The 49,813-nt window shown below is 72.2% G+C and carries 38 protein-coding genes, 1 tRNA gene and 1 pseudogene; 18 read left to right on the top strand and 22 right to left on the bottom strand.

Translation table 11 applies throughout. From position 1 onward, the window contains the following. Positions 1-997: 997 nt before the first annotated feature. The 3 genes from ACIODU_RS30150 to ACIODU_RS30140 all read right to left on the bottom strand — a co-directional run bounded on the left by ACIODU_RS30150 (position 998) and on the right by ACIODU_RS30140 (position 3,080). Positions 998-1,636, bottom strand: a complete 639-nt coding sequence (locus ACIODU_RS30150) for a uridine kinase (protein ID WP_356424405.1) — start codon at positions 1,634-1,636, stop codon at positions 998-1,000. A gap of 29 nt (positions 1,637-1,665) precedes the next feature. Continuing rightward, entirely contained in the window at positions 1,666-2,181 is a 516-nt protein-coding gene (locus ACIODU_RS30145; RefSeq protein WP_356424408.1) for a cupin domain-containing protein, read from the bottom strand. Between the two features lie 170 nt (positions 2,182-2,351). Continuing rightward, positions 2,352-3,080, bottom strand: a complete 729-nt coding sequence (locus tag ACIODU_RS30140) for a winged helix-turn-helix transcriptional regulator (protein WP_401771576.1) — start codon at positions 3,078-3,080, stop codon at positions 2,352-2,354. 101 nt (positions 3,081-3,181) lie between these two features. Here ACIODU_RS30140 and ACIODU_RS30135 point away from each other — a divergent pair, with 101 nt between their 5' ends. Beyond that, the gene (locus tag ACIODU_RS30135; protein WP_356424414.1) at positions 3,182-4,393 is read left to right on the top strand and encodes a pyridoxal phosphate-dependent aminotransferase; all 1,212 of its coding nucleotides are present in this window, start codon (positions 3,182-3,184) and stop codon (positions 4,391-4,393) included. Between the two features lie 438 nt (positions 4,394-4,831). On the opposite strand, the gene ACIODU_RS30130 is transcribed toward ACIODU_RS30135, so the two are convergent. Both ACIODU_RS30130 and ACIODU_RS30125 read right to left on the bottom strand, forming a co-directional pair. Beyond that, a complete protein-coding gene (locus tag ACIODU_RS30130; protein WP_401771573.1) occupies positions 4,832-5,563 on the bottom strand; it encodes a hypothetical protein in 732 nt (243 codons plus the stop codon). Between the two features lie 91 nt (positions 5,564-5,654). Beyond that, positions 5,655-6,983: a cytochrome P450 gene (locus tag ACIODU_RS30125; protein WP_401771571.1), complete on the bottom strand. Its 1,329-nt coding sequence runs from the start codon at positions 6,981-6,983 to the stop codon at positions 5,655-5,657. Positions 6,984-7,090: 107 nt separating this feature from the next. Between ACIODU_RS30125 and ACIODU_RS30120 the strand changes: the two are divergent. Further along, positions 7,091-7,621, top strand: a pseudogene (locus ACIODU_RS30120) (hypothetical protein); the annotation flags it as partial. A 55-nt stretch (positions 7,622-7,676) separates the two neighbouring features. Here ACIODU_RS30120 and ACIODU_RS30115 read toward each other — a convergent pair. From ACIODU_RS30115 to ACIODU_RS30100, 4 genes are all read right to left on the bottom strand, one after another. Then, positions 7,677-8,123: a hypothetical protein gene (locus tag ACIODU_RS30115; RefSeq protein WP_401771569.1), complete on the bottom strand. Its 447-nt coding sequence runs from the start codon at positions 8,121-8,123 to the stop codon at positions 7,677-7,679. A 44-nt stretch (positions 8,124-8,167) separates the two neighbouring features. Beyond that, complete coding sequence (locus tag ACIODU_RS30110; RefSeq protein ID WP_401771566.1) at positions 8,168-9,445, bottom strand: SWIM zinc finger family protein; 1,278 nt, start codon at positions 9,443-9,445, stop codon at positions 8,168-8,170. Further along, positions 9,442-12,669, bottom strand: a complete 3,228-nt coding sequence (locus ACIODU_RS30105) for a DEAD/DEAH box helicase (RefSeq protein ID WP_401771564.1) — start codon at positions 12,667-12,669, stop codon at positions 9,442-9,444. The genes ACIODU_RS30110 and ACIODU_RS30105 overlap by 4 nt, the downstream gene beginning before the upstream one ends. A gap of 123 nt (positions 12,670-12,792) precedes the next feature. Next, complete coding sequence (locus ACIODU_RS30100) at positions 12,793-14,289, bottom strand: carboxylesterase/lipase family protein (RefSeq protein ID WP_401771562.1); 1,497 nt, start codon at positions 14,287-14,289, stop codon at positions 12,793-12,795. A gap of 163 nt (positions 14,290-14,452) precedes the next feature. Here ACIODU_RS30100 and ACIODU_RS30095 point away from each other — a divergent pair, with 163 nt between their 5' ends. Next, positions 14,453-14,794, top strand: a complete 342-nt coding sequence (locus tag ACIODU_RS30095) for a hypothetical protein (RefSeq protein ID WP_401771560.1) — start codon at positions 14,453-14,455, stop codon at positions 14,792-14,794. Between the two features lie 36 nt (positions 14,795-14,830). Here ACIODU_RS30095 and ACIODU_RS30090 read toward each other — a convergent pair whose 3' ends face one another. Next, positions 14,831-15,271 carry a DoxX family protein gene (locus ACIODU_RS30090; protein WP_356424437.1) on the bottom strand — a complete coding sequence of 147 codons (441 nt, stop codon included), beginning with the start codon at positions 15,269-15,271 and terminating at the stop codon, positions 14,831-14,833. A gap of 153 nt (positions 15,272-15,424) precedes the next feature. Between ACIODU_RS30090 and ACIODU_RS30085 the strand changes: the two genes are divergently transcribed. After that, entirely contained in the window at positions 15,425-15,679 is a 255-nt protein-coding gene (locus ACIODU_RS30085) for a DUF6343 family protein (protein ID WP_401771558.1), read from the top strand. Between the two features lie 53 nt (positions 15,680-15,732). On the opposite strand, the gene ACIODU_RS30080 is transcribed toward ACIODU_RS30085, so the two are convergent. The 4 genes from ACIODU_RS30080 to ACIODU_RS30065 all read right to left on the bottom strand — a co-directional run bounded on the left by ACIODU_RS30080 (position 15,733) and on the right by ACIODU_RS30065 (position 19,731). Continuing rightward, on the bottom strand, positions 15,733-16,125 hold the full coding sequence (locus ACIODU_RS30080; protein WP_356424443.1) for a tetratricopeptide repeat protein: 393 nt from the start codon (positions 16,123-16,125) through the stop codon (positions 15,733-15,735). A gap of 49 nt (positions 16,126-16,174) precedes the next feature. Then, the gene (coaE, locus tag ACIODU_RS30075) at positions 16,175-16,798 is read right to left on the bottom strand and encodes a dephospho-CoA kinase (protein ID WP_401771556.1); all 624 of its coding nucleotides are present in this window, start codon (positions 16,796-16,798) and stop codon (positions 16,175-16,177) included. A gap of 278 nt (positions 16,799-17,076) precedes the next feature. Then, positions 17,077-18,021 (bottom strand): PAC2 family protein, encoded by a 945-nt coding sequence (locus ACIODU_RS30070; protein ID WP_327237103.1) that lies wholly within the window; start codon positions 18,019-18,021, stop codon positions 17,077-17,079. Positions 18,022-18,207: 186 nt separating this feature from the next. Beyond that, positions 18,208-19,731 carry a flavin monoamine oxidase family protein gene (locus tag ACIODU_RS30065; protein WP_401771590.1) on the bottom strand — a complete coding sequence of 508 codons (1,524 nt, stop codon included), beginning with the start codon at positions 19,729-19,731 and terminating at the stop codon, positions 18,208-18,210. A gap of 358 nt (positions 19,732-20,089) precedes the next feature. Here ACIODU_RS30065 and ACIODU_RS30060 point away from each other — a divergent pair, with 358 nt between their 5' ends. Then, entirely contained in the window at positions 20,090-21,064 is a 975-nt protein-coding gene (locus ACIODU_RS30060) for a right-handed parallel beta-helix repeat-containing protein (RefSeq protein WP_401771553.1), read from the top strand. Positions 21,065-21,161: 97 nt separating this feature from the next. Here ACIODU_RS30060 and rpsA read toward each other — a convergent pair whose 3' ends face one another. Beyond that, positions 21,162-22,682: a 30S ribosomal protein S1 gene (gene rpsA / locus ACIODU_RS30055; protein WP_161312711.1), complete on the bottom strand. Its 1,521-nt coding sequence runs from the start codon at positions 22,680-22,682 to the stop codon at positions 21,162-21,164. A gap of 339 nt (positions 22,683-23,021) precedes the next feature. Between rpsA and ACIODU_RS30050 the strand changes: the two genes are divergently transcribed. Next, entirely contained in the window at positions 23,022-23,930 is a 909-nt protein-coding gene (locus ACIODU_RS30050; RefSeq protein WP_401771551.1) for a class I SAM-dependent methyltransferase, read from the top strand. A 124-nt stretch (positions 23,931-24,054) separates the two neighbouring features. Continuing rightward, positions 24,055-26,610, top strand: coding sequence for an ATP-dependent helicase HrpB (gene hrpB, locus ACIODU_RS30045; protein ID WP_401771548.1), 2,556 nt, complete (start codon positions 24,055-24,057; stop codon positions 26,608-26,610). 80 nt (positions 26,611-26,690) lie between these two features. Here the strand turns inward: hrpB and ACIODU_RS30040 are convergent, their stop codons facing one another. Both ACIODU_RS30040 and polA read right to left on the bottom strand, forming a co-directional pair. After that, positions 26,691-28,469, bottom strand: a complete 1,779-nt coding sequence (locus ACIODU_RS30040; protein WP_401771546.1) for a lytic transglycosylase domain-containing protein — start codon at positions 28,467-28,469, stop codon at positions 26,691-26,693. A gap of 218 nt (positions 28,470-28,687) precedes the next feature. Further along, positions 28,688-31,399 carry a DNA polymerase I gene (gene polA, locus ACIODU_RS30035; protein WP_356424462.1) on the bottom strand — a complete coding sequence of 904 codons (2,712 nt, stop codon included), beginning with the start codon at positions 31,397-31,399 and terminating at the stop codon, positions 28,688-28,690. A 221-nt stretch (positions 31,400-31,620) separates the two neighbouring features. On the opposite strand from polA, the gene ACIODU_RS30030 reads away from it, so the two are divergent. The 8 genes from ACIODU_RS30030 to ACIODU_RS29995 all read left to right on the top strand — a co-directional run bounded on the left by ACIODU_RS30030 (position 31,621) and on the right by ACIODU_RS29995 (position 41,167). Continuing rightward, entirely contained in the window at positions 31,621-33,915 is a 2,295-nt protein-coding gene (locus ACIODU_RS30030) for an FdhF/YdeP family oxidoreductase (protein WP_401771542.1), read from the top strand. 89 nt (positions 33,916-34,004) lie between these two features. Then, positions 34,005-34,481: a hotdog fold thioesterase gene (locus ACIODU_RS30025; RefSeq protein ID WP_356424467.1), complete on the top strand. Its 477-nt coding sequence runs from the start codon at positions 34,005-34,007 to the stop codon at positions 34,479-34,481. Positions 34,482-34,513: 32 nt separating this feature from the next. Beyond that, entirely contained in the window at positions 34,514-34,945 is a 432-nt protein-coding gene (locus ACIODU_RS30020) for a hypothetical protein (RefSeq protein WP_401771540.1), read from the top strand. 566 nt (positions 34,946-35,511) lie between these two features. Then, positions 35,512-36,741 (top strand): branched-chain amino acid ABC transporter substrate-binding protein, encoded by a 1,230-nt coding sequence (locus ACIODU_RS30015; RefSeq protein ID WP_356424473.1) that lies wholly within the window; start codon positions 35,512-35,514, stop codon positions 36,739-36,741. Between the two features lie 99 nt (positions 36,742-36,840). Then, a complete protein-coding gene (locus ACIODU_RS30010) occupies positions 36,841-37,770 on the top strand; it encodes a branched-chain amino acid ABC transporter permease (RefSeq protein ID WP_356424476.1) in 930 nt (309 codons plus the stop codon). A gap of 5 nt (positions 37,771-37,775) precedes the next feature. Further along, positions 37,776-39,602: a branched-chain amino acid ABC transporter permease gene (locus ACIODU_RS30005; RefSeq protein ID WP_401771537.1), complete on the top strand. Its 1,827-nt coding sequence runs from the start codon at positions 37,776-37,778 to the stop codon at positions 39,600-39,602. Positions 39,603-39,605: 3 nt separating this feature from the next. Next, positions 39,606-40,451 (top strand): ABC transporter ATP-binding protein, encoded by an 846-nt coding sequence (locus ACIODU_RS30000; RefSeq protein ID WP_356424482.1) that lies wholly within the window; start codon positions 39,606-39,608, stop codon positions 40,449-40,451. Beyond that, a complete protein-coding gene (locus tag ACIODU_RS29995; protein ID WP_161308084.1) occupies positions 40,451-41,167 on the top strand; it encodes an ABC transporter ATP-binding protein in 717 nt (238 codons plus the stop codon). Before ACIODU_RS30000 ends, ACIODU_RS29995 begins: the two co-directional genes overlap by 1 nt. A gap of 84 nt (positions 41,168-41,251) precedes the next feature. Here the strand turns inward: ACIODU_RS29995 and ACIODU_RS29990 are convergent, their stop codons facing one another. Then, complete coding sequence (locus tag ACIODU_RS29990) at positions 41,252-41,911, bottom strand: response regulator (protein WP_161308085.1); 660 nt, start codon at positions 41,909-41,911, stop codon at positions 41,252-41,254. Positions 41,912-42,015: 104 nt separating this feature from the next. On the opposite strand from ACIODU_RS29990, the gene ACIODU_RS29985 reads away from it, so the two are divergent. Continuing rightward, positions 42,016-42,099: transfer RNA gene (locus tag ACIODU_RS29985), tRNA-Leu, on the top strand. 270 nt (positions 42,100-42,369) lie between these two features. After that, a complete protein-coding gene (locus tag ACIODU_RS29980) occupies positions 42,370-42,558 on the top strand; it encodes a hypothetical protein (RefSeq protein WP_401771533.1) in 189 nt (62 codons plus the stop codon). 8 nt (positions 42,559-42,566) lie between these two features. Here the strand turns inward: ACIODU_RS29980 and pyk are convergent, their stop codons facing one another. After that, positions 42,567-44,000, bottom strand: a complete 1,434-nt coding sequence (gene pyk, locus ACIODU_RS29975; RefSeq protein ID WP_401771530.1) for a pyruvate kinase — start codon at positions 43,998-44,000, stop codon at positions 42,567-42,569. Positions 44,001-44,016: 16 nt separating this feature from the next. Next, a complete protein-coding gene (locus ACIODU_RS29970; RefSeq protein WP_356424489.1) occupies positions 44,017-44,769 on the bottom strand; it encodes an SIMPL domain-containing protein in 753 nt (250 codons plus the stop codon). A 137-nt stretch (positions 44,770-44,906) separates the two neighbouring features. On the opposite strand from ACIODU_RS29970, the gene ACIODU_RS29965 reads away from it, so the two are divergent. Next, entirely contained in the window at positions 44,907-46,718 is a 1,812-nt protein-coding gene (locus ACIODU_RS29965) for a 5'-nucleotidase C-terminal domain-containing protein (RefSeq protein ID WP_356424491.1), read from the top strand. A gap of 83 nt (positions 46,719-46,801) precedes the next feature. Here the strand turns inward: ACIODU_RS29965 and ACIODU_RS29960 are convergent, their stop codons facing one another. Continuing rightward, the gene (locus ACIODU_RS29960; protein WP_401771526.1) at positions 46,802-48,211 is read right to left on the bottom strand and encodes a lysine N(6)-hydroxylase/L-ornithine N(5)-oxygenase family protein; all 1,410 of its coding nucleotides are present in this window, start codon (positions 48,209-48,211) and stop codon (positions 46,802-46,804) included. Further along, positions 48,208-49,596, bottom strand: coding sequence for a pyridoxal phosphate-dependent decarboxylase family protein (locus tag ACIODU_RS29955; protein WP_401771587.1), 1,389 nt, complete (start codon positions 49,594-49,596; stop codon positions 48,208-48,210). The genes ACIODU_RS29960 and ACIODU_RS29955 overlap by 4 nt, the downstream gene beginning before the upstream one ends. Positions 49,597-49,813 lie beyond the last annotated feature (217 nt).

Genomic DNA, 49,813 nt, shown 5'->3' with positions numbered 1-49,813 from the left:
CCGCTGGCAGCACACCTACAATCACCACCGCGGACACACCGCACTCGCAGGCAAACCACCCGCCAGCCGCATCCCCAACCTCACAGGGCAATACAACTAGGCCGCACACGCGGAGCGGGCACGGTCCGCCCGGAGGCCGGGGCCGCGTGGGGCTGGTACCGGTCCCCGGGGTCCGTACGGACGCGGCCGCACGCGGGCGGCGCGGACGGGTCGCGCGAGCGCGGGTGGGCGGTGCCGTCGCGCAGATGCGCGGCACGTACGCGGAAAGGCACGGTTCACCCGAAGGGCGGGGCCGTGTGGGGCCGATACCGGCCCCGGGCCCCACGGGGGACACGGCCGCACGCGGGTGGCGCCGACGCGTCGCGCGAGCGCGGGCGGGTGTTTGCGCTGCCCTTTCGTGTGGCGGCCGTCGGTACCGTCTGCTCCACGCGGTCGGGTGCGTCGTGACGTACCCGCATGTGGTCCAGCAACCCGGGCTGTGTGGCGTCGGGTTGTCGCCGGGGGAACCGGCCGTAGGCCGTCTGCCGCGGCCCGTGCCGCTGTGGTGAGGCCCGTTGGGCAGGCGCGGTGCCACCACAGTGCTCCGTCCGCGAGAACGGCCTCGGCCGTCCGGCCCCGGCAGGAGCGGCGCGCGGCGCTATCCGCTCCGGCCCGGGGGCGCCTCTGGGGCCGGGACGAACAGACTCAACCGATACGTGGTCGGGAGGCTCGACCGGCCGCACAAGGTGTCGATCCGGGTCATCGCCCAGTCCGTCCCGCCACCGGCCGCGCGGAGGCCACGCAGGTGAGCCCGCCATTCCGACTCCATCTGGGTCTCGAAGAGCACCTCCCAGCGGCCGGCCCCGAAAGCCGGTGCACCGGCGGCCCGGCGGCCCTGGTCCTGTCGCTGACGCCTCTTCCGCTGCCCTGGCACCGGCCCAGCATCGCCGGACCACCCCGCCGCGGCAACCCCCGCCCCGGCGGCACGACGGCCATGGGTCGCGGGCAAGACACCCCCCTAAGGGAGTCCTCCCCACGCCGGGTGGCGGGGGTCGTCGGCGCGTACCACCACGTCGGCCGTTTCGGCGGGGGTGACCTCCTTCTCGTATCGCTCGAAAGCGGGGAGCGTCCAGCGGTCGGGCTCGTTCGTGCGGCGGCGGAGGGCGTTCGGGGACAGGCTCAGGTGCACCGTCAGGTCGAACGGGAACCAGTGGCCCAGCAGGAACGGACCGTGCGTCACCAGCACCCCGCCGGGCGGCAGTTCGACGGGCGCGCTGCGCGTCGCGCGGTCCGTGGCCGGGTCCCAGAGGTCGGGCAGGACGCGTCCGCTGCCGCCAGGGTCCAGCGGGCCGAAGACCTCGCGCCAGAGCGCGCCCGTGTCGAACCACCCGTGGTAGTACGTGTCGGGGTCCTCGCGGCCGTACTCGTACCGCAGCGACGCCGGCCGCAGGAAACCCGCCGTGTCGATCACGAGGACCGACCGGCCGCGCAGCCGCAGCGCGTCGGCGAGCGCCGCGGCCGGCGCCCCGGTCCCCGCGGCCGGCGCGCCGTCGACGGCGACGCGCAGCCAGGGTCCGCCGTCGGCCGGTGCCGTCTCCAGCAGCCGCTCGGCGAGGGCGTCGGTCAGCCGGTCCCAGGTGATCGCTTCGAGTCGCACCCGTTCATCATCGGTCACTCACGGGGCGGTCACCCGTGCGCGCAGTGCGGCGGGTCCGCGTCCTCGGACAGCGCGCTGCCGACCGGCAGCAGGTACGTGAGGTAGAGGACCACCGGCTCGCTGCCCAGATTGCGGCCGATGTGGCGGTGCAGCGACCCCGACGGCTCGACGAACGACTTCCCGGCGGGCGTCACCTCGACCGAGCAGTCGTCCAGGATTCTCGTCAGCGTGCCGGACTGCACGACGACGATGAGCTGGCCCCGGTGGTAGTGCCAGCCGGTGGAGCCGCCCGGCGCGACGGTGATGGTCCGTACGACCACGTCCGTACGCCCCTCGGCCTTCACCTCGAGGGTGCCGTCGGAGGTCCCCTGGGCCAGGATCGTGCCCGTCACCCCGCTGCCCGGGGTGGCGAGCGCGGCCGACGGCACCACCGCGAGCGCCGCCACGGACGCGGTGACGAGCGCCGCCCTGCCGGAACCGACCGCCCGGAACCGCCGGCCCAGCCGCCCGTTCCCCGCCGCGCGCCGCCTGCTCCAAGCCCTCATGGTTCCTCCAACTCGTCTGTGGACAGGCGAAGTTGCAGGCAGCGGAACCGCACACCCGATCCGCCGACGCCCCCGCCAAATCGGTCACGCTACTCGATCGCCGTGCCCGGTTCGCCACTTCCGCCGACTTCTCCTGACGATGCGTCACCGTGCGGCTCCCGCGCTCCGCGTCACGCGCCGCGCAGCGCCTTCGCCAGGGCGCTGTCGCCCGCCACCTCGATCCGGCCGTCGCGCACCCCGTCGGCGAGCGTGAGCGTGCCGGCGCCCACCGCGCGGCACGTGTCGGCGTCCAGGACGAGGCAGGCGTCGGGGGCGTCGGCGGGACCGTCGCCGTACGCGACCCGGCCGACCCCCGGAGTGTCCAACGAGCCCGAAGGGGCCGACGGGTCCGCAGGGCCCGCAGGGCCCAACGGCCCACCCCCCAGCCGGACATGGAACACGCCCTCGTCCAGCCGCACCTCCACCACCCCCTCCGCGCCCGCCCCCGCCCCGCACGCCGCGAGCACCGGCATCAGCGGCACGGCGAACCAGTGCGCCCGTACGGCGTCGGTGGGACGGCGCTCCTCCAGGGCCGGCGCGCCCCACCGCGCCAGCGCGGTGAGCACCGGCAGCAACCCCCGCCCCCGCTCGGTGAGTTCGTACACCACCGCGGCCGACGGCGGCGGCAGCTTGCGGCGCGTGGCCAGCTCGTCGCGCTCCATGTCCTTGAGCCGGGACGCGAGCACGTCCGTACTGACGCCGGGCAGATCGGCGTGCAGATCGGTGTACCGGCGGGGACCCGCCAGCAGTTCACGGACGATCAGCAGGGTCCAGCGGTCGCCCACGGCATCGAGGGCACGGGCGGCGGAACAGTACTGGTCGTAGCTTCGGCGGCGTGGCATGCGTCGCAGTCTAGACATGTTGTTGGACTTTCCAAGCTCGCACTTGGTAAAACCAAGTATCGCAAGAACGGCATGAAGCAAGAAGCAAGACGGTCGAACGAGGTCTGGGAGCCCACCGCATGGAATTCCGGCAGTCGAGCAAGCTCAGCGAGGTCTGTTACGAGATCCGCGGCCCGGTCATCGAGCAGGCCGACGCCCTGGAGGAGGCAGGCCACAGCGTCCTGCGCCTCAACACCGGCAACCCCGCCGCCTTCGGCTTCGAGGCGCCGGAGGAGATCGTCCAGGACATGATCAGGATGCTGCCGCAGGCCCACGGCTACACGGACTCGCGCGGGATCCTCTCCGCCCGCCGCGCCGTCGCCCAGCGCTACCAGACCCTGGGGCTGTCCGAGGTCACCGTGGACGACGTCTTCCTCGGCAACGGCGTGTCCGAACTGGTCTCCATGGCGGTGCAGGCGCTGCTGGAGGACGGGGACGAAGTCCTCATCCCCGCACCGGACTTCCCGCTCTGGACCGCCGCGACGACCCTGGCCGGGGGCCGGGCCGTGCACTACCTCTGCGACGAGTCGGCGGAGTGGTATCCGGACCTGGACGACATGGCATCCAAGATCACGGACCGTACCAAGGCCGTCGTGATCATCAACCCCAACAACCCCACCGGCGCGGTCTATCCGCGCGAGATCGTCGAGGGCATCCTCGATCTCGCGCGCCGCCACCAGCTGATGGTGTTCGCCGACGAGATCTACGACCGGATCCTCTACGACGACGCCGTGCACCACTGCGCCGCCGCCCTCGCCCCCGACCTGGTCGTCCTGACCTTCTGCGGGCTGTCGAAGACGTACCGCGTGGCGGGTTTCCGCTCGGGCTGGCTCGTCGTCTCGGGACCCAGGCAGCACGCCCGCAGCTATCTGGAGGGGCTGACCATGCTGGCGTCGATGCGCCTGTGCCCCAACGCCCCCGCGCAGTACGCCATCCAGGCCGCGCTCGGCGGCCGGCAGTCCATCCACGAGCTGACGGCTCCCGGCGGCCGGCTGCGCGAACAGCGGGACCGCGCCTGGGAGAAGCTGAACGAGATCCCCGGCGTCTCGTGCGTCAAACCGAAGGGCGCGCTGTACGCGTTCCCGCGCCTCGACCCCAAGGTGCACAAGATCCACGACGACGAACGCTTCGTCCTGGACCTGCTGTTGCGCGAGAAGATCCAGGTGGTGCAGGGCACGGGCTTCAACTGGCCCCGCCCGGACCACTTCCGGATCCTGACACTGCCGTACGCCGACGATCTCGACGCCGCGATCAGCCGCATCGGCCGTTTCCTGGGCGGCTACCGGCAGTGAAGTCCGGCGCTTCCGGGCCTCGTTGGAGAGATCCCTGAAAGCAGGAGCGGGCTCGGGAGCGTAGCCGGCTCCCGAGCCCTGAGAGTGCCACCATGTCGCACACCGGCACACTTGAGGACCCAGGTCAGCATGATGTCGTCGCGTCCTGCCTTTGGACCACCGCGCATCGAGCTGCGCAGACCGGAATTGAACCGGCATTTCGACGTCCGGGGCCTGAGTCCGGTCGATCCGGCGATCGGTGGCGAATGCTGAGTCTGGAGCAAGAGTCTGAGATTGATCGCGGTCGCCTCTGCCAGTTGGGCCACCGAGGCAGGAAGTGCCTCGGGGAGGAGTCGAACCTCCACCGGAACCGCGCCTTTCACGACAAGCCTCAGTTTCAGCTTGCGCTCCTCGCGCACCCCGCCCGGCGTCTGTGCGCCGGCCGGGGAACCAATGAGGCTACCCGAACAGGTAGCCGAACACGGCGTCACCCACCCGCTGGTCGGTGACCTCGGCGCCGTTGGCCTCCTCGCGAGCGAACTTCACGGCCTGCTGGAGCTTCTCCACCCGGTCGAGCAGCTCGTTGACCCGGCGGGCCGGCAGGGCGCCGCTGAATTTGGTCGTGGTCCAGTACCCGACCGGGATGTGCTCGTAGTACACCTCGACCTGCGCCGGGTGCTTCTCCGTGGCCTCGGCCTTCACGTGGTTGCGCGGGACCTTCTTCGTACGGAGCGTCCGTACCGCCTCGGTCTTCCACGCGTCCGTCGACGGGTCCTGGCTCCAGGCCTCCGACGCGTCCAGCACCGGCAGCTTGCGGACGAAGGTGTTGAGGTCCGTCAGCTGCTTCTCCAGGAAGAGGAGGTAGGAGACGGGCACGGCGGCCACCAACACCCGTCCGTCCACGGTGACATCGGCGCGCGCCTCGCAGTTCGCCCAGTCCTTGGTGGCGGTCACGTCGAACAGCCGCGTCAGCGACTTCGCGGTGTCGCGCAGCACGTCCTCGGCCTGGACCTGGACCCGGGTCGACTCGGGCGGAAGCTGCTCGCCCTCCTCGTCCTTCGCCTGGTACGTACGGGAGATGCCGACGAGCAACGCCGGCTTCTGGAGCCCGTGATGGGCCGCCGTCAGGTCCTGGTGCGCCTTGGCCTTGACGCCTTTCTCGACCGCGATGATCTGATTGAGTTTCGCCACGAGGAAGACACTAGCGACGAGTTGACTTCCCATCGAACGATTATTCGCCCGGGCGCGGTTCCGTCCGCGCCCGCTCGCGCCCGGTCCGGTGTCAGAACCGTACGGGCAGCTCCCGCAAGCCCCGGGCGCGGGTGGAGGGGCGCCAGCGCAGGGTGTTGTCCGGCACGTCCAGTGCGAGGCGTGGGAAGCGCTCCAGCAGTGCGGTGAGCGCGATCTCGGTCTCCAGCCGGGCCAGGGGCGCGCCGAGGCAGTAGTGGATGCCGTGGCCGAGGGCGAGGTGACCGGCCGTGTCGCGGTCCAGGTCGAGCCGGTCGGGGTCGGGGAAGCGCCGCGGGTCGCGGTTGGCGGAGGCGAGGGAGAGCAGTACGGTCTCCCCCGCCGGTACGGTCACCCCGCCGATGGCCACGTCCTCCACCGGGAAGCGGCGCAGGGCCGTCAGCGCGGGGCCGTCGTAGCGCAGGAATTCCTCGACCGCCGCCGGCATCGCCGCCGGTTCGGCGCGCAGCGCGGCCAGTCGGTCCGGATCGCGGAGCAGGGCGAGGGTCGCGGTCCCGATGAGCTGGATGACGTTCTCGTAGCCCGCGAAGAGGATGAGGAAGGCGAGCGAGACCAACTCGTCCTCGCTCAGGCGGTCGTCGGACTCGTCGCGGGCGGCGATCAGCGCGGACAGCAGGTCGTCGTCGGGCTCGGCGCGCTTGCGGCCGATCAGGCCGGTGAAGAAGCCGAGCATGGCGCGGACCGCGTTCTTCATCCCGTCGGGGCGCGCGGGGTCGGGGGTGATCAGGGCGTCGGTCCACTCCCGGAAGTCGCGCCGGTCCTCGGCCGGTACGCCCAGCAGCTCGCAGATGACGGCGATGGGCAGCGGGGCCGCGTACGAGGCGACGAGGTCCGCGCGGCCCGCCGGGGCCATGGCGTCGAGCAGTTCGCCGGCCGTGCGGCGGATCGGCTCCCTGAGCCTCTCGGTGCGCCGGGCGGTGAACGCCTGGACGACGAAGCGCCGGATCCGGGTGTGGTCCGGGGGATCCATGTTCAGCAGGTTCGCGTCGAGCGCGGGCGGCAGGGAGAAGCCCCGGTAGTTGCCGGGCAGGGCGTGCCGCTTGTCGAGGGACAGCCGGGGGTCCGTGAGCGCCTGCCGTACGTCGTCGTAGCGCGTCACGATCCAGGCGGGCATCCCGTCCGGCCCGGTGATCCGCCGCACGGGCGCGGTCTCGCGCAGCCGGGCGTAGACGTCGTACGGGTCGGCCAGCAGCTCGCCCGTGAGGTCGGCGGGCGGCGTGGGTGTCGTGGGCGGTGCGGGTGCCTCAGGTGTGGGGGGTGCGGCGGGTGCGGCCGGTGCACCGGCTGCCTCAGGTGCGGCTGGTGCACCCGGTGCGTCCGGTACGTCTGGTGCGGGGGACGGGCCGGGGGTCGAGGGTGCCATGGGACCAGCGTAAACAGGCCCGTGCGGCCGGCGGCACGTGGCTCCTCGGTGCCGGCGGGCGTGGTCCCGGAGTCGTAACCCGCCGTCCGGCTGGGCAGCTTCCCGGCATGACGGAACGCCCGCTGCTCCTCCTCGACGTCGACGGTCCCCTCAATCCCTACGCCGCCCGCCTCTACCGCCCGCGCGGCTACACGAGCACCCGGCTGCACCCCTCGGCCTGGCTCTCCCGCCAGGCGCCCGGGTCCCGCGGCCACCGGCGCGGGCTGCGGGTGCGCCTCCACCCCGGGCACGGGGCGCGGCTGCTGGCGCTGCCGTACGAACTGACCTGGGCCACCACGTGGATGCACGAGGCCAACGTCATGATCGCCCCGGTGGTGGGGCTCCCGACGGACCTCCCCGTGATCGAGTGGCCGGAACTCTTCGCGAAGGACCCCGACGGCCTGTTCTGGAAGACCCGGCCGCTGCTGGAGTGGGCGGCGGGGCGTCCGTTCGCCTGGGTCGACGACATGATCACGGACCGGGACCGGGTCCATGTCGCGGCGCACCACGACGCCCCGGCCCTGCTGCTGAGGATCCACCCCCGACGCGGCCTGCGGGAGGCGGACTTCGCGACGCTGGCGCACTGGGCGGAGGACGTGCGGCGGAGCACCGTCCGACTCCGTCTCCCCCCGCTCCCCGTGCCTGCCCGGTTGCTCAGTCCCGGCCGCCGGAGCCGAGGTCGAGGCGGCCGATGTCGCGGGCCTGGACCAGCGGGCCCTGCACCGTGCCGCCGCTGACCGTGTTGTGCGTGTCGCCGGGCTGCCGGTCCGGCCGCCCGGCGTCCAACTCCGCCAGCAGCGCGCGCAGTTCGGCGGCCGCCTCCGGGTCGGCGAGAAGGGTGCGGCGCAGGCGGTTGCGCCATTCGGTGCGCAGATCCTCGGCGGTGCCGGCCGCCGTCTCCCCGCCGTCCGTGCCCTGGGCGGCGGCCAGTTCGGCCCGGCCGCTCTCCAGGTCCGCCTCGACCGCCTCGGCCGTCGCGGCTCCCCTGCCGGCGAGGAAACCGGTCACCCGGTCCCGTACCGAGGTCCAGCCGTCCGTCGCCATCTGCTGGACGAGCGCCGTCGCCCCCGCCGTCGCCAGCGCCAGTAACTCCGCTTCCACCAGGCCCCCTTCGCGCACACTCCGCTACCGGAGAAGACTACCTGTCACCGTCCGAGGAGGGTGGTGAGCGCGCCCACGGGATCGGTGTCCGGGGTGCCCCGGGGCCACCAGTCCTCGCGGTCGCGGTCCGACTCGTAGCCGTACCAGAGGCCGTCGCGGCCGAAGCGCAGTTGGAGCGACGGGGTGGAGAGCCGGTTGCGCCAGGGCCGGAAGTGGGGCTGGTCGGCGGCGGCGAGGGCCGGGCGGGCGCGGTCGAAGGGTCCGGCCGGCGGGTCCCAGGGCTCCTCCAGGGCGGCGAGGCCCGCGAGACCGCCCTGGCGCCAGGCCGCGACCGCGCGGGCCAGGTCGGTGGGGGTGTGGTCCGTCCCGGCGCCGAGGTCGCGGTAGAGGGCGCGGGTGGAGGCGGTCAGCCCGGAGCCGGGGTGCGCGGCGGCCAGCCGTACCGCGTCCTGCCAGGGGGTGAGCGCGCCGACCGGGTCGAGACCGGTGGTCAGGAACGTGTGCGCGCGGGCCGCCGCCTCCGAGGCGAGCAGGTCGAGCGCGAGCGGGTCGGGGGCGCCCGGGGCCTGCGGGTAGGCGGGCGGGCGGCCGGGGCGGTCCGGCGTGCGGAAGGGCGGCGGGAGCGCGGGGAGCGTACGGGCGGCGAGGGCGGTGGCCGCCGGGACCGTCGGCATGGGCGGCGGCGCGGCGGTCCGTTCGGCGGCCGAGCGGGTCGCGTTGCGGCGGGTCAGGTCGGCCAGGACCTCCAGCTCGCCGCGCCCGCGCATCAGGAACAGGACGAAGGGGTCCTTGTCCAGGAGCCGGGCCGTCTGGTAGCAGAGGGCGGCGGCGTGTTTGCAGGGGAAGCCGTCGTCGGGGCAGGAGCAGTCCGGGGTGAGGTCGCCCCCGGCGGGGAGCAGGTCGGCCGTGGCGGCGAGGGCGTGGGGCATCTCCTTGTCGAGGAGGGCCGCGATGTGGTCGGGGCGGGCCGCCGCCGCGTCGAGCAGATCCTCCCAGTCCCCGTCGTCCAGGGTGCGCAGCCGGATTTCCGTACGGTACGGGCGGGGCCTGGAGCCCCGTACGTAGGCGGTGACGCGGCCGGGGGTGACCGTGATCGCGTCGACGTGGCCGCCGCCCGCGTACACCCGGCCGCGGCTCAGGCGGGCCGGGTCCAGGGCGGTGTCCTCCATCGACTCCACCCAGGCGTTGCCCCACCAGGTGGTCGCGAACCCGCTCTCGAAGGCGCGCGCGGCCGCGTCGCCGGACGCGCTGGCGGGGCGTGGCGGCAGCGCGGGGAACGTACGGCGGCGGTCGTCGCGGCGCACGGCGCGCGGGGCCGTCACGCCTGCCTCCGCAGGGACACCAGGTCGGCCAGCTCCCGGTCGGTCAGCTCGGTCAGGGCCGCCTCGCCCGAGCCGAGGACCGCGTCGGCCAGGGCGCGCTTGGCCTGGAGCATCTCGGCGATCCGGTCCTCGACGGTGCCCTCCGCGATCAGCCGGTGGACCTGCACGTGCTGGGTCTGGCCGATGCGGTACGCGCGGTCCGTGGCCTGCTCCTCCACGGCGGGGTTCCACCAGCGGTCGAAGTGCACGACGTGGCCGGCGCGGGTGAGGTTGAGGCCGGTGCCCGCGGCCTTGAGGGAGAGGACGAAGACCGGTGTCTCGCCCGACTGGAAGCGGTCCACCATGCGCTCGCGCTCCGCCACCGGGGTGCCGCCGTGCAGCAGTTGGGAGGGGATCGCGCGGGAGGTGAGGTGTGCGGAGAGCAGCCGGGCCATGGTCACGTACTGGGTGAAGATCAGGACGGAGCCGTCCTCGGCGAGGATGGTGTCGAGCAGTTCGTCCAGGAGGGCGAGCTTCCCGGAGCGGCCGGTCAGCCGGGCAGTGTCCTCTTTCAGATACTGCGCGGGGTGGTTGCAGATCTGCTTGAGCGCGGTGAGCAGCTTCATGACCAGGCCGCGGCGGGCGATGCCCTCCGCGTTCTCGATGGCGCCCATCGTCTCGCGGACGACGGCCTCGTACAGGGAGACCTGTTCCCGGGTGAGGGCGACGGGGTGGTCGCTCTCCGTCTTGGGCGGCAGCTCGGGCACGATGCCCGGGTCGGACTTCTTCCGGCGCAGCAGGAACGGCCGCACCAGGCGGGCCAGCCGCTCCACGGCCTGCTCGTTGTCGGCGTCCTTGATGTCGGCGGCGCGCGCGTTCTCCACGTTCTCCACGATGCGGGCGTGCCGGGAGCGGAAGGCCTTGAGCGGGCCGAGCAGGCCGGGGGTCGTCCAGTCGAGGAGCGCCCACAGCTCGGAGAGGTTGTTCTCCACGGGGGTGCCGGTGAGCGCGATCCTGACGGGCGAGGGGATCGTACGGAGCGCCTTGGCGGTGGAGGAGAACGGGTTCTTGACGTGCTGGGCCTCGTCGGCGACGACCATCCCCCAGTCGTGCGCGGCCAGTTCGGCCGCGCTGGAGCGCATCGTGCCGTACGTGGTGAGGACGAAGCCGTCCCCGGCGCCGTCCAGGGAGCGTCCCGCGCCGTGGTAGCGGTGCACGGCCACCCCGGGGGCGAAGCGGGTGATCTCCCGCTGCCAGTTGCCGAGGAGCGAGGCCGGGCAGACGACGAGGGTGGGGGTGGGGCGGGCCCGGTGCAGGTGGAGGGCGATGACGGTGATCGTCTTGCCGAGGCCCATGTCGTCGGCGAGGCAGCCGCCGAGGCCGAGCGAGGTCATCAGGTCGAGCCAGGCGAGGCCGCGCAGTTGGTAGTCGCGCAGGGTGGCCCTGAGGGCCGGGGGCTGGGGCACGGCCGCCGGGCCCGCGACCAGCCGGTCGCGCAGGACGGCCAGGGCGCCCGTCGGGACGGCCTCCACCGTCTCGCCGTCGACGTCCGCCGTGCCGGTGAGGGCGATCGCCAGGGCGTCCACGGGCTCCAGGAGGCCCAGCTCCCGCTTGCGCGCCTTGCGCACGAGGGCGGGGTCGATCACCACCCACTGGTCGCGCAGCCGCACGATCGGGCGGGTGGACTCGGCGAGCGCGTCCATCTCCTTCTCGGTGAGGGGATCGCCGTCGAGCGCCACCTGCCAGTTGAACGTGAGCAGTTCGGCGCTGTCGAAGAACGGGGTGCCGTCCGTGGCGGACCCGGGCGCGGCGCGGACCACCGCCGACGCGGTGAGCGAGCGCACCAGCTCGCGGGGCCAGTGCACGGCGACCCCGGCCGCGGCGAGGCGGGCGGCGGCCGGGCCGAGCAGGTCGTACAGCTCGTCCTCGGAGAGCGACAGCGCGTCCGGGACGTCCCGCTCCAGCAGCCGCCCGAGCGGGGTCCAGACCCGCGCGGCCCGGCGCAGGGCGAGCATCGCGTCGACCCGGGCCCGGGGGCCGAAGCTCGCGTCCCCGTCGCCCGCCCAGAGGCGGCCGGCGTCGAGGACCAGGGTGGGGTCGGCGAGGCTGTGGACCTGGACGAGGGCGGCGCCGGCCCGGCGGGTGATCCGGGCCTCCTCGGGGTCGCGCTCGCCCCGCCGCCCGGACGCGTCGCCCAGCCGGCGGTCGGAGGCGGCGGAGGAGGCGGAGACGGCCCGGTCCGCGGAGGTGTCCGCCTCCTCCCCCGCTCCGGTCGTGTCGAACAGGTCGTACGCGGACAGGTCGAGCCGCAGCGAGACCCGCACGCCCGCGTCCATGCCCGCCGCCGCCTCGGCGGCCCACGTCCTGGCCCCCGGCAGATGCTGCGCGGCCCGGGCGGCGAAGGGCTTGCCCGCCGCGAACGCCGCCGCGGGCGTACGGGGCAGCGCGTCCGCCACGGCGTCCAGGAACGCCCGCACCAGCGCCTCGGGCTCCGGCAGGCTCAGCTTCCCCGGGTCCGCCCCCGGGTCCGCCCCCGGTCCGGCAGCCGGACCCGGCTCCGTCCCCGCGACCGGTACGGCGTACGCCTCCGGCGGCATCGCGGCGGCGATCGCCCTCAGCTGCGCGATGTCGTCCGCGTCGAGCGGGCCCGCCCGCCAGGCGTCGTGGTCGGACGCCGTGAGACCGGGCAGCAGCCTGCCGCGCGCGGCCAGCTGGAGCGCGTGCAGCGCGGCCGCTCCCCAGCACGCCGAGGCGGGATGCGCGGTCCTGTCCCGCCGGGCCCGGACCAGCAGCGGTACGGCGTCGGCGACCGGCATCAGCAGCGCGGGGACCGTCCGGGCCTCGACCCCGCCGCGCTCCCCGAGCCGTACGACCGTGATCTCACCGCGTTCCGCCCGGCCCGTGATCTCGTCGCCCCGCGTCCGCCCGCGCGTGTCGGGTCGGGTCGGGCCGCCGTCGGTGCGCGGCGGCATCGCGCCCTCGACCGGCCACGCGGGCAGCTCGCCCTCCGGGGCCCAGAAGGCGACTCTCCCCTCGCGCGGCAGCCCGGCGGGCAGGAAGACGGCCGCGCAGCGCGTGACACCGGGCGGTACGGAGGAGGAGAGGGTGGTGGAGGAGGAGAGGCCGGCGGAGGACGACGGGGCCGATCCCGCGCCCGAAGCGGCAGCGGTACCAGAAGCGGCACCGGCGCCCGGCAGGGGCGCGCGGGCGGGTGGCCGCACGGCGGTGTGCGCGACGCGCTCCATGATTCCCACTCCCTCCCACCCCACGGTCCGACGGCGAGATCCGACTGACTGCGAGTCTAGGCGGGGGGTCTGACAACCGGCCGCCGAGCGACGTCTCCGCAGGTCAGTAGGGGTGGGTGAAGATCAGCGCAGCCCTTCCCAGATCTCCCGGGCCGCCGCCCCCGGATCCCGGACCGGCTCGGCCACCGCCGCGCCCTCCGCCCCGAACACCATCGTCGTCCTGGTGTCCCGGTCGTACGGCCGCCAGCCCGGATCGCCCGTCGTCGCGAACCGCACCCACGCCCCGTGCATCGCGTCGGCGACGCTCTGCGGCGCGTCCTCGCCGAGCATCGGGGCGTACACCGGGTCGCGCAGCCGGTCGAACACGAAGCCCAGCTCGGCGGAGTGGCAGGCGCCCAGCCGGCCGCCGAAGCGCGGGGAGCGCCACGCGAACTCGTACACGTACGAGCCCGGCACCGCCTCCGCGAGCCGGATCGCCGGGATCCGGTAGAACCAGTCCGTCACGAGAGCGTCGTACAGCTCCCCAGGGGTCGGCTCATCAGGGGTCGGCTCCCCGGGCGCCGCCCCGGCCCGCCCCTCCCGGTACAGAGCCAGCGCCGGCTCCGGATCGAGGCCGTACGCCCGCGCGGTCGCGCGCAGCCTGGCCCATGTCAGGAGCTCCAGGCGCCCCGACGGCACCAGGAAGAGCCGGTACTCCTCACGGTTGCTGCCGACCAGCAGGTCGACCCCGCAGTCCGGCCCCGGCAGGATCCGCCGGGGCCGTACCGGCTCGAACGGCATCATGTTGACGGCGGCCTCGCCCCACAGGGCGCGGTCGGGACGGGCCACGATCTCCGCGCGCAGCTCGGCCTGCGCGGGGAGCAGCCGGTCGGCGGGCACCCCGGCGAGGGCCTCGGCGGTGGGGGCGACGTCCAGTTTCGCCGCCAGGCGCGCCGTGATCAGCCGCGCGGAGGCCGGGGTCAGGAAGTGGTGGGCGCCGCCGCTCTGGAGGATCGCCCGCCGGAAGAGGCCCTTCGCCCGCTCCATCCCGAGCAGGACACCGATGCTCATCGCTCCGGCCGACTCACCGAAGACCGTGATCCGGTCCGGGTCGCCGCCAAAGGAGGTGATGTTGTCGCGCACCCACTCCAGTGCGGCGATCTGGTCCAGGAGGCCGCGGTTGTCCGGCACGCCCTCCAGATGGCAGAAACCTTCCGCCCCGAGCCGGTAGTTGAAGGTCACGCACACCACGCCGTCCCGCGCGAACGCGGTCCCGTCGTACGCGGAGGTGGAACCGGAGCCGTTGGCGAACGCGCCGCCGTGCACCCACACCATGACCGGGAGCCGGGCGCCGGGACCGGGCGACGGGGTCCAGATGTTCAGGTTGAGGCAGGACTCCCCCGGTGCGCCCGGGACGACGTTCTCCGGGAGGAGCGCGTCGAGGGGCGGTGCGTAGGGCGCCTTCGGCACGGTCGGGCCGTACGCGACGGCGGGGCGCACGCCCTCCCACGGCTCGACGGCCCCGGGCGGACCGAACCGGGGCGCGGTCGCGTACGGGATGCCGAGGAACGACGTCACCCCCGTGGTGGCGGACTCACGGCCTCGGACCTGCCCCTGACGGGTCGTGCACTGCGGTTCCATACGCGTGCTCTACCCCGGCGGCGGGCGCCGGAGCCCCCGGGGGACGGCCGGGACCGGAATCCGTCCGTAGCCCGGCCGGCCGCACATCTGGTGCCGCTCCTCGCGGGATCCGGCAGTGTGACGAGCACCTGCCCGCGTACCGGCCCGAAGACGAGGACCGCCCATGTCCGTGACCCATCACCGGCGCCCCGGCATCGCCGCCGGGGCCGTGCTCCTGACCTTCGCCGTCGCCGGCTGTTCCGGCCTCGGCCGGACGTCGGTGGGCACGATCGTGTACGAGTCCGCGAACCGGCACGAGGTCCAGGTGTCGAACCCGCTGGTCACCGGCTGTCACCGGCTCGTGCCGGGCGGCGCCGTCGAACTCACTAACCGCACCCTCGTCGACATGCGGATGTTCCTGAGCCCGGACTGCACGGGGAAGAGCACCACGTACATCGCCACCACCCTGAATGATGTGATCGCCCCCGGCGCCGCCCCCTGGCGGAGCTACACGTTCGTGCACTGAGCCGCGCCGGTCCACCGGAGCCGTGCGGACACGCGCTCAGCGCGCCGCGCCCACGCGCCGGCGGACCAGCGCGACCAGTTCCGCCGTACGGGGCCTGCGGACCACGGCCATGAAGACCAGCGGGACGGCCAGGATCACCGGGGTCAGCAGGTTCTCGCCGTCGAAGACGGTCAGCTGGGTGACGAAGGCGCCGATCATCAGTCCGACGAGGGCGATCGCGGCCACCCCCGACAGCAGCGGGATCAGCAGCGCCACGGCCCCGGCCAGCTCCAGCGCCCCCACCAGGTACATGAACCAGTCGCCGAAGCCGATGGTGTCGAAGGACTCCGCCGCCGAGGAGTGCGCGACCAGCTTGGGGGCGGCGCTCGCAATCCCGAAGAACAGCGCCAGGACGATCTCCAGCCCGCGCACCGTGAGGTGCGCCCGGCGCGAGGGCTCGCAGGGCGCGGCCGAGGTCGGGTTCAGGGCCTCTGACATGGTGGTTTCCTCCGTCTGGTCGAGCGCCCGGTGGCGCTGTCGAGAGGTGGACGGAAGGCCGCGCCGGAACTCATCGCTCGCCGCTCACACTCTTCCCCGTGGTCGGGGTCAGGGGCCGCCTCGGCGGGTAGACCCACCTCGGGAGGTGCGACTATGCGCACCGGAAGTGAGCCGACGACCGCACGCAGTGCGCTGCGGATGCGGTTCTGGCTGAGCGTATGGGGTGTGATCTGGGCCGTCTTCGGCACGGTGGCGTTCGCGGTCGCCGGGCGGATGGGCTGGTCGCTGGCGTGCGGCCTGCTGCTGCTGGCCGTCCTGGCCGACCTGATCGTGGTCCTCTGGCGCATCAGACGCAGGGCGCGCGGAACGGATCGCGACGACCGGTACGGCCGGCCACGGGGCCGCTGACACGCCGGGGCCCGTACCGTGCCCTTGCGGTGACGCTCCGGCACCGGCCGGTGTCACTCCGCGTCGGGCGGACCGGCGTCCCGCGCGTCGCTGTCGAACCGGGCCGCCTTCAGATACTCCGGCTTCGGGTCCAGCGCCGCCGCCAGCCGGAAGTGCCGGGTGGCCTGGTCGGGGCGGCCCGACCGCTGGTACGTCCTGGCCAGGGCGAAGTGCGCGTACGCGTTGTCCGGCTCGCGCTCCAGGACCAGCTCGAACTCCAGCTCGGCCGGGCGCAGTTGGGCGGCGGCGAAAAACGCGCGGGCGCGCAGCAGCCGGGCCGCGGTGTTCTCCGGGTGGGCCGCGATCACCGAGTCGAGGAGCTTCACGGCCCCGCGCGGATCCCGCGCCGCCAGCAGCTGCTCGGCCGCGCGGTAGTCGATGACGTGGGTCTCCGGGCTCTCGGGCACGGTCGCATCCTTCCCTAGCTGCGCGGCTTCAACGCCACGCGTGGTGGTGCTATTCCATTCTCCCGCGCCGGCCGGACGCCGCCGCGCGCTCCGTCAGGCTCTCCCAGACCCTGCGGACCTGCGGTTCCAGTCTCTCCAGCGGTCCGTCGTTGTCGATGACGACGTCCGCGACGGCGCGGCGCTCCTCGCGTGTCGCCTGCGCCGCCATGCGGCCGCGCGCCTCGGACTCGGTCATGCCCCGGGTCCGTACGAGCCGGTCCAGCTGGGTCGCGGACGACGCGTCCACGACGACCACCAGGTCGTACAGCGGCGCCATGCCGTTCTCCACGAGCAGCGGCACGTCGTGGACGACGATCGCGTCGGCGTCCGCCGCCGCCTCCAGCTCGGCGGAGCGGGTACGGACCAGGGGGTGGACGATCGCGTTCAGCGCCTTGAGCCGCCCGGGGTCGCCGAAGACGATCGCGCCGAGTGCCGGGCGGTCCAGGGCCCCGTCGGCGGTGGTCACGCCGGGGCCGAACTCGGCGACGACGGCGGCCAGCCCCGGGGTGCCCGGCTCGACGACCTCGCGCGCGATCCGGTCGGAGTCGATGACCACGGCGCCGTAACCGGCCAGCAGCCGCGAGACCTCGCTCTTGCCCGCGCCGATTCCGCCCGTGAGTCCCAGTCTCAGCATGGGTGCCAGCTTAGGGGGTGGGCCCCGGTACGACACGGCCCGTACGGAACCGGCCGCCGCCGGGTCCACCACGGTCACCCCGCCGTCCCGCACGGTCAGCGGCGACCGGCGGTCGGCGGTCGGCGCCCGGCGGTCGGGGAGCCGGTCGCCCACAGCGTCCGGGAACAGCGAAGACCGCGGCGTCCGGACACATCGTCCGGGCACCGCGGTCATCGCGGGAAGATCTTCGGTGCCGCTCGGGGAGCCGCTGGGCGGGGCGGCCTCACGGCATCTCGGCCTCAGGCTCCTCCGTCGCCCTCCCGCTCGGCGAGGAACTTCTCGAACTCGCGGCCGATCTCGTCGGCCGACGGCAGCTCCGTCGGCTCCGCGACCAGGTTCCCCCGGCTCTCGGCGCCGGCCACCGCGTCGTACTGGTGCTCAAGCCCCTGGACCATGGTCACCAGGTCCTCGTCACCCTCGCTGAGCTGGCGTTCGATCTCGGTCTGCGTGCGCTGTGCCTCGGTGCGCAGGGAGTGCGCGATGCTCGGCAGGACCAGCCCCGTCGCCGCCGTGATCGCCTCCAGCGCGGTCAGCGCCGCGTCCGGGTACGAGGACCGCGCCACGTAGTGCGGGACGTGCGCGGCCACCCCGAGGACGTCGTGCTCCGACTGCATCAGGCGGTATTCGAGCAGCGACTCCGCGCTGCCCGGCACCTGCGCCTCGTCGAACGGGCTGCGGTGGCCCGGCATCAGGTCCGTGCGGTTGCCGTGCGGCGTGATGCCGACCGGCCTGGTGTGCGGGACGCCCATCGGAATGCCGTGGAAGTTCACCGAGAGCCGTACTCCCAGGCGCTCCACGATCTGGCGGACGGCCGCCGCGAACCGCTCCCACTCCACGTCCGGCTCGGGGCCCGACAGCAGCAGGAACGGCGCTCCCGTGGCGTCCTGGACCAGGCGCACGTCGAGCGTCGGGGTCTCGTAACCGGCCCAGCGGTCCTTCTTGAAGGTCAGCAACGGCCGGCGCGCCCGGTAGTCCACGAGCCGGTCGTGGTCGAAGCGGGCCACCACCTGGTGGGGCAGCGACTCCAGCAGGTTCTCGACGATCTGGTCGCCGGTCTCCCCCGCGTCGATGTAGCCGTCGAAGTGGTAGAGCATGACCAGGCCCGCCGACTCCTGTGCCAGCGCCATGTCGACGACGGCGAGGCCCTTGGGCTCCCATTCGTACAAACCCTGCGGATCAAGCACGATTACCGCTCCTCCTCGTGTTCGTAGGAAGAACGCACCGTGCGGCACGGGCATTCCCCGTGCCGCACGAAGATCCGTTGCGAAACGTCCGGGCGTCGGAACGTCCGGGCGTCGGAACGTCCGGGCGTCGGAACGTCCGGGCGTCGGAACGTCCGGGCCCGGGACGTCGGGCCCAGGCCCGGGACGTCAGGCGAGGACGCGCGCGTGGAGCGCGCTCACCACCTTCCTGGCGGAGGTGAAGGCGCCGTGCTGCCACGCATCCGCGTACGAGAGGTAGTCACCGGCGAAGTAGACGCGGCCCGCGGCGCGGTTGAGCGGCGCGAAGACCGGCGCGTCGGGGCCGCCGGACATGCTGTGCCAGGCGCCCTCCAGGTGCGGGGTCTGCCGCCAGTGGTGGGAGAAGGAGGACGCCAGCTCGGTGCGGTACTTGGCGCCGTGGATCTTCTCGCCCTGCGCGACGGCCCGCTTCTCCCGCTCGGCCGGGGTCAGGTTCCCGTACGTGTCGGCGTTGGTGCCGGTGTTGTAGTAGCCGATGACGGTGCCGCGCGCCCCGTGGAAGCCGTACGACGGGTACCAGATGTGGCTGAGGTCCATGTCCGTCTCGGTGATCCCGCCGTAGATCCGGTGGTCGCTCTCCCACCAGCGGCTGCGGTACTCCAGCGCGATCTTGCCGGCGGACGACGGCCGTACCGCCTCCAGCGCGGTCTGCACGGCGCCGCCCAGGTTGTGGGAGGTCTTCGCGAGGAGGTGGGGCGGCAGAGCGGCGACGCAGTAGTCCGCGTCGATCACGCGGGTCCGGCCGTTCTGCGCGTACGTGACGCTCACGCCGTGCGCCTTGTCGGTGATCTTCTGGACGACGGCGCCGGTACGGATCCTGCCGTGGCCGATCGCCCGGGTGAGCGCCGCCGGTATCCGGTCCATGCCGCCGACCGGCTGGAACATCAGCATCGCCTGGTCGTACCCGAATTCGAAGGAGAAGTAGCGGCCCACTCCGCTGGAGAGCACCTCGGACACGGTGGGCACCCCGCCCAGCTCCACCCCGGGGGTGCCGGCGGCGGCCGGGTCGACGGTGAAGCCGCGGTGTTCGCTTCCGGTGTAGGTGAGCTGGCTGCCGATGTCGCCGAAGCTCTTGAGAAATTCGAGGAGCCGCTGCTGGTCGTCGGCGGTCAACTCGGCGTCCAGCGCGCCCCGTCCGGTGGCCTTGGCGAGCAACTCGGAGACGTAGCCGTACGTGTCGGCCTTGGCGGTGCGGTAGCGCACCGGGGCCGTCATGCCGGCCTTCTCGTTGTAGATGTAGGCGCTGGCGTTGGAGTTGGTGAACACCTCGACGGGGACGTCCAGTTCACGGCAGTAGTCCATGGTGACCATCCACTGCGGGATCCGGGCGGGACCCGCGTTCATGTACTGGCCGTCCGAGAAGCGCGCCGTCTGGCGGTGGCCGAGGAGGTCCGTGGTCGAATCCCCGCCGCGTACGGTGAAGTTGCGTCCTCCCGTACGGTCCCTGGCCTCCAGGACCGTACAGTCGTAGCCGGCCTTGCCCAGTTCGTACGCCGTGGTGAGGCCGGCGATCCCGCCGCCGACGATCACCACCTTGGCGGCCGCCCGGCCCTTGAGGGTGAAGTCGCCCGTTCTGGGCGCGCGGAAGACGGGTTCGCGGCTCGCGGCCTCGGCGGTGGGGGCGAGACCGAGGGCCCCCATGGTGGCGAGCATCGCCCCCGCTCCCCCGGTGACGCCGACCTGGCGCAGGAAATTCCGGCGGCTCGTGCCGGAGGTGTGCGTACCCGAAGTGCCGGCGCCTGTGGCGCTGTTGCCCGAAGTACTGGTGCCCGTGGTGGTGTTCGGCGTGTGACGCATGGCCAGTTACCCCTTCCGGTCAGGTGTGCGGGGATCGTGGCAATGGCGTGTTACGGCCCGTCGGATGTTCGTGTATCCCACACGTTGCCCTCCGCTCACCGCGTCACCGGCCGCGCACCCCAATCCCCCGCCCCCTCTTGGCCATTGGTCCAGACCTTGGCATGCTCAAGACGACCGGAACCGATCCGGCCCCCCTGACCGGGAAGGCACCCCCATGCGCGCCCGAACGCTCCTCCCCGCCCTGCTGGCCCCCCTCCTCGCCACCGGCGGTACGGCCCTGCTCGCCACGCCCGCCGGCGCGGCGCCCTCGGCCACCGTCATCCAGGTGAGCACCGCCGCCCAGCTCAAGACGGCCCTGACCACGGTGGCGCCCGGCGACACGATCAAGCTCGCCGACGGCACGTACAAGGGCAACTTCAAGGCGACGGTGGCCGGCACCGCCGGGGCCAGGATCACCCTCGTCGGCTCGCCCGCCGCCGTCCTCACCACCACCACCGGCGGCGGCTACGCCCTGCACCTCAACGGCGCCGCGTACTGGACCGTCCAGGGCGTCACGGTCACCAACGCGCAGAAGGGCATCGTCACGGACGCGGCGAACGGCGTCGTGATCGACTCCGTGACCGTGCACAACCTCACCATGGAGGGCGTCCACTTCCGGACGTCCAGCAGCAACGGCATCCTCAGGAACTCACGGATCTACGACACCGGCAACGACGGCCGGGGCATGGGCGAGGGCGTGTACGTCGGCTCGGCGGGCGACCTGAGCGACCGCAGCGACAACGCGCAGATCCTCGACAACACCATCGGGCCCGACGTCGGCGGCGAGAACATCGACATCAAGGAAGGCACCACCGGCGCCCGCATCATCGGCAACACCTTCGACGGCAACGGCCTCACCAACGCCAACTTCGACGACTCCTGGGTCGACGTGAAGGGCAACAACACGCTGGTCGAGGGCAACACCGGCCGCAACACCCGGAACAACGGCTACGAGACCCACACCCAGCAGACCGGCTGGGGCTGCGGCACGGTCTTCCGCTCCAACCGGTCCGACCTGACCGGCGCCACCGGCACGGCCCGGATCGCCGTCAACGTCACCAACAACAGCGCGTCCTGCAAAACGACGGTCTACAGCTCCAACACCGTGACCGGCGGCAACGGCCTGACGAACATCGCCGTCACCCCCTGACGCCTCGATGCCCTGACCCCGGACACGCGGAAGGCCCGCTCCCCCGAAGGGGAACGGGCCTTCCGTGCGGCTGTTCAGCCACCTGCCGACCGGAGCGTCAGCTCTGGCCGCCGGCCAGCTTCTCGCGGAGCGCGGCAAGCGCCTCGTCCGACGCCAGGGCGCCGGAGTTGTCGTCCGACTCCGAGGAGTACGAACCGCCGCCACCGCCGCCACCCGAGGCGGCCGGAGCGCTGCCCCCGCCGGCGGGCGCGGCAGCGCCCTCGGCGGCAGCGGCCTCGTCGGCCTCGCGGGACTTGATGACCTGCGCCTGGTGCTGCTCGAAGCGGAGCTGCGCCTCGGCGTACTGGCCCTCCCACGCCTCACGCTGGGTCTCGAAGCCCTCGAGCCAGTCGTTCGTCTCGGGGTCGAAGCCCTCGGGGTAGATGTAGTTCCCCTGGTCGTCGTAGGACGCGGCCATGCCGTAGAGCGTCGGGTCGAACTCGACCGAGGCGGGGTCGCTGCCGAAGGACTCGTTGGCCTGCTTCAGCGAGAGGCTGATGCGGCGGCGCTCCAGGTCGATGTCGATGACCTTGACGAAGATCTCGTCGTTGACCTGGACGACCTGCTCCGGGATCTCCACGTGGCGCTCGGCCAGCTCGGAGATGTGGACCAGACCCTCGATGCCCTCGTCGACACGGACGAACGCGCCGAACGGGACGAGCTTGGTGACCTTGCCGGGGACGACCTGGCCGATCTGGTGCGTCCGGGCGAACTGCTGCCACGGGTCTTCCTGCGTCGCCTTGAGCGACAGGGAGACACGCTCGCGGTCCATGTCCACGTCGAGCACCTCGACGGTGACCTCCTGGCCGACCTCGACGACCTCGGAGGGGTGGTCGATGTGCTTCCAGGACAGCTCGGAGACGTGCACGAGACCGTCGACGCCGCCGAGGTCCACGAACGCACCGAAGTTGACGATCGAGGAGACGACGCCGGAGCGGACCTGGCCCTTCTGGAGGGTCGTGAGGAAGGTCTGGCGGACCTCGCTCTGCGTCTGCTCCAGCCAGGCACGGCGGGACAGGACCACGTTGTTGCGGTTCTTGTCCAGCTCGATGATCTTGGCTTCGAGCTCCTTGCCCACGTAGGGCTGGAGGTCGCGGACGCGGCGCATCTCGACGAGGGAAGCCGGCAGGAAGCCACGGAGGCCGATGTCGAGGATGAGACCACCCTTGACCACCTCGATGACGGTGCCGGTGACGATCCCGTCCTCTTCCTTGATCTTCTCGATCGTGCCCCAGGCGCGCTCGTACTGGGCGCGCTTCTTCGAGAGGATCAGGCGGCCTTCCTTGTCCTCCTTCTGGAGAACAAGGGCTTCGATCTCGTCGCCGACCTTGACGACCTCGTTGGGGTCGACGTCGTGCTTGATCGAAAGCTCGCGGGACGGGATGACGCCTTCGGTCTTGTAACCGATGTCGAGCAGGACCTCGTCCCGGTCGACCTTCACGATGACGCCGTCGACGATGTCGCCGTCGTTGAAGTACTTGATCGTCTCGTCGATCGCGGCGAGGAAGGCCTCGGCGTTACCGATGTCATTGACCGCAACCTGCGGAGTGGTGGCGGTGGTCTCGGTGCTGCTCGTCATGTGGGTTAGGGCTCCGGTGCGGACAGTGAGTCGTAGGTACTGCTACGCCGGGAGCCCGTATCGCGTCTGCCGAAGCCGGACAGCCAAGGAAGCGCCGATCCCACACCACGGGATAAGCGCCTCGACGACCGAGGGGACAACCAACTGACGCGAGCGCGGCTGCTACGTCTGAGGCGCGCAAGCCCGCAGCGCAACCTTTAGCATACGGGGGCAGCCGAGCACGGTCAATGCGCGAAGGCGCACACCCGGGGCGGAACGGCCCATACCCGGCACATCCAGCGTTCGATGAGGCCACCACGGCCCCACGACGACTCCTCGCAGCCTACGACGACGGACACGATGATCCAAGAGTACGAACCCGAATCAGCGGCCGGTCCGGCCGACGCCCCCGCGACCGGCCCCGACAGCGGCTCCGACAGCGGCCCCGGCACCGCGTCCGACGCCGAACCCGAGGCCACCCGCCGCGAGAGCGGCGCGGTGGAGAGCAGCCGGGCCAATCGCGGCTGGTGGGACAGGAACGCGGACGAGTACCAGACCGAGCACGGCACCTTCCTCGGCGACGACCGTTTCGTCTGGTGCCCCGAGGGCCTGGACGAGGTGGAGGCCGAGCTGCTGGGCCCGCAGGAGTCGCTGCGCGGCCTCGACGTCCTGGAGATCGGGGCGGGCGCGGCGCAGTGCTCGCGCTGGCTCGCGGCCCAGGGCGCCCGCCCGGTGGCGCTCGACCTCTCGCACCGGCAGCTCCAGCACGCCCTGCGGATCGCGCAGGACCGCCCGACCGGCTTCCCGCTGGTGCAGGCCGACGCCGGGCAGCTGCCCTTCCTGGACGGCTCCTTCGACCTGGCCTGTTCCGCCTACGGGGCGATCCCCTTCGTCGCGGACCCGGTGGGGGTCTTCCGCGAGGTGCGGCGGGTCCTGCGGCCCGGCGGGCGCTGGGTCTTCTCGGTGACGCACCCGGTCCGCTGGGCGTTCCCCGACGAGCCGGGTCCCGAGGGCCTGTCCGTGGCGTCCTCGTACTTCGACCGCACCCCGTACGTGGAACAGGACGAGGAGGGGCGCGCGGTCTACGTGGAGCACCACAGGACGGTCGGCGACCGGGTGCGGGACGTGGTGGCGGGCGGTTTCCGGCTGGTCGACGTCGTGGAGCCGGAGTGGCCGGCCTGGAACAGCCAGGTGTGGGGCGGCTGGTCCCCGCTGCGCGGCAAGCTGATCCCGGGCACGGCGATCTTCGTCTGCGTACGGGAGGACTGACCGGTCCCGTACGGAGGGACCGGCCGGTCCCGTACGGGAGGAGCGACTGGTCCCGTACGGGGAGGCCCGGCCGGCCTCGTACGGGGAGGCACGGCCGGGCCCGCCGTCGTACGAGACTGGGCGCATGATCCGCCACGACAGTCTCCGCGCCCTGCCCGTCCGCACCGCCCTGCCCGCGCTGGAGCGGGCCCTGTACGGGCGCCCCGGGGACGGCGCGGACGCCGGGCACGGCTGCGCGGTGCTGTGCGCCCCGCCCGGGACCGGCAAGACGACGCTGGTCCCGCTGGTGCTGGCCGGCCTCCTCGGCGCGGAGGACGGGGGCCCGGCGGGCGGCGCGCCCGTACGGCGGGTGCTCGTCGCCGAGCCCCGGCGGATCGCGGCCCGCGCGGCGGCCCGGCGGATGGCGTGGCTGCTCGGCGAGAAGGCCGGCGAGCGGGTCGGCTTCACCGTGCGCGGCGAGCGGGTCGCCGGCCGCGACACGGTGGTGGAGGTGGTGACCACCGGGGTGCTGCTCCAGCGGCTCCAGCGGGACCAGGAGCTGGCCGGCGTCGACGTGGTGATCCTCGACGAGTGCCACGAGCGGCATCTGGACGCGGACACCGCGGCCGCGTTCCTGCTGGACGTACGGGCGGCCCTGCGGCCGGAGCTGCGGCTGGTGGCGGCGTCGGCGACGACGGACGCGGCGGGCTGGGCGCGGCTGCTGGGCGACGCGCCGGTGGTGGAGGCCCAGGGAGTGTCGTACCCGGTGGAGGTGGTCTGGGCGCCGCCTGTGCGGCCCGTACGGCCGCCGCACGGGATGCGGGTCGATCCCGCCCTGCTCACGCATGTGGCGTCGGTGGTCCGGCGGGCGCTGGCCGAGCGGGAGGGCGACGTGCTCTGTTTCCTGCCGGGGGTCGGCGAGATCGGCCGGGTGGCGGGGCAGTTGGGCGACGTGGGGGCCGAGGTGCTCCAGGTGCACGGGCGGGCGCCGGCCGCCGTGCAGGACGCGGTCCTGGCCGGGTCCGCCGGGGCGGGGCGGCGGGTCGTCCTCGCGACGGCGGTGGCGGAGTCGAGCCTGACCGTGCCGGGGGTACGGGTCGTGGTGGACGCGGGCCTGGCGCGGGAGCCCCGTACCGATCACGCGCGCGGGCTCGGCGCGCTGACGACCGTACGGGTGTCGCAGGCGGGCGCCAGGCAGCGGGCGGGCCGGGCGGGGCGCGAGGCGCCGGGGGCCGTCTACCGCTGCTGGACGGAGGCGGAGGACGTACGGCTGGCGCGTTTCCCGTCCCCCGAGATCAAGGTCGCGGACCTGGCGGCGTTCGCGCTCCAGGCGGCGTGCTGGGGCGATCCGGACGCGAGCGGCCTCGCGCTGCTCGACCCGCCGCCCGCCGGGGCGCTCGCGGCGGCCCGTGCCGTCCTGACGGCCGTCGGCGCGGTGGACGGCGTCTCGGGGCGGGCGACCGAACGCGGGGTGCGGATGTCGCGGATCGGCCTGCATCCCCGGCTGGCGCGGGCGCTCCTGGACGGCGCCTCGCGGGTCGGCACGCGCCGGGCGGCGGAGGTGGTGGCGCTGCTGAGCGAGGAGCCGCCGCGCGCGTACGGGGACGATCTGGCGGCGGCCTGGCGGGCGGCGCGCGGCGCCGGCGACGCGTACGGCGCCCGTTGGCGGCAGGAGGCGCGGCGGCTGGCCTCGGCGGCGGGCCGGGAGACGGCGGGGCGGGAGGGCGGCGCCTCGGACGACACCGTGGCCGGGCTGGTGGCGGCGCTGGCGTTCCCGGAGCGGGTGGCGCGGGCGCGGGGCGCGGGGGCGTACCTCATGGTGTCGGGGACGGGCGGGGAGTTGGGCGACGGGTCGGCGCTGCGCAGTGCCGGCTGGCTGGCGGTGGCGGTCGCGGACCGGCCGGCGACGGCGGTGGCCGCGCGGGTGCGGCTGGCGGCGGTGATCGACGAGGCGACGGCGCGGGACGCCGCCGGGCATCTGCGCTCCGAGGGCGAGGAGGTCCGCTGGGAGGGCGGTGACGTGGTGGCCCGGCGGGTGGAGCGGCTGGGGGCGGTGGAGCTGTCCGTACGGCCCCTGAAGAAGCCGGACGGGCGGCTGGTGCGGGCGGCCCTGCTGGACGGGCTGCGGCGGGAGGGGCTCGGGCTGCTGCGCTGGACGCGGGACACGGAGGGGCTGCGGGAACGGCTCGGCTTCCTGCACCGGGTGGTGGGCGGGGGCTGGCCGGACGTGTCGGACGCGGCGCTGCTGGAGCGGGCGGACGAGTGGCTGGAGCCCGAACTGTCGCGGGCGCGGCGGCGGTCGGACCTGGCGCGGCTCGACGCGGGGCAGGCGCTGCGGCGGCTGCTGCCCTGGTCCACGGGTGAGGCGGCGCGGCTGGACGAGCTGGCGCCGGAGCGGATCGAGGTGCCGAGCGGGTCGCGGGTACGGGTGGAGTACGGCGGGCCGCAACCCGTTCTGGCGGTGAAGCTCCAGGAGTTGTTCGGTCTGCGGGAGACGCCGGAGGTGGCGGGGGTGCCGGTGCTGGTGCATCTGCTCTCGCCCGCGGGGCGACCCGCGGCGGTGACGGCGGATCTGGCGTCGTTCTGGCGGGACGGCTACCGGGCGGTGCGGGCGGAGTTGCGGGGGCGTTATCCCCGGCATCCGTGGCCGGAGGATCCGTCGGCGGCGGTGGCGACGCGGCGGTTGAACGACCGGCGGTGAGCGGGCGGTTGTCCCCCGCACGCACCGCCGCCCCCGGGTCCGGGGGACGCGGGGGCGGCGGTGCGGCGTGGACCGGGCGGTCAGGCCGCCGGGGTGGAGGGCGACGAGGACGGGGTCCCGGAGGGCTCGCCCGACGGGGTGCCCGGTTCGGTGGGCGGCGGGGTGGTGGGCGGCGCGGCGGTGACCTTGACGGTGAGGTCCAGGGTCACTCCGTTGTCCGTCCTGAGGCGCAGCACGAACGTTCCGGCGTCGGTGTCCGCGAAGAGGTCCGGGAGCTGGAGGACACCGTCGGCGCCGGTGGTGAGGCCGGTCAGGGTACGGAGCTTGCTGCCGTCGGCGGCCTTGAAATACGGGCCGCCCGCCGGGGCGGTGGGGTCGGCGGCGGAGGTGATGACCGAGGCGGTGACACCGGTCCCGGAGACGGCCGTGCCGTTGGCCGTGGCCTTGATCTGGACCGGGGCGGCGAACGCGGCGCCCGCGACGGCCGTCAGGTCCTCGCCGCCGGTCCTGGCCAGCGCGTCGGCCGGGCGGGCCGTGACGGTCGTGGTCCAGGTGACGCCGGGGACCAGGCCCGAGGACGGGGTGGCGCGCACCACGAACGTACCGGCCTTCTCACCGGCCTTGAGCTGCGGCGCGATCGCCATGCCGTCCGTGCCGGTGACGACGGTGACGGTCGTGGCGTCCGGGACGAACCGGGTGTCCGTGTCGCCGGCGATCGTGAAGGTGATCTCGACCTTGGCGACGGGCTTGCCCGCCTTGTCCTCGGCGCGGACCGCGGCCCGCCCGGGGAACAGGCTCCCGGCGACCGTGGTGAACGTACCCGTGCCGGCCTTCTCGACGTGGCTGACGACGGGCGGCTTTGACGCCGGCGGCTTCGTCGGGGGCGTCGTCGGCGGCGTGGTCGGAGGAGTCGTCGGAGGTGTGGTGGGCGGCGTCGTCGGGGGCTTGGCGGGCGGCGGGGTGCCCGGGGTCGCCGGCGGCGGGGTGCCCGGCGCCGAGGGCGGCCCGGCGGGCGTCGTCGGGACCGTCCCGGTGGGGCTGTCGGTGCTGGGGAGGACGCCGGTGCCGTCCGGGACCTCGTGGGTGCCCTTGCGGTAGTACTCCAGCCACGACCGGACCGTGTTCAGGTACTCCGTCGAGTGGTTGTAGCTGAGGATCGCCGCGTCCAGGTCGGCGTCGACCGTGAGGTCGCGTCCTTTCCCGCAGAGGTAGTACCCGGCCGCGAGGGCCGCGTCGTAGATGTTGTTGGGGTCCTTGCGGCCGTCCCCGTTGCCGTCCTGGCCCGAGGTCGCCCAGGTGGACGGGATGAACTGCATGGGGCCGACGGCCCGGTCGTGCGTCGTGTCGCCGTCGTACGCGCCGTTGTCCGTGTCGGAGATGTTGGCGAAGCCGACGCCGTTGAGGACGGGGCCGAGGATCGGGGCGGTCGTGGTGCCGTCGGCGCCGACCGCGCCGCCGCGTGCCTGGCCGGACTCGACCTTGCCGATCGCGGCGAGCAGTTGCCAGGGCAGCCGGCAATCGGGCCTGGTCTCCGCGAGGGCCTGTTCCGCCTTCTTGTAGGCGTCGAGGACCGTGGCGGGTATCCCCGCCTCGACGTCACCCTTGGCCGCGGGCAGGTCTATGGACACCAGCGGCTTGTCCGGCGGGTTGAGCGGCGGAAGGTCCGTGTAGTACGGGGAGTTGCCGGTCGCGGGCGTGCCGGGCGGCGTGGTCGTGGCGTCGGCGGCCTGCGTGCCGCCGCCGGGCAGTCCGAGGACGGCGCCCGGCGCCTGGGAGGCGGAGAGGGCGGCGATGGCCACGGCGGCCACCGCAGTCGTGGTGGCTCCTCTGCGCAGTCGGCTGCCGAATGGCACTGCCATACGTCTGGTCCCTCCCCGGTGGAATACACATGCGCGCTCCCCGCGCCTGGGCACCGGCGACCCTACGTCAACTCCCTGTGCGGCAACACCGGTCGCGACCGGTTTTCACCAGTTCGCCACCTGGGGGTCGCCCGGCGGCGGCCGGCCTCACCCGGGCCGGTGCCCCACCCGGGTGAGCTGCGCCGTTGGCACGCCGGTACGCCTGGCCGGTACGCCGGTCAGTGCGCCGCCGACTCCCAGTCGGTGCCGACGCCCACGGAGACGTCCAGCGGCGCCCGCAGGTCGACGGCGGCCGGCATCTCGCGGCGCAGGATCGCCTCGACCTCCTCGCGCTCGCCGGGGGCGATCTCCAGGACGATTTCGTCGTGGACCTGGAGGAGCATCCGGGACGTGAGGCCGGCCGCGCGGACGGCCCGGTCCACGTTCAGCATGGCGACCTTGACGATGTCGGCCGCCGTGCCCTGGATGGGGGCGTTGAGCGCCATCCGCTCGGCGGTCTCGCGGCGCTGGCGGTTGTCGCTGTTGAGGTCGGGCAGATACCGGCGGCGGCCGAGCATCGTCTGCGTGTAGCCCGTGGCCCTGGCCTCGACGACGGCGCGCTGGAGGTAGTCCCGTACGCCGCCGAACCGCTCGAAGAAGGTGTCCATCAGCCCGCGGGCCTCGGCGGCCTCGATGTTCAGCTGCTGGGAGAGGCCGAACGCCGAGAGGCCGTACGCCAGTCCGTACGACATGGCCTTGATCTTGCGGCGCATCTCGGGGTCGACGGCGGCCCGCTCCACCCCGAACACCTGGGAGGCGACGGTGGTGTGCAGGTCCTCCCCGGAGGTGAACGCCTCGATCAGGCCCTCGTCCTCGGAGAGGTGGGCCATCACGCGCAGTTCGATCTGGCTGTAGTCGGCCGTCATCAGCGATTCGTACCCCTCGCCGACGACGAAGCCGCGGCGGATCGCCCGGCCCTCGTCCGTGCGCACGGGCACGTTCTGGAGGTTGGGGTCGGTGGACGAGAGGCGGCCGGTGGCGGCGACGGTCTGGCTGAATGTGGTGTGGATGCGGCCGTCGGCGCCGATCGTCTTGACGAGGCCCTCGACGGTGACCCGCAGCTTCGCCTGTTCGCGGTGGCGCAGCATGATGACGGGCAGTTCGTGGTCGGTCCGGCCGGCGAGCCAGGCGAGCGCGTCGGCGTCGGTGGTGTAACCGGTCTTGGTCTTCTTGGTCCTGGGCAGGCCCAGCTCGCCGAAGAGGACTTCCTGGAGCTGCTTGGGCGAGCCGAGGTTGAACTCGTGGCCGACGGCGGCGTGCGCCTCCTTCACGGCCTGCTGGACGGCGCCCGCGAACTGCTGCTCCATGGCTTCCAGGTGCGCGCGGTCGGCGGCGATGCCGTGGCGCTCCAGCCGGGCCAGCAGGGCGGAGGTGGGCAGCTCCACTCCGTACAGCAGGTCGGTGGCGCCGACCTCGGCGAGCCGCTCGGTGAACGCGTCGCCCAGGTCGAGGACCGCGCGGGCCTGGGTCATCAGCGCGTCGGCCTCGGCCTCGTCGTCGGCGCCGAAGGCGAGCTGGCCGTCGGCGGAGGCGGCGGGCGCCAGCTCCCGGCCGAGGTATTCGACGGCGAGGGTGTCCAGGGCGAAGGAGCGGCGGCCGGGCTTGACGAGGTAGGCGGCGAGGGCGGTGTCCATCGTGACGCCGCCGACGCGCCAGCCGTGCTCGGGGGCGACCCGCATGACGCTCTTCGCGTTGTGCATGACCTTGGGCCGGTCGTCGTCGGCGAGCCAGGCCGCGAAGGCCTGTTCGTCGGCCTCGTCCAGCTGGGTCGTGTCGAACCAGGCGGCGGGGCCGCCCGCCGCGGCGAGCGCGACCTCGGTGATGGAGCCGGCGCCCAGGGCCCAGGTGTCGACCGTGGCGATGCCGAGCGGCCCGGTGCCGTGCTCGGCGAGCCACGGGGTCAGCTGCCCGGAGCCGAGGACGGTGCCGTCCAGCTCGACGCCGGCGGCGGGGGCCGGCGGCTCGTCCTCGACGGCGCCCGGGTCCACGGCCAGCAGCCGCTCGCGGAGGCTGGGGTTGCGGATCTCCAGGAGCTCCAGCACCGAGATCAGGGCCGTACGGTCGTAGGGGCGCCGCTCCAGCTCCTGGGGGGTCTTGGGCAGCTCCACCGTGCACGTCAGCTCCGTGAGCCTGCGGTTGAGCTTGACGGACTCCAGGTGGTCGCGGAAGTTCTGCCCCGCCTTGCCCTTCACCTCCTCGGCGCGCGCGATCAGCTCGTCGAAGGAGCCGAACTCCCTGATCCACTTGGCGGCGGTCTTCTCGCCGACGCCGGGGATGCCGGGGAGGTTGTCGGACGGGTCGCCGCGCAGGGCGGCGAAGTCCGGGTACTGCCGGGGGGAGAGGCCGTACTTCTCCTCGACCTTCTCCGGGGTGAAGCGGGTCAGCTCGGAGACGCCCTTGGTGGGGTAGAGCACGGTCGTGTGCTCGGTGATCAGCTGGAAGGAGTCCCGGTCGCCGGTGACGATGAGCACTTCAAAGCCGGCCGCCTCGGCCTGGGTGGCGAGCGTCGCGATGACGTCGTCGGCCTCGAAGCCGTCGATCGCGAACCGGTCCGCGTGCATCGCGTCCAGCAGCTCGCCGATCAGCTCGACCTGTCCCTTGAACTCGTCGGGGGTCTTCGAGCGGTTCGCCTTGTACTCGGGGAACTCCTCCGAGCGCCACGTCTTGCGGGACACGTCGAAGGCGACCGCGAAGTGCGTGGGCGCCTCGTCACGCAAGGTGTTCGCCAGCATCGACGCGAAGCCGTAGATCGCGTTGGTCGGCTGGCCGGTCGCGGTCGTGAAATTCTCCGCGGGCAGCGCGAAGAACGCCCGGTACGCCAGGGAGTGCCCGTCCATGAGGAGCAGGCGAGGACGGTTGTCTGGGGTCTTCTTCGACGCTGTCTCAGCCACGTACCCGATCCTGCCACGCCCCACTGACAATCCCGACCGGCCCGCGGTCCCGGCCGGTCCGCCCGTCCGGCGTATGGGCCCGGCGGTGATGGGCTTCACTGGGGGGTGGTCTATACCCGTCCGGCAGCCCTGTGCAAAACTTGAATACTGTACACAGTCGACAGTAACCAGTTTGTGTGTGAATCCAGTTCGTGTGTGATACGCAGCTCTAGGAGAGCACGATGGCCAGCAAGCCGCCCGCAGGTGATCCGGTCCAGGACGCGCCGCAGGTCGCGGCCCCGAAGCACGCCGCCGCGGGACTGCCCGCCGTCGCGCACTCCCTGATCATCGCGCGACAGCAGATGGGGGTGCGCCGCAGCGCGCGCACCCTCCTCAAGCTCAACCAGAAGAACGGCTTCGACTGCCCCGGCTGCGCCTGGCCCGAGGGCGACCACCGGCACAAGGCCGAGTTCTGCGAGAACGGCGCGAAGGCCGTCGCCGAGGAGGCGACCGTACGCCGGGTGACCCCGGACTTCTTCGCCGACCACTCCGTGGCGGACCTCGCCGACCGCAGCGGCTACTGGCTCGGCCAGCAGGGCCGTATCACCCAGCCGATGTACCTGCCGGAAGGCGCCGACCACTACCAGGCCGTCCCCTGGGAGCGGGCCTTCCAGATCATCGGCGAGGAACTGAAGGCCCTGGAGTCGCCCGACGAGGCGTGCTTCTACACCTCAGGCCGCACCAGCAACGAGGCCGCGTTCCTCCTCCAGCTCTTCGCGCGCGAGTTCGGCACGAACAACCTGCCCGACTGCTCCAACATGTGCCACGAGTCGTCCGGTTCGGCCCTCGCGGAGACCATAGGCATCGGCAAGGGCAGCGTGTCCCTGGAGGACATGCACAAGGCCGACCTGATCATCGTCGCCGGGCAGAACCCGGGCACCAACCACCCGCGCATGCTCTCCGCGCTGGAGAAGGCCAAGTCCGCGGGCGCGAAGATCATCTCGATCAACCCGCTCCCCGAGGCGGGACTGGAGCGCTTCAAGAACCCCCAGACCCCGCTCGGCATGGTCAAGGGCGCCGCCCTCACCGACCTGTTCCTCCAGATACGCATCGGCGGCGACCAGGCCCTGTTCCGCCTGCTCAACAAGATCGTCCTGGAGACGCCCGGCGCCGTGGACGAGTCCTTCGTCGCCGAATTCACCCACGGGTACGAGGAGTTCGCCGCGGCCGCCCGCGAGGCGGACTGGGACCAGACGCTCACCGCGACCGGCCTGGACCGCGCCGACATCGAGAAGGCCGGCGAGATGGTCCTCGCCTCGAAGCGCACCATCATCTGCTGGGCCATGGGCCTCACCCAGCACAAGCACTCGGTGCCGACCATCCGCGAGGTCGTCAACCTCCTGCTGCTGCGCGGCAACATCGGCCGCCCCGGCGCCGGCGTCTGCCCCGTGCGCGGCCACTCCAACGTGCAGGGCGACCGCACGATGGGCATCTTCGAGCGGCCCTCCGACGCCTTCCTGGACGCCCTGGACCGGGAGTTCAGCATCACCTCGCCCCGCCACCACGGCTACGACGTGGTGCGGTCCATCGAGGCGCTGCGCGACGGCGACGCGAAGGTCTTCTTCGCGATGGGCGGCAACTTCGTCGGCGCGACCCCGGACACCCTCGTGACGGAGGCGGCCATGCGCAACGCGCGGCTCACGGTGCACGTCTCCACCAAGCTCAACCGCTCGCACGTCGTCACCGGCGTCCGCGCGCTGATCCTGCCCACCCTGGGCCGTACCGACAAGGACTTCCAGGCGGGCGTGCGCCAGATCGTGACCGTGGAGGACTCCATGGGCATGGTGCACGCCTCCCGGGGCAACCTCGAACCGGCCAGCCCCCACCTGCTCTCCGAACCGGCCATCGTCGTACGGATGGCACGCGCCGTCCTCGGCCCCTCCTCCCTGATCCCCTGGGAGGACTTCGAGAAGGACTACGCGAACATCCGCGACCGGATCGCCCGCGTCATCCCGGGGTTCGAGAACTTCAACGAGCGCGTCGCCCACCCCAACGGCTTCGAGCTGCCCCACGCGCCGCGCGACGAGCGGAAGTTCCACACGGCCACCGGCAAGGCCAACTTCACCGCCGCGCCCGTCGAGTACCCGAAGCTCCCCGAGGGCCGGCTGCTGCTCCAGACCATGCGCTCGCACGACCAGTACAACACCACGATCTACGGCCTCGACGACCGCTACCGGGGCATCAAGAACGGCCGGCGCATCGTCATGGTCCATCCGGACGACGCGGCCGAACTCGGCCTGCCCGACGGCTCGTACACCGATCTCGTCAGCGAGTGGAAGGACGGCGTGGAGCGCCGCGCCGAGGCCTTCCGGGTCGTCCACTACCCGACGGCCCGGGGCTGCGCCGCCGCGTACTACCCCGAGACCAACGTGCTGGTCCCGCTCGACGCGACGGCCGACATCAGCAACACCCCCACGAGCAAGTCCGTCATCGTCCGCTTCGAGCCCGCGGAACGCCCCGTGGCGGCGGCGGAGTGAGCTAGCAGACAAGGGGCCCGGCTAAGCGATCGCTCAGCCATCTGATAGGACGGTGCACACACCGCCGTCGACGATCGGAGCCGGGCCCCATGGGCGAGCAGCCCCCGACACAGTCCCCCGTGCAGTTCCCCCAGGAGATCATCGACGAGTACGCCGCCCTCGGCGTCGACCTCGCCGCGGTCTTCTCGGCCGGACACCTCGGCACCCGCATGGGGGTGGAGATCGTCGAGGCGTCACCCGAACGTGTCGTCGGCACCATGCCGGTGGAGGGCAACACGCAGCCGTACGGGCTCCTGCACGGCGGCGCGTCCGCCGTGCTCGCCGAGACCCTCGGCTCCATCGGCTCGATGCTGCACGGCGGCAGCCGCAAGATCGCCGTCGGCGTCGACCTCAACTGCACGCACCACCGGGGCGTGCGCGAGGGCCGGGTCACCGGGGTCGCGACCCCGGTCCACCGCGGCCGTACGACCGCCACGTACGAGATCGTCATCACCGACGACCAGGACAGGCGCGTCTGCTCCGCCCGCCTCACCTGCCTCCTGCGGGACGCCCCGGCCGGGGCCTGACCGACGGGGGCCTGACGCAGTAGCGTGCCCGCATGAGGCCCTCACCGCGCCGGTACGGGGTGCCGCTCGGGTACGTACCGGCGTACGCGCTCGTGTTCGCGACCGCCCTCGCCGCCCTCACCGGCTGCGCGGGCGGCCGGGGCGGCGCGGACGCGCGTCCCACCGCCCCCGCGGCCTCCCGGCCCGCGCCGCGGACCACCGCGCCGGAGGACCTCTGCGCCCGGCTCGTGACGCACTGGGCGCGGGTGGTCCTCGACGGCGGCGCCCAGGCCGGTCTGGACTACCAGGCGATGGGGCTGTCCGGCGGCCAGAACGACATCCTGCGCGGCGTGGTCGACGCGGCCCGCGCCGAGGAGAAGGCGCACGGCCCGGCGGCGGCCGGGAGGCTGGTCGCCGTGCGGGCGGAGCGGCGTTGCGCCGACCGCTACCGCGACGGCGGGCCGACCGGCGGCCCCTGGCAGTGAGCGGACCGGCCCACCCTCCGAAGAACCTCCGGAAGACCCCGGGATCCTCACCGATCCCGGCGCCCCCTTCCGTGTCACCTCAGAAAAGCCACCAACCGCACGCGTCACGATTCATGGGCCGGAATACGGAAAAGTGGCACGGAATGCCGGGTTCCATTTCCTCGGTGTAACACTCCGTAATACGCGCGCAATACAGGCGCCGAGCTACATTCCGGATGCGCGATACAGCCACGACCTGGCAGAAGCTCGTGGCACCGCGTGCCCCGGCCGTTCACCGGACATCCGCTGATGTCAGGACTCAAACCCCCGGACAGTCCTGCACGTTCTCAGCATGTGGACCAGACGAACCGCCCCGAATTCCCCCGATCCACCCCTGAAGTTCCGCTATCCATGACGCGCTGGCATAACAAGAGCGTCACATCATTGCCCAGAGCCCTCCACCTGCCCCAATACCCCGCTTATAGTCACCGCCAGTCACCGCGCCGCCGGATTACCTTCAGTTCGGTTCCCGCGCTCGACTCGGTGCGTTCCAGGGGGGACGGCCGTGCCAGGTGAAAGGACTGATCGTGCGTCAACGTTCGCTCATAGCCATGACGGCTACGCTCACTGTGGGAGCGCTCGCGCTCACCGCCTGTGGCTCGCGTGACGAGGGGGGCTCCGGCAGCGAGGACAGCGGCACCACGGTTGTCATCGGCGTCGACGCGCCGCTGACCGGTGACCTCTCCGCGCTGGGTCTCGGCATCAAGAACTCCGTCGACCTCGCGGCCAAGCAGGCCAACACGAAGAAGTACGTCGACGGCATCACCTTCAAGGTGGAGGCCCTCGACGACCAGGCGCAGCCGTCCTCCGGACAGCAGAACGCCACCAAGTTCGTCGCCGACAAGACCGTCCTCGGTGTGGTCGGCCCGCTGAACTCCTCGGTGGCCGAGTCCATGCAGAAGGTCTTCGACGACGCGAAGCTCGCCGAGATCTCGCCCGCCAACACCAACCCGGCCCTCACCCAGGGCACGGACTGGAACGGCGGCACGAAGGCGCGCCCGTACAAGTCGTACTTCCGCACCGCGACCACGGACGCCATCCAGGGCCCGTTCGCCGCGCAGTACCTCTTCAACGACGCGAAGAAGAAGAAGGTCTTCGTCATCGACGACAAGAAGACCTACGGCGCCGGTCTGACCGCCACCTTCACCGCCGAGTTCAAGAAGCTCGGCGGCACGGTCGCCGGTACCGAGCACATCAACCCGGACACCAAGGACTTCGGCGCCGTCGTCACCAAGGTGAAGAGCTCGGGCGCGGACGTCGTCTACTACGGCGGCGAGTACCCGCAGGCCGGCCCGCTGAGCAAGCAGATCAAGAAGTCGGGTGCCAAGATCCCGCTCGTCGGCGGTGACGGCATCTACAGCGCCGACTTCATCAAGCTCTCCGGCAAGGAGGGCGAGGGCGACCTCGCCACCTCGGTCGGCGCGCCGGTCGAGACGCTTCCCTCGGCCAAGGAGTTCGTCGCCAACTACAAGGCGGCCGGCTACAAGGACGCCTACGAGGCGTACGGCGGCTACTCCTACGACTCCGGCTGGGCGATCATCGAGGCGGTCAAGAAGGTCGTCGAAGCCAACGACGGCAAGCTGCCCGACGACGCCCGCGCCAAGGTCGTCGAGGCCCTCCAGACGGTCTCCTTCGACGGTGTGACCGGCAAGGTCTCCTTCGACGAATTCGGTGACGCGACCAACAAGCAGCTCACCGTCTACGCGTACAAGGGCGACGCCTGGGTCCCGGTCAAGTCCGGCACCTACACCGGCTGACCTTTCCCACCCGCACCACTTCCCCAGCCGCGCGGGGCGCTGCGAAGAACAGCGCCCCGCGCGGTTGTCACATCCGTCGAAAGACTCGGAGGACCTGCGGTGCACGAACTGCCGCAACAGCTGGTCAACGGCCTGCTACTGGGATCCATGTACGGGCTCGTCGCCATCGGCTACACGATGGTTTATGGCATTGTCCAGCTCATCAACTTCGCCCATGGCGAGATCTTCATGACCGGCGGCTTCGGAGCCCTGACGGTCTGGCTCATTCTCCCCACGGGCACGACCATGTGGATCGCCCTCCCGCTGATGATCATCGGGGCGATCGTCATCGCCACCACGATCGCGGTCGGAGCGGAACGATTCGCCTACCGGCCCCTGCGCACCGCACCCCGTCTCGCCCCGCTCATCACCGCCATCGGCCTCTCCCTCGCGCTCCAGCAGGCGGTCTGGGCCTGGTACCCGGAGGCGAAGTCGTCCCGCACGTTCCCCGAGATCTCCGGCGGTCCCTTCCACCTGGGCAGCGTCACCATCCAGACCGGTGACATCTTCCTGCTGATCGCCGCGCCGATCTGCATGGGCATCCTGGCCTACTTCGTGGCCAAGACCCGTACCGGCCGCGGCATGCAGGCGACCGCGCAGGACCCGGACACGGCCAAGCTCATGGGCATCAACACCGACCGCATCATCGTGGTCGCGTTCGCCCTCGGTGCCGCCTTCGCCGCCGTCGGGGCCGTCGCGTACGGCCTCAAGTACGGCGAGATCAACTTCCGCATGGGCTTCATCCTCGGCCTCAAGGCCTTCACGGCCGCGGTCCTCGGCGGAATCGGCAACATCTACGGCGCGATGCTGGGCGGTCTCGCCCTCGGCATCGCCGAGACCATGGCCACGGCCTACATCAGCGACATCCCCGGCATGCAGCAGCTCGGCGGCCAGTCCTGGGCCGACGTGTGGGCCTTCGTACTTCTCATCGTCGTGCTCCTCGTCAGGCCACAGGGCCTCCTCGGCGAGCGCGTCGCGGACAGGGCGTGACACCGATGACGACACAGACCACCACAGCGGAAACCCCGCGGACGCCGGAGCCCGGCGCGCCGTCCGGCCTCATAAGCCTCCCGGCCGGCCCGGCCCGGGCGCTGGCGACCGGCGGCGGTGCCCTCACGGCCGTCTCCGCCTTCCTCTCCTGGACCTGGACCTCCGCCTTCCCCGGCGACCTCACCGTCTACGGGTACCCCGGCGGCCTCCAGTGGCTCGTCCTCGTCGCGGGCGTGCTGACCACCCTCTTCGGCCTCGCCTCCTACGGGGTCAAGGGCCTCGGGTGGCTCATCCCGGCCGGCGCCGACAGCGCCCTCAAGTTCGCGGCGCTCGCCGCCTTCGGCACCGCCTGGTACACCGTGCTGGCGATCAGCTACCAGCTCGGCGGCCTCGCCAACCTCGAACCGGGCGGCTTCGTCGCGGCCGTCGCGACCCTGGTCGCCGTCGTCGGCGCCCTGGCCCTGCCGTTCGAGCGCCCCGCGCCCGACCCGGTGGACCCGGACGACGACGAGTGGGACAAGTTCAAGCACCGGGCCGTCGCGTCCGCCCACACCTGGAAGGCGGCCTTCGCCACCGGCCCGTCGGCGCCCGCCCGCCCGCTGCCCTCCTACGTGGAGATCCTGATCATCGTCGCGGCACTCGCCGTCGGCCTGTTCGTCTTCACGTTCGGCATCGGCACCGAGTACGACGAACTGTTCATCGGGTTCCTGATCACGGCGGGCTTCGGCTTCGCGGCCCTGGCCAAGTCCGGCCTCATGGCCCGTATCTCGGTCATCACCTCCCGGCACCGCAACGTCACCATGGCGGGTGCGTTCGCCGCCGCGGCCGCCTTCCCGTTCACCCAGGCCGACGACCAGTACGCCACCATCGGCGTCTACATCCTCATCTTCGCCACCGTCGCCCTGGGCCTGAACATCGTCGTCGGACTCGCCGGTCTCCTCGACCTCGGTTACGTCGCCTTCCTCGGCGTCGGCGCGTACGCCGCGGCCATGGTGTCCGGATCCCCGTCGTCCCCCTTCGACCTCCACCTCCCCTTCTTCGGGGCGGTGCTCGTCGGCGCGGCCGCGTCCATGGTGTTCGGCGTCCTCATCGGCGCCCCCACCCTGCGCCTGCGCGGTGACTACCTCGCCATCGTCACCCTCGGCTTCGGAGAGATCTTCCGTATCACCGTCAACAACCTCGACGGCACCTCGGGCCCCGACATCACCAACGGGTCCAACGGCATCTCCTCGATCCCGAACCTCAAGATGTTCGGCTTCGACTTCGGCATCCCGCACGACGTCTTCGGCGTCACCATCGGGCGCTTCGCGAACTACTTCTTCCTGATGCTGCTGATCACCCTCGTGGTCGTGGTGGTCTTCCGCCGCAGCGGAGACTCCCGCATCGGCCGCGCCTGGGTCGCCATCCGCGAGGACGAGACCGCGGCGCTCGCCATGGGCATCAACGGCTTCCGGGTCAAGCTCATCGCGTTCGCCCTCGGCGCCACGCTGGCCGGCCTCGCCGGTACCGTCCAGGCACACGTCACCTACACGGTGACACCCGAGCAGTACCAGTTCGCGCACGTCGTCCCGCCGAACTCCGCGTTCCTGCTCGCCGCCGTCGTCCTCGGCGGCATGGGGACCATCAGCGGACCCCTCGTCGGCGCCTCGCTGCTCTACCTGATCCCCGCCAAGCTCCAGTTCCTCGGCGACTACCAGCTCCTCGCCTTCGGACTCGCGCTCGTCCTGCTGATGCGCTTCCGTCCCGAAGGCCTCATCCCCAACCGGCGCCGCCAGCTCGAATTCCACGAAGCGGCCGAAGCGCCCGCAGTCCTCAGCAAGACAGGGGCCTGATCCATGACCACCGACACCACGACGAAGGACACCGCCCCGGCCACCGCGCCCGGCGACGTGGTCCTCGACGCCCGCGGCGTCACCATGCGATTCGGCGGCCTCACCGCCGTACGCTCCGTCGACCTCACCGTCAACAAGGGCGAGATCGTCGGTCTCATCGGCCCCAACGGCGCCGGCAAGACCACGTTCTTCAACTGCCTCACCGGCCTCTACATCCCCACCGAGGGCGAGGTCCGCTACAAGGGCACGGTCCTGCCGTCCAAGTCCTTCAAGGTGACCGCGGCCGGCGTCGCCCGTACGTTCCAGAACATCCGCCTCTTCGGCAACATGACCGTCCTGGAGAACGTGCTCGTCGGCCGCCACACCCGTACGAAGGAAGGCCTCTGGTCCGCGCTCCTGCGCGGCCCCGGCTTCCACCGGGCCGAAGCCGCCTCCCGGGCACGCGCGATGGAACTCCTGGAGTTCATCGGCCTGGAGGCCAAGGCCGAACACCTCGCCCGCAACCTGCCCTACGGCGAACAGCGCAAGCTGGAGATCGCCCGGGCCCTCGCGAGCGAACCCGGCCTGCTGCTCCTGGACGAGCCCACGGCCGGCATGAACCCGCAGGAGACCAGGACCACCGAGGAACTCGTCTTCGCCATCCGGGACATGGGCATCGCCGTCCTCGTCATCGAGCACGACATGCGCTTCATCTTCAACCTGTGCGACCGCGTCGCCGTCCTCGTCCAGGGCGAGAAGCTCGTCGAGGGCGACAGCGAGACCGTGCAGGGCGACGAACGAGTCATCGCCGCCTACCTCGGGGAGCCCTTCGAGGGCGACCCGGGCGACGCCAGCAAGGAGAACGACTGATGGCCGCACTTCTCGAAGTCGAGGACCTGCGCGTCGCCTACGGCAAGATCGAGGCCGTCAAGGGCATCTCGTTCAGCGTCGAGGCCGGCGAGGTCGTCACCCTCATCGGCACCAACGGGGCCGGCAAGACGACGACCCTGCGCACCCTCTCCGGGCTGCTCAAGCCCGTCGGCGGGCAGATCAGGTTCAACGGCAGGTCGCTGAAGAAGGTGCCGGCGCACCAGATCGTCGCCCTCGGACTCGCGCACTCCCCCGAGGGCCGGCACATCTTCCCCCGCATGTCGATCGAGGACAACCTGCGCCTCGGGGCGTTCCTGCGGGACGACCGGGCCGGCATCGCCAAGGACATCCAGCGCGCCTACGACCTCTTCCCCATCCTGGGCGAGCGGCGGAAGCAGGCGGCGGGCACGCTGTCCGGCGGCGAGCAGCAGATGCTCGCGATGGGGCGTGCGCTGATGTCCCAGCCGAAGCTGCTGATGCTGGACGAGCCCTCCATGGGGCTCTCCCCCATCATGATGCAGAAGATCATGGCGACGATCGTCGAGCTGAAGGCCCAGGGCACGACGATCCTGCTGGTCGAGCAGAACGCGCAGGCCGCGCTCTCGCTCGCCGACCAGGGGCACGTGATGGAGATCGGCAAGGTCGTCCTGTCCGGCACGGGACGCGACCTGCTGCACGACGAGTCGGTGCGGAAGGCGTACCTGGGCGAGGACTAGGGCGTGTCCGTACGGATACGGAGGAGGGCCCGGCGCTGCTGACCAGCGCCGGGCCCTCCTCCGTGTCGCACACCCCCCGAGGGGCTACTCGCCGCCCTTGCTCTTCGCGGCCTTCTTCTCCTCGGCGTCCAGGATGACTGCCTCGGCGACCTGCTGCATCGACAGCCGCCGGTCCATCGACGTCTTCTGGATCCACCGGAAGGCGGCGGGCTCGGTCAGCCCGTACTGCGTCTGCAACACGCTCTTCGCGCGGTCCACGAGCTTGCGGGTCTCCAGCCGCTGGGTGAGGTCCGCGACCTCCGCCTCCAGCGAGCGCAGCTCGGTGAAGCGCGACACGGCCATCTCGATGGCCGGCACGACGTCACTCTTGCTGAACGGTTTCACCAGGTACGCCATGGCCCCGGCGTCCCGCGCCCGCTCGACCAGGTCGCGCTGCGAGAAGGCGGTGAGCATGAGGACGGGGGCGATGGACTCCTCCGCGATCTTCTCGGCGGCGGAGATCCCGTCCAGGACGGGCATCTTCACGTCCAGGATCACCAGATCGGGCCGGTGCTCCCGCGCCAGCTCGACGGCCGTCTGCCCGTCCCCGGCCTCACCGACGACCGAGTACCCCTCTTCTTCGAGCATCTCCTTGAGGTCGAGCCGGATCAGGGCCTCGTCCTCGGCGATGACGACACGCGTCGTCAGCGGCGGGACGTGCGACTTGTCGTCATCGTCGGGCTGGGGCGACTCGGGGGTGGTCACGGGGGCTCCTCGTTACGGGGCACGGCGCTGCTGCTCCTGATGAGCCTACCTAGCAGCGGCGGGATCCGGTGAACCGGTACACTTCCTGCCAGCTCCCCTTGCTTGCCCGGTTGGAGGAACTGGTCAGACTCGCGGCACTCAAAATGCCGTGCCCTTTGGGCATGTGGGTTCGAATCCCACACCGGGTACCGCTCCACAGAAGTGGATGTTCACGTTCTCGTGAACATCCACTTTTTTGCACTCAGCGCCACGCGTGATCACACAGAGTGTCGGTATGAACCTTCACGGCTCCGACCGGAGCGCGTACGCCTACCTGCTGGGCCTCTACCTGGGCGACGGCTGCATCAGCCCACACCCACACGGCGGCCACCACCTCCGCATCGCCTGCGCCGACGCCTGGCCCGGCCTCGTGGAGCTGTGCCGCCGGGCCATCACCGCCCGGCCAGCCGGGCGCACGCGTGTACCCCATTCGACAAGAAGGGCGCTCCAACGCGTCCGGCGACATCCTGCGGCTCTTCGGCGACACCCTGGACGCGGTCGGCGTCGAGTGGAGGCCGGCCAACCAGGCCCGTACCGTGCAGAACATATCCGTGGCCAAGCGCGCGTCCGTCGCTCTGATGGACCGCCACATCGGGCCCAAGTACTGAGGCCCGGGCTACTTCGGGCTGTCGTCCTCGCCCACGTGGTGGACGCGGACCAGGTTGGTCGCGCCCGGCAGGCCGGGGGGTGAGCCCGCTGTGATGACCACCAGGTCGCCCTTCTGGCAGCGGCCCACGCGGAGCAGGTGTTCGTCCACCTGGGCGACCATTTCGTCCGTCGTGTCGACCTCCGGGGCCAGGAACGCCTCCACGCCCCACGTGAAGGTCAGCTGGGCCTGGGTCGCCGGGACCGGGGTGAAGGCCAGGAGGGGGATCGGGGAGCGGTAGCGGGAGAGGCGTTTCACCGTGTCGCCGGACTCCGTGAAGGCGATCAGGAACCTCGCGCCCAGGAAGTCGCCCAGTTCCGCCGCCGCGCGGGCCACCGCGCCGCCCTGGGTGCGGGGCTTCGTGTGGGCGGGGATGTCGGCCAGGCCCCGCGACAGGAGGTCCTCCTCGGCCGCCTCCACGATGCGGGACATCGTCTTGACCGTCTCGACGGGATACGCGCCCACGCTCGTCTCGCCGGACAGCATCACCGCGTCCGTGCCGTCGATCACCGCGTTGGCGACGTCCGAGGCCTCGGCCCGGGTGGGCCGGGAGTTCTCGATCATCGATTCGAGCATCTGGGTCGCGACGATGACGGGCTTGGCGTTGCGCTTGGCCAGCGTGATCGCGCGTTTCTGCACGAGCGGGACCTGCTCCAGCGGCATCTCGACGCCCAGGTCACCGCGGGCGACCATGATCCCGTCGAACGCGGCGACGATCCCGTCGATCTCCTCGACCGCCTGAGGCTTCTCGATCTTGGCGATGACGGGCAGCCGGCGCCCCTCCTCGTCCATGATCCGGTGCACCTCGCCGACGTCCTGCCCGCTCCGTACGAACGACAGCGCGATCATGTCCGCGCCGGTGCGCAGCGCCCAGCGCAGGTCGTCCGCGTCCTTGGCGGAGAGTGCGGGGACGGAGACGGCGACACCGGGGAGGTTGATGCCCTTGTGGTCGGAGATCACGCCCCCCTCGATGACGAGGGTGTGGACACGGGGCCCTTCCACGGAGGTGACTTCGAGGGTCACCTTGCCGTCGTCCACGAGGACGCGGTCCCCGGAGTCGACGTCCGCGGCCAGTCCGTCGTACGTGGTGCCGCAGACATGCCGGTCCCCCTCCACGGGGTCCGTGGTGAGGGTGAACTCGTCGCCCCGTTCCAGCAGTACGGGTCCGTCGCGGAACGTGCCCAGCCGGATCTTCGGCCCCTGGAGGTCGGCGAGGACGCCGACACTGCGGCCGGTCTCGTCGCCGGCTTTCCGTACGTGCCGCAGACGCTCCTCGTGCTCCGCGTACGTCCCGTGGCTGAGGTTGAGGCGCGCCACGTTCATCCCGGCCTCGACCAGGGCTTTGACCTGGTCGTACGTGTCCGTGGCGGGTCCCAGTGTGCAGACGATTTTCGCTCGGCGCATAGTTCGAGCGTACGACTTACCGTCCGGTAGGGCCGGAGGACAGGTCCGGCGGCGTCATCGTGAAGCGCGCGTTCACCTGGGCGTGGACGGTCTGCCGCTGGGGTTCGAGATCCAGTACGGGAGGCTGGTCGTCGGATTCCGCCCCGGCGTACGCGGCCCGCTGCATGCCGTAACCGGGCGCCGGCGCGTACCCGCCCGCGTTCTCCGCGCCCAGGTCCGCCAGCTCGACCAGCGCGGCGAGGCGCGCCCCGAGCGCCTCCGCGTACTCGCGGGCCCGCTGGACGGCTTCCCGTACGGCCTGGCGGCGCGCCTCGCCGTGGGCGGGCGAGTCGGGGCGCAGCGACCACCAGGGTCCGCCGACGCGCGTGAGGTCGTGGTCGGCGAGGCGCGTGGTGAGTTCGCCGAGGGCGGTGAAGTCGGCGAGTTCGACGGTGAGGTGCACGCTGCCGTGGTAGGCGCGGACCCGTTCGCCCCGGCCGTGCCGGGTCAGTTCGGGGCTGATGGAGAAGGAGCCGGTCTCCAGCTTCTCGACGGAGTCGCCGTACGACTTGACGAGGGCGACGACGTCCGCGTTGCGGCGGGTGAGGTCGTCCAGCGCGGCGCGCCGGTCGGTGCCGCGGGCGGTGACGGTGACGGTGATCCGGGCGATCTCGGGGTCGACTTCGAGGAGCGCTTCGCCGCGGACGGCGACGCGCGGGGTCTCGGGGGTGCCGTAGGGCGGGGCGGCGGAGGCGGGTGCGTCGTCGGTCGTACGAACGTCGTCGGTCATACGGACACTGTCGCACCCGGGTACGACAGGCCGCAGTCATCTGATCGAAACCCGTCGGGGGTGTTGCGGTCACCCACCCGTGGGCCAGAATCTACGCGCGTTGTGCACACGTTGTGCATCGGATCGAGGGAGAAGAAATGCCGCTGGACAGAAGGACGTTCCTGGAGCGCTCGGCCGCCGCCGGGGCGGGTGTGGCGCTGGTGGGCGGCGCGGCGATACCGGCGGAGGCGACCGGGAAGGGCCACGGCCACGGTCACGGCCGGCCCCCGAAGCGGTACTCGCTCACCGTGATGGGGACGACGGACCTGCACGGGAACGTCTTCAACTGGGACTACTTCACGGACAAGGAGTACGACGACTCCGCCCACAACGACGTCGGCCTGGCCAAGATCTCCACGCTGGTGGACCAGATCCGCGCGGAGAAGGGCCGCCGCAACACGCTGCTCATCGACGCGGGTGACACGATCCAGGGCACCCAACTGTCGTACTACTACGCCAAGGTCGACCCGATCACCGCGAAGCGCGGCCCGGTGCACCCGATGGCGCAGGCGATGAACGCGATCGGCTACGACGCGGCGGCGCTCGGCAACCACGAGTTCAACTACGGCATCCCGGTGCTGCGGAAGTTCGAGGAGCAGTGCGACTTCCCGCTGCTCGGGGCGAACGCGCTGGACGCGAGGACGCTGAAGCCGGCCTTCGCGCCGTACGTCATCAAGAAGCTGCGCACGCCGTCCGGTGACGACGTGAAGGTGGCCATTCTCGGGCTGACGAACCCGGGGATCGCGATCTGGGACAAGGCCAACGTCCAGGGCAAGATGACGTTCCCGGGGCTGGAGGAGCAGGCGGCGAAGTGGGTGCCGAAGCTGCGCTCCATGGGCGCGGACGTCGTGATCGTGTCGGCGCACTCGGGTACGGACGGCTCGTCGTCGTACGGCGACCAGGTCCCGTACGTGGAGAACGCGGCGACGCTGGTGGCGGAGCAGGTCCCGGGCATCGACGCGATCCTGGTGGGCCACGCGCACCAGGAGATCGCGGAGCGCCGGGTCGTCAACAAGAAGACCGGTAAGGAGGTTGTCCTCTCCGAGCCGCTGCGGTGGGGCCAGCGGCTGACGCTCTTCGACGTCGAGCTGGTGCGCGAGCGCGGCTGCTGGACGGTGGAGCGGGTCACGTCGAAGGTCCTCAACTCCAACACGGTGGCGGAGGACCGGAAGATCACCGGCATGCTCGCGGACGAGCACCGCAAGGTGGTGGCGTACGTCAACCAGGTGATCGGTACGTCGGTCGCGGCGATGTCCACGGTGGAGGCGCCGTGGAAGGACGAGCCGATCATCGATCTGATCAACCACGTGCAGACGGAGACGGTGAAGGCGGCCCTGGCGGGCGGCGAGTGGGCGGCGCTGCCGGTGCTGTCGCAGGCGTCGTGCTTCTCCCGTACGGCGGCGATCCCGGCCGGTCCTGTGACCATCAAGGACGCGGCGGGTCTCTACCCGTTCGAGAACACCATGGAGGCACGCCTCCTGACGGGTGCTCAGATCAAGGAGTACCTGGAGTTCTCCGCGAAGTACTACGTCCAGACGGCGGCCGGCGCGGTGGTGGACACCTCGAAGCTGACGAACGCCGCCAACACCCCGGACTACAACTACGACGCGGTGTCGGGGCTGACGTACGAGATCGACATCGCGAAGCCGGTGGGCTCGCGGATCGTGAATCTCCGGTTCGCCGGGGCGGCGCTGGACCCGGCGGCGAAGTTCGTGCTGGCGGTGAACAACTACCGGGCGAGCGGCGGCGGGAACTTCCCGCACGTGGCCGCCGCCCAGCAGCTGTGGGCCAACTCGAACGAGATCCGTAACACGATCATCGAGTGGGTGCGCGCGGCGGGCACGGTCGATCCGTCGTCGTTCGCTTCGGTGGACTGGAAGCTGACGCGGGACGGCGTGCCGGTCTTCTAGGCGGCCGGTCTTCCGGGCAATCGCCTTTCCGGGCAACCGGACTTCCGGGCGACCGGTCGTCCGGGCGCCGTCCCGCCGCTGTCTCAGCGGACCTCGGTCAGCGGGACCAGACCCCTCGGTGCGGGCACCGAGCGGGTCCGGTCCCGCCCGTCGAGGCCGAAGCTGGTGAAAGCGGTGCGCCGGGGCAGCGGGTAGGGCTCGGTGCCGGTGAGGTGGTTGAGGATGGTGGCGCCGCGCCACGCGGCGAGTCCGAGGTCGGGGGCTCCGACGCCGTGGGTGTGGCGTTCCGCGTTCTGTACGTAGACGGAGCCGGTGACGCTGCGGTCCAGGACGAGCCGGTGGTGTGCGTCGACGCGCGGGCGCTCGGAGCTGTCGCGGCGCAGGTACGGGTCGAGGCCGGCGAGGATCCGGTCGTAGGGGCGTTCGCGGTAGCCGGTGGCGAGGACCACGGCGTCGGTGGTGAGGCGGGTGCGGGTGCCCTGCTGGCCGTGTTCCAGGTGGAGTTCGACCTTGGTGGTGGCGACGCGGCCCGCCGTACGGACGGAGACGCCGGGGGTGAGGACGGCGTCGGGCCAGCCGCCGTGGAGGGTGCGCCGGTACAGCTCGTCGTGGATGGCGGCGATGGTGTCGGCGCCGATGCCCTTGTGGAGCTGCCACTGGCGGGGTACGAGGTCGTCGCGTACCTGCTCGGGCAGGGCGTGGAAGTACTGGGTGTAGTCCGGGGTGAACTGTTCCAGGCCGAGCTTGGAGTACTCCATGGGGGCGAACGCCTCGGTACGGGCGAGCCAGTGGAGTTTCTCGGCGCCGGCGGGGCGGGCGCGCAGCAGGTCCAGGAAGATCTCCGCGCCGGACTGGCCCGAGCCGATGACGGTGATGTGCCCGGCGGCGAGCAGGCGTTCGCGGTGGTCGAGGTAGTCGGCGGAGTGGATGACGGGGACGGCGGGGGCCTCGGCGAGGGGTTTGAGCGGTTCGGGCACGTAGGGCTCAGTGCCGATGCCGAGGACGACATTGCGGGTGTATGCGCGGCCGAGGGCCTCGACCTCGCCGTCCCGGTCGAGCTGGGTGAAGTCGACCTCGAACAGGGCGCGTTCGTGGTTCCAGCGGACGGCGTCGACCTGATGTCCGAAGTGGAGCCCGGGGAGTTGTTCGCTGACCCAGCGGCAGTACGCGTCGTACTCGGCGCGCTGGATGTGGAAGCGCTCGGCCACGTAGAAGGGGAAGAGCCGGTCGCGGGCCCTGAGGTAGCTGAGGAAGGACCAGGGGCTGGCGGGGTCGGCGAGGGTCACCAGGTCGGCCAGGAAGGGGACTTGGAGGGTGGTGCCGTCGATGAGCAGGCCGGGGTGCCACCGGAAGGACTGGCTCTGGTCGTAGAAGGTGGCGGCGAGGCCGCCGTGGACGCCGTCGGCGAGCGCGGCGAGGGAGAGGTTGAACGGGCCGATGCCGATGCCCACCAGGTCGTGGGGGTCGTCCAGATCGTTGGGCCGGTCGGTCATCGGCGGGTGCCGCCTTCCACGAGTCGGAGCAGGGTGTCGAGGTCGCCGGGGGTGGCGTGGGGGTTGAGCAGGGTGGCCTTGAACCAGAGGCGGTCGTCGGCGCGGGCGCGGCCGAGGACGGCGGTGCCTTCGGTGAGGAGAGTGCGGCGGGTGGCGGCGACGGCGTGGTCGGGGGCGCCGGCGGGCCGGAACAACACGGTGGTCAGGGTGGGCCGTTCGTACAGCTCCAGGCCCGGCCGGTCCTCGACCAGGTCGGCGAGGAGCCGGGCGGAGGCGAGGACGCGGTCGACGAGCGCGGCGAGTCCGGCGCGGCCGAGTGCCTTGAGGGTGACGGCGATCTTGAGGACGTCGGGGCGGCGGGTGGTGCGCAGGGAGCGGCCGAGGAGGTCGGGGAGGCCGGCCTCGGTGTCGTCGTCGGCGTTGAGGTAGTCGGCGGTGTGGGCCAGGGGGGCCAGGTCGCCGGTACGGGGGACGGCGAGGAGGCCGGCGGCGATGGGCTGCCAGCCGAGTTTGTGGAGGTCGAGGGTGACGCTGTGGGCGCGGTGGAGCCCGTCGAGCAGGGGGCGGTGGGTGGGGCTGAAGAGGAGCGGCCCGCCGTAGGAGGCGTCGGTGTGGAGGGCGGCGCCGTGGGTGTCGCAGACGTCGGCGAGGGCGGTCAGGGGGTCGATCCGGCCGGTGTCGGTGGTGCCCGCGGTGGCGGTGACGAGGAGGGGGCCGCGCAGGGCGCTGAGGACCGCGTCCAGCGCGGCGGGGTCGAGGATGCCCGCGGGGGTGGGGATCGTGACGGGGCGGGGCAGGCCGAGGAGCCAGGCGGCGCGGTGGACGGAGTGGTGGGTGTGGGCGCCGCAGACGACCTGGAGGGTGGGGCCGTGCCGCTCCCGGGCGAGGAGCAGGGCGAGGTGGTTGGACTCGGTGCCGCCGGTGGTGAGGATCGCGTCGGGGGCGGTGTCGGCCGTACGCGGGCCGGGGTAGACCTCGTCGGCGAGGGCGCGGGTGACGAGCGCTTCGAGGGCGGAGGCGGCGGGGGCCTGGTCCCACGAGTCCATGGACTGGTTGAGGGCGGACGCGGCGAGGTCGGCGGCGACGGCGAGCGCGAGCGGCGGGGTGTGCAGGTGGGCGGCGCAGTGGGGGTGGGCGGGGTCCGCGGCGCCCAGGGAGAGGGCGTGGACGAGGGTACGAAGGGCCTCACCCGGCCCCGCGCCGGTCTCGGGGAGGACGGGTTCGGCGGCGGTACGGAGCCGTCCGGCGACGCGCCCGGGCCCGCCGGCGGGCAAGGGGCCGCCGCGTTCGGCGGCGCCGTCGTGGAGGGCGTCCAGAACGGTGGCGAGGAGGGGCCGCAGCGCGTCGGACCCGTGTTCGCCACCTGCCAGGGGCGGGAGGGTGATGCCGGGGGGTGGCGTGCGCATAGGGGGTCCTTCAGGTTCGGTGGTCGTGCGTGCCCGTGGAGCACAACGAGCGGAACCCGTAAGGAGTATCGGCCGGGGTGGGGTTGCCTTGGACCGTCCGGCGGACGGGGCGGGGGGAACCCCCCCCCCGGGAGGCGCCCCCGAAACGGCGGGGGCGGGGGGGGTGGTGGAGATTTTCGGCGCGCTGTAGGGGCCG

Origin of the sequence: Streptomyces sp. NPDC088261 (assembly GCF_044740805.1) — a bacterium.
In the GTDB taxonomy this organism is placed as follows: Bacteria; Actinomycetota; Actinomycetes; order Streptomycetales; family Streptomycetaceae; genus Streptomyces.
The sequence above is the reverse complement of the archived record's forward strand: the minus strand, read 5'-3'. Positions and strand labels throughout refer to the sequence as shown.

Excerpts from the sequence above, each read along its gene's own strand:
- ACIODU_RS30145 (WP_356424408.1), bottom strand. The coding sequence starts at position 2,181 with ATGAGGGCTTGGAGCAGGCGGCGCGCGGCGGGGAACGGGCGGCTGGGC.
- ACIODU_RS30140 (WP_401771576.1), bottom strand. The coding sequence starts at position 3,080 with ATGTCTAGACTGCGACGCATGCCACGCCGCCGAAGCTACGACCAGTAC.
- ACIODU_RS30135 (WP_356424414.1), top strand. The coding sequence starts at position 3,182 with ATGGAATTCCGGCAGTCGAGCAAGCTCAGCGAGGTCTGTTACGAGATC.
- ACIODU_RS30125 (WP_401771571.1), bottom strand. The coding sequence starts at position 6,983 with ATGGCACCCTCGACCCCCGGCCCGTCCCCCGCACCAGACGTACCGGAC.
- ACIODU_RS30105 (WP_401771564.1), bottom strand. The coding sequence starts at position 12,669 with ATGGAGCGCGTCGCGCACACCGCCGTGCGGCCACCCGCCCGCGCGCCC.
- ACIODU_RS30100 (WP_401771562.1), bottom strand. The coding sequence starts at position 14,289 with ATGGAACCGCAGTGCACGACCCGTCAGGGGCAGGTCCGAGGCCGTGAG.
- ACIODU_RS30095 (WP_401771560.1), top strand. The coding sequence starts at position 14,453 with ATGTCCGTGACCCATCACCGGCGCCCCGGCATCGCCGCCGGGGCCGTG.
- ACIODU_RS30090 (WP_356424437.1), bottom strand. The coding sequence starts at position 15,271 with ATGTCAGAGGCCCTGAACCCGACCTCGGCCGCGCCCTGCGAGCCCTCG.
- ACIODU_RS30085 (WP_401771558.1), top strand. The coding sequence starts at position 15,425 with ATGCGCACCGGAAGTGAGCCGACGACCGCACGCAGTGCGCTGCGGATG.
- coaE (WP_401771556.1), bottom strand. The coding sequence starts at position 16,798 with ATGCTGAGACTGGGACTCACGGGCGGAATCGGCGCGGGCAAGAGCGAG.
- ACIODU_RS30065 (WP_401771590.1), bottom strand. The coding sequence starts at position 19,731 with ATGCTCGCCACCATGGGGGCCCTCGGTCTCGCCCCCACCGCCGAGGCC.
- ACIODU_RS30060 (WP_401771553.1), top strand. The coding sequence starts at position 20,090 with ATGCGCGCCCGAACGCTCCTCCCCGCCCTGCTGGCCCCCCTCCTCGCC.
- rpsA (WP_161312711.1), bottom strand. The coding sequence starts at position 22,682 with ATGACGAGCAGCACCGAGACCACCGCCACCACTCCGCAGGTTGCGGTC.
- ACIODU_RS30050 (WP_401771551.1), top strand. The coding sequence starts at position 23,022 with ATGATCCAAGAGTACGAACCCGAATCAGCGGCCGGTCCGGCCGACGCC.
- hrpB (WP_401771548.1), top strand. The coding sequence starts at position 24,055 with ATGATCCGCCACGACAGTCTCCGCGCCCTGCCCGTCCGCACCGCCCTG.
- ACIODU_RS30040 (WP_401771546.1), bottom strand. The coding sequence starts at position 28,469 with ATGGCAGTGCCATTCGGCAGCCGACTGCGCAGAGGAGCCACCACGACT.
- ACIODU_RS30030 (WP_401771542.1), top strand. The coding sequence starts at position 31,621 with ATGGCCAGCAAGCCGCCCGCAGGTGATCCGGTCCAGGACGCGCCGCAG.
- ACIODU_RS30025 (WP_356424467.1), top strand. The coding sequence starts at position 34,005 with ATGGGCGAGCAGCCCCCGACACAGTCCCCCGTGCAGTTCCCCCAGGAG.
- ACIODU_RS30020 (WP_401771540.1), top strand. The coding sequence starts at position 34,514 with ATGAGGCCCTCACCGCGCCGGTACGGGGTGCCGCTCGGGTACGTACCG.
- ACIODU_RS30005 (WP_401771537.1), top strand. The coding sequence starts at position 37,776 with ATGACGACACAGACCACCACAGCGGAAACCCCGCGGACGCCGGAGCCC.
- ACIODU_RS30000 (WP_356424482.1), top strand. The coding sequence starts at position 39,606 with ATGACCACCGACACCACGACGAAGGACACCGCCCCGGCCACCGCGCCC.
- ACIODU_RS29995 (WP_161308084.1), top strand. The coding sequence starts at position 40,451 with ATGGCCGCACTTCTCGAAGTCGAGGACCTGCGCGTCGCCTACGGCAAG.
- pyk (WP_401771530.1), bottom strand. The coding sequence starts at position 44,000 with ATGCGCCGAGCGAAAATCGTCTGCACACTGGGACCCGCCACGGACACG.
- ACIODU_RS29970 (WP_356424489.1), bottom strand. The coding sequence starts at position 44,769 with ATGACCGACGACGTTCGTACGACCGACGACGCACCCGCCTCCGCCGCC.
- ACIODU_RS29965 (WP_356424491.1), top strand. The coding sequence starts at position 44,907 with ATGCCGCTGGACAGAAGGACGTTCCTGGAGCGCTCGGCCGCCGCCGGG.
- ACIODU_RS29960 (WP_401771526.1), bottom strand. The coding sequence starts at position 48,211 with ATGACCGACCGGCCCAACGATCTGGACGACCCCCACGACCTGGTGGGC.